53 protein-coding genes and 1 tRNA gene (2 of these 54 running past the window's edge) are annotated in these 57,671 nt (G+C 52.3%); 26 read left to right on the plus strand and 28 right to left on the minus strand.

Going from position 1 to position 57,671, the window contains the following annotated elements; all coding sequences use genetic code 11:
- Positions 1-83: the beginning of a reactive chlorine resistance periplasmic protein RclB gene (gene rclB / locus E4Z61_RS10780; protein ID WP_420808714.1), read on the minus strand. It extends 154 nt beyond the left edge of the window; only the first 83 of its 237 coding nucleotides appear in the window; its start codon is at positions 81-83; its stop codon lies off the left edge, out of view.
- Positions 84-258: 175 nt separating this feature from the next.
- Positions 259-1,584 (minus strand): reactive chlorine resistance oxidoreductase RclA, encoded by a 1,326-nt coding sequence (rclA, locus tag E4Z61_RS10785; protein WP_135322760.1) that lies wholly within the window; start codon positions 1,582-1,584, stop codon positions 259-261.
- Between the two features lie 237 nt (positions 1,585-1,821).
- Between rclA and rclR the strand changes: the two genes are divergently transcribed.
- Positions 1,822-2,676 carry a reactive chlorine-specific transcriptional regulator RclR gene (rclR, locus tag E4Z61_RS10790; RefSeq protein WP_135322761.1) on the plus strand — a complete coding sequence of 285 codons (855 nt, stop codon included), beginning with the start codon at positions 1,822-1,824 and terminating at the stop codon, positions 2,674-2,676.
- Positions 2,677-2,719: 43 nt separating this feature from the next.
- On the opposite strand, the gene E4Z61_RS10795 is transcribed toward rclR, so the two are convergent.
- From E4Z61_RS10795 to E4Z61_RS10810, 4 genes are all read right to left on the minus strand, one after another.
- Positions 2,720-5,860, minus strand: a complete 3,141-nt coding sequence (locus E4Z61_RS10795) for a CusA/CzcA family heavy metal efflux RND transporter (RefSeq protein ID WP_135322762.1) — start codon at positions 5,858-5,860, stop codon at positions 2,720-2,722.
- A gap of 11 nt (positions 5,861-5,871) precedes the next feature.
- Positions 5,872-7,173 carry an efflux RND transporter periplasmic adaptor subunit gene (locus tag E4Z61_RS10800; RefSeq protein WP_135322763.1) on the minus strand — a complete coding sequence of 434 codons (1,302 nt, stop codon included), beginning with the start codon at positions 7,171-7,173 and terminating at the stop codon, positions 5,872-5,874.
- A 76-nt stretch (positions 7,174-7,249) separates the two neighbouring features.
- A complete protein-coding gene (cusF, locus tag E4Z61_RS10805) occupies positions 7,250-7,597 on the minus strand; it encodes a cation efflux system protein CusF (RefSeq protein WP_135322764.1) in 348 nt (115 codons plus the stop codon).
- A gap of 32 nt (positions 7,598-7,629) precedes the next feature.
- On the minus strand, positions 7,630-9,012 hold the full coding sequence (locus E4Z61_RS10810) for an efflux transporter outer membrane subunit (RefSeq protein ID WP_135322765.1): 1,383 nt from the start codon (positions 9,010-9,012) through the stop codon (positions 7,630-7,632).
- 181 nt (positions 9,013-9,193) lie between these two features.
- Here E4Z61_RS10810 and cusR point away from each other — a divergent pair, with 181 nt between their 5' ends.
- The 4 genes from cusR to E4Z61_RS10830 all read left to right on the plus strand — a co-directional run bounded on the left by cusR (position 9,194) and on the right by E4Z61_RS10830 (position 12,760).
- Positions 9,194-9,877 (plus strand): copper response regulator transcription factor CusR, encoded by a 684-nt coding sequence (cusR, locus tag E4Z61_RS10815; RefSeq protein WP_135324920.1) that lies wholly within the window; start codon positions 9,194-9,196, stop codon positions 9,875-9,877.
- Positions 9,867-11,318, plus strand: coding sequence for a Cu(+)/Ag(+) sensor histidine kinase (locus E4Z61_RS10820; RefSeq protein ID WP_135322766.1), 1,452 nt, complete (start codon positions 9,867-9,869; stop codon positions 11,316-11,318). The genes cusR and E4Z61_RS10820 overlap by 11 nt, the downstream gene beginning before the upstream one ends.
- A gap of 144 nt (positions 11,319-11,462) precedes the next feature.
- Entirely contained in the window at positions 11,463-11,807 is a 345-nt protein-coding gene (locus tag E4Z61_RS10825) for a copper-binding protein (protein WP_135324921.1), read from the plus strand.
- Positions 11,808-11,956: 149 nt separating this feature from the next.
- Positions 11,957-12,760, plus strand: a complete 804-nt coding sequence (locus tag E4Z61_RS10830; RefSeq protein WP_135322767.1) for an MBL fold metallo-hydrolase — start codon at positions 11,957-11,959, stop codon at positions 12,758-12,760.
- Positions 12,761-12,831: 71 nt separating this feature from the next.
- Here E4Z61_RS10830 and E4Z61_RS10835 read toward each other — a convergent pair whose 3' ends face one another.
- Together E4Z61_RS10835 and E4Z61_RS10840 are read right to left on the minus strand one after the other, a co-directional pair.
- A complete protein-coding gene (locus E4Z61_RS10835) occupies positions 12,832-15,276 on the minus strand; it encodes a trimethylamine-N-oxide reductase 2 (RefSeq protein WP_135322768.1) in 2,445 nt (814 codons plus the stop codon).
- Positions 15,277-15,297: 21 nt separating this feature from the next.
- Positions 15,298-16,392 carry a NapC/NirT family cytochrome c gene (locus E4Z61_RS10840; RefSeq protein ID WP_135322769.1) on the minus strand — a complete coding sequence of 365 codons (1,095 nt, stop codon included), beginning with the start codon at positions 16,390-16,392 and terminating at the stop codon, positions 15,298-15,300.
- Between the two features lie 444 nt (positions 16,393-16,836).
- Between E4Z61_RS10840 and uspF the strand changes: the two genes are divergently transcribed.
- Positions 16,837-17,265 (plus strand): universal stress protein UspF, encoded by a 429-nt coding sequence (gene uspF / locus E4Z61_RS10845; protein WP_135322770.1) that lies wholly within the window; start codon positions 16,837-16,839, stop codon positions 17,263-17,265.
- A 66-nt stretch (positions 17,266-17,331) separates the two neighbouring features.
- On the opposite strand, the gene torD is transcribed toward uspF, so the two are convergent.
- Genes torD through torC form a run of 3 tightly spaced genes read right to left on the minus strand, consistent with a single transcriptional unit; the run spans position 17,332 to position 21,651 of the window.
- Positions 17,332-17,946, minus strand: coding sequence for a molecular chaperone TorD (gene torD, locus E4Z61_RS10850; protein WP_135322771.1), 615 nt, complete (start codon positions 17,944-17,946; stop codon positions 17,332-17,334).
- On the minus strand, positions 17,943-20,483 hold the full coding sequence (gene torA, locus E4Z61_RS10855) for a trimethylamine-N-oxide reductase TorA (RefSeq protein WP_135322772.1): 2,541 nt from the start codon (positions 20,481-20,483) through the stop codon (positions 17,943-17,945). Before torA ends, torD begins: the two co-directional genes overlap by 4 nt.
- A complete protein-coding gene (gene torC / locus E4Z61_RS10860) occupies positions 20,473-21,651 on the minus strand; it encodes a pentaheme c-type cytochrome TorC (RefSeq protein ID WP_135322773.1) in 1,179 nt (392 codons plus the stop codon). The genes torA and torC overlap by 11 nt, the downstream gene beginning before the upstream one ends.
- A gap of 131 nt (positions 21,652-21,782) precedes the next feature.
- Here torC and torR point away from each other — a divergent pair, with 131 nt between their 5' ends.
- Positions 21,783-22,475, plus strand: a complete 693-nt coding sequence (gene torR, locus E4Z61_RS10865; protein ID WP_135322774.1) for a two-component system response regulator TorR — start codon at positions 21,783-21,785, stop codon at positions 22,473-22,475.
- On the opposite strand, the gene torT is transcribed toward torR, so the two are convergent.
- Positions 22,448-23,479, minus strand: coding sequence for a TMAO reductase system periplasmic protein TorT (torT, locus tag E4Z61_RS10870; protein WP_135322775.1), 1,032 nt, complete (start codon positions 23,477-23,479; stop codon positions 22,448-22,450). The genes torR and torT overlap by 28 nt on opposite strands.
- 82 nt (positions 23,480-23,561) lie before the next feature.
- Here torT and torS point away from each other — a divergent pair, with 82 nt between their 5' ends.
- Positions 23,562-26,309: a TMAO reductase system sensor histidine kinase/response regulator TorS gene (torS, locus tag E4Z61_RS10875; protein WP_135322776.1), complete on the plus strand. Its 2,748-nt coding sequence runs from the start codon at positions 23,562-23,564 to the stop codon at positions 26,307-26,309.
- 39 nt (positions 26,310-26,348) lie between these two features.
- On the opposite strand, the gene E4Z61_RS10880 is transcribed toward torS, so the two are convergent.
- A tRNA-Arg gene (locus tag E4Z61_RS10880) sits at positions 26,349-26,425 on the minus strand.
- A gap of 255 nt (positions 26,426-26,680) precedes the next feature.
- Between E4Z61_RS10880 and fimW the strand changes: the two genes are divergently transcribed.
- From fimW to fimZ, 4 genes are all read left to right on the plus strand, one after another.
- A complete protein-coding gene (gene fimW, locus E4Z61_RS10885; RefSeq protein ID WP_135322777.1) occupies positions 26,681-27,274 on the plus strand; it encodes a fimbria biosynthesis transcriptional regulator FimW in 594 nt (197 codons plus the stop codon).
- Positions 27,275-27,439: 165 nt separating this feature from the next.
- Entirely contained in the window at positions 27,440-28,159 is a 720-nt protein-coding gene (locus E4Z61_RS10890) for an EAL domain-containing protein (protein WP_135322778.1), read from the plus strand.
- A 28-nt stretch (positions 28,160-28,187) separates the two neighbouring features.
- Positions 28,188-28,910: a fimbria biosynthesis regulator FimY gene (gene fimY, locus E4Z61_RS10895; RefSeq protein ID WP_135324922.1), complete on the plus strand. Its 723-nt coding sequence runs from the start codon at positions 28,188-28,190 to the stop codon at positions 28,908-28,910.
- Positions 28,911-29,501: 591 nt separating this feature from the next.
- Complete coding sequence (gene fimZ, locus E4Z61_RS10900) at positions 29,502-30,134, plus strand: fimbria biosynthesis transcriptional regulator FimZ (protein WP_135322779.1); 633 nt, start codon at positions 29,502-29,504, stop codon at positions 30,132-30,134.
- A gap of 37 nt (positions 30,135-30,171) precedes the next feature.
- On the opposite strand, the gene sfmF is transcribed toward fimZ, so the two are convergent.
- From sfmF to fimA, 6 genes are all read right to left on the minus strand, one after another.
- Positions 30,172-30,708 carry a fimbria assembly protein gene (gene sfmF / locus E4Z61_RS10905; RefSeq protein WP_135322780.1) on the minus strand — a complete coding sequence of 179 codons (537 nt, stop codon included), beginning with the start codon at positions 30,706-30,708 and terminating at the stop codon, positions 30,172-30,174.
- The gene (gene fimH / locus E4Z61_RS10910) at positions 30,701-31,708 is read right to left on the minus strand and encodes a type 1 fimbria D-mannose specific adhesin FimH (RefSeq protein WP_135322781.1); all 1,008 of its coding nucleotides are present in this window, start codon (positions 31,706-31,708) and stop codon (positions 30,701-30,703) included. The genes sfmF and fimH overlap by 8 nt, the downstream gene beginning before the upstream one ends.
- Positions 31,709-31,721: 13 nt before the next feature.
- On the minus strand, positions 31,722-34,334 hold the full coding sequence (locus tag E4Z61_RS10915; RefSeq protein ID WP_135322782.1) for a fimbrial biogenesis usher protein: 2,613 nt from the start codon (positions 34,332-34,334) through the stop codon (positions 31,722-31,724).
- Positions 34,335-34,341: 7 nt separating this feature from the next.
- On the minus strand, positions 34,342-35,034 hold the full coding sequence (gene fimC, locus E4Z61_RS10920) for a type 1 fimbria chaperone FimC (RefSeq protein WP_135322783.1): 693 nt from the start codon (positions 35,032-35,034) through the stop codon (positions 34,342-34,344).
- 41 nt (positions 35,035-35,075) lie between these two features.
- A complete protein-coding gene (gene fimI, locus E4Z61_RS10925; RefSeq protein WP_420808702.1) occupies positions 35,076-35,618 on the minus strand; it encodes a type 1 fimbrial protein subunit FimI in 543 nt (180 codons plus the stop codon).
- A gap of 68 nt (positions 35,619-35,686) precedes the next feature.
- Complete coding sequence (gene fimA, locus E4Z61_RS10930; protein ID WP_135322784.1) at positions 35,687-36,241, minus strand: type 1 fimbrial major subunit FimA; 555 nt, start codon at positions 36,239-36,241, stop codon at positions 35,687-35,689.
- 573 nt (positions 36,242-36,814) lie between these two features.
- On the opposite strand from fimA, the gene folD reads away from it, so the two are divergent.
- The 3 genes from folD (at position 36,815) to E4Z61_RS10945 (ending at position 38,544) form a co-directional block, all read left to right on the plus strand.
- Positions 36,815-37,681 carry a bifunctional methylenetetrahydrofolate dehydrogenase/methenyltetrahydrofolate cyclohydrolase FolD gene (gene folD, locus E4Z61_RS10935; protein WP_135322785.1) on the plus strand — a complete coding sequence of 289 codons (867 nt, stop codon included), beginning with the start codon at positions 36,815-36,817 and terminating at the stop codon, positions 37,679-37,681.
- Between the two features lies 1 nt (position 37,682).
- Positions 37,683-37,895, plus strand: coding sequence for a ribosome-associated protein YbcJ (gene ybcJ, locus E4Z61_RS10940; RefSeq protein ID WP_096757997.1), 213 nt, complete (start codon positions 37,683-37,685; stop codon positions 37,893-37,895).
- Between the two features lie 124 nt (positions 37,896-38,019).
- Positions 38,020-38,544, plus strand: coding sequence for a metal-dependent hydrolase (locus tag E4Z61_RS10945; RefSeq protein ID WP_135322786.1), 525 nt, complete (start codon positions 38,020-38,022; stop codon positions 38,542-38,544).
- Between the two features lie 44 nt (positions 38,545-38,588).
- Here the strand turns inward: E4Z61_RS10945 and cysS are convergent, their stop codons facing one another.
- Entirely contained in the window at positions 38,589-39,974 is a 1,386-nt protein-coding gene (cysS, locus tag E4Z61_RS10950) for a cysteine--tRNA ligase (protein ID WP_135322787.1), read from the minus strand.
- Positions 39,975-40,147: 173 nt separating this feature from the next.
- Between cysS and ppiB the strand changes: the two genes are divergently transcribed.
- The 5 genes from ppiB to mnmH all read left to right on the plus strand — a co-directional run bounded on the left by ppiB (position 40,148) and on the right by mnmH (position 44,240).
- Positions 40,148-40,642 carry a peptidylprolyl isomerase B gene (ppiB, locus tag E4Z61_RS10955; protein ID WP_115259171.1) on the plus strand — a complete coding sequence of 165 codons (495 nt, stop codon included), beginning with the start codon at positions 40,148-40,150 and terminating at the stop codon, positions 40,640-40,642.
- A gap of 2 nt (positions 40,643-40,644) precedes the next feature.
- The gene (gene lpxH, locus E4Z61_RS10960; RefSeq protein ID WP_135322788.1) at positions 40,645-41,367 is read left to right on the plus strand and encodes a UDP-2,3-diacylglucosamine diphosphatase; all 723 of its coding nucleotides are present in this window, start codon (positions 40,645-40,647) and stop codon (positions 41,365-41,367) included.
- A 117-nt stretch (positions 41,368-41,484) separates the two neighbouring features.
- On the plus strand, positions 41,485-41,994 hold the full coding sequence (gene purE / locus E4Z61_RS10965; protein ID WP_096758002.1) for a 5-(carboxyamino)imidazole ribonucleotide mutase: 510 nt from the start codon (positions 41,485-41,487) through the stop codon (positions 41,992-41,994).
- A complete protein-coding gene (gene purK / locus E4Z61_RS10970) occupies positions 41,991-43,058 on the plus strand; it encodes a 5-(carboxyamino)imidazole ribonucleotide synthase (protein ID WP_135322789.1) in 1,068 nt (355 codons plus the stop codon). The genes purE and purK overlap by 4 nt, the downstream gene beginning before the upstream one ends.
- A gap of 96 nt (positions 43,059-43,154) precedes the next feature.
- Positions 43,155-44,240 (plus strand): tRNA 2-selenouridine(34) synthase MnmH, encoded by a 1,086-nt coding sequence (mnmH, locus tag E4Z61_RS10975; RefSeq protein WP_135322790.1) that lies wholly within the window; start codon positions 43,155-43,157, stop codon positions 44,238-44,240.
- Here mnmH and E4Z61_RS10980 read toward each other — a convergent pair.
- The 6 genes from E4Z61_RS10980 to ybbA form a co-directional block, all read right to left on the minus strand.
- Complete coding sequence (locus E4Z61_RS10980) at positions 44,237-44,896, minus strand: methionine ABC transporter permease (protein ID WP_005125237.1); 660 nt, start codon at positions 44,894-44,896, stop codon at positions 44,237-44,239. The two genes, mnmH and E4Z61_RS10980, sit on opposite strands and share 4 nt — an antisense overlap.
- Positions 44,889-45,905 carry a virulence-associated ABC transporter ATP-binding protein SfbB gene (gene sfbB, locus E4Z61_RS10985; RefSeq protein ID WP_135322791.1) on the minus strand — a complete coding sequence of 339 codons (1,017 nt, stop codon included), beginning with the start codon at positions 45,903-45,905 and terminating at the stop codon, positions 44,889-44,891. Before sfbB ends, E4Z61_RS10980 begins: the two co-directional genes overlap by 8 nt.
- Before the next feature lie 62 nt (positions 45,906-45,967).
- On the minus strand, positions 45,968-46,798 hold the full coding sequence (locus tag E4Z61_RS10990) for a MetQ/NlpA family ABC transporter substrate-binding protein (RefSeq protein WP_135322792.1): 831 nt from the start codon (positions 46,796-46,798) through the stop codon (positions 45,968-45,970).
- Positions 46,799-47,003: 205 nt separating this feature from the next.
- Positions 47,004-48,137, minus strand: coding sequence for a porin (locus E4Z61_RS10995; RefSeq protein ID WP_135322793.1), 1,134 nt, complete (start codon positions 48,135-48,137; stop codon positions 47,004-47,006).
- A gap of 190 nt (positions 48,138-48,327) precedes the next feature.
- Positions 48,328-50,742, minus strand: coding sequence for a putative ABC transporter permease subunit YbbP (gene ybbP, locus E4Z61_RS11000; protein ID WP_135322794.1), 2,415 nt, complete (start codon positions 50,740-50,742; stop codon positions 48,328-48,330).
- Positions 50,739-51,425, minus strand: coding sequence for a putative ABC transporter ATP-binding protein YbbA (ybbA, locus tag E4Z61_RS11005; RefSeq protein ID WP_135322795.1), 687 nt, complete (start codon positions 51,423-51,425; stop codon positions 50,739-50,741). The genes ybbP and ybbA overlap by 4 nt, the downstream gene beginning before the upstream one ends.
- Here ybbA and tesA point away from each other — a divergent pair.
- From tesA to E4Z61_RS11020, 3 genes are read left to right on the plus strand one after another with little or no spacing between them, the layout of a single operon-like run.
- Positions 51,393-52,019, plus strand: a complete 627-nt coding sequence (gene tesA, locus E4Z61_RS11010) for a multifunctional acyl-CoA thioesterase I/protease I/lysophospholipase L1 (protein WP_135322796.1) — start codon at positions 51,393-51,395, stop codon at positions 52,017-52,019. The two genes, ybbA and tesA, sit on opposite strands and share 33 nt — an antisense overlap.
- A gap of 28 nt (positions 52,020-52,047) precedes the next feature.
- Complete coding sequence (locus E4Z61_RS11015; protein WP_135322797.1) at positions 52,048-52,818, plus strand: SDR family oxidoreductase; 771 nt, start codon at positions 52,048-52,050, stop codon at positions 52,816-52,818.
- Between the two features lie 59 nt (positions 52,819-52,877).
- Entirely contained in the window at positions 52,878-53,732 is an 855-nt protein-coding gene (locus E4Z61_RS11020; protein ID WP_135322798.1) for a co-chaperone YbbN, read from the plus strand.
- 65 nt (positions 53,733-53,797) lie between these two features.
- Here the strand turns inward: E4Z61_RS11020 and fetB are convergent, their stop codons facing one another.
- Positions 53,798-54,577, minus strand: coding sequence for an iron efflux ABC transporter permease subunit FetB (fetB, locus tag E4Z61_RS11025; protein WP_135322799.1), 780 nt, complete (start codon positions 54,575-54,577; stop codon positions 53,798-53,800).
- Entirely contained in the window at positions 54,564-55,241 is a 678-nt protein-coding gene (gene fetA / locus E4Z61_RS11030; RefSeq protein ID WP_135322800.1) for an iron efflux ABC transporter ATP-binding subunit FetA, read from the minus strand. Before fetA ends, fetB begins: the two co-directional genes overlap by 14 nt.
- Positions 55,242-55,375: 134 nt before the next feature.
- Here fetA and E4Z61_RS11035 point away from each other — a divergent pair, with 134 nt between their 5' ends.
- The 3 genes in view from E4Z61_RS11035 to E4Z61_RS11045 are tightly spaced (at most 20 nt apart) and all read left to right on the plus strand, a layout consistent with a single transcriptional unit that may run on beyond the window.
- Complete coding sequence (locus E4Z61_RS11035; RefSeq protein ID WP_135322801.1) at positions 55,376-56,293, plus strand: SPFH domain-containing protein; 918 nt, start codon at positions 55,376-55,378, stop codon at positions 56,291-56,293.
- A complete protein-coding gene (locus E4Z61_RS11040; RefSeq protein WP_135322802.1) occupies positions 56,290-56,748 on the plus strand; it encodes an NfeD family protein in 459 nt (152 codons plus the stop codon). The genes E4Z61_RS11035 and E4Z61_RS11040 overlap by 4 nt, the downstream gene beginning before the upstream one ends.
- Before the next feature lie 20 nt (positions 56,749-56,768).
- Positions 56,769-57,671: the 5' end (the start) of a PA5441 family protein gene (locus E4Z61_RS11045; RefSeq protein WP_135322803.1), read on the plus strand. It continues 1,242 nt past the right edge of the window; 903 of the gene's 2,145 nt are visible here — the first part of the coding sequence; the start codon lies at positions 56,769-56,771; its stop codon lies off the right edge, out of view.

The following is a 57,671-nucleotide window of genomic DNA, read 5'->3' on the forward strand; positions in this document are numbered from 1 at the left end:
ACCTCGATGGGTTGCTGTGCCAAAGCAGAAAATGTCACGGGTGCAGTCAGTAGAGAAGTCATCAATAACGCTGTTTTAAAAATATTCATATCTATTTCCATTAACGAGTGATTTCAGTCGCAACAGAATAATGCAACCAACGTTATTTCATGCCATCAATAACGCCAGAATAACTGTCGATACGTATTATTTAGGCACTGTGTTGCACATATAAAAAAGCCCCACACGTGTGGGGCAAAAATGCAGACACAACTATTATTATTTAACTAATGAGAAAAGGTCGTTTAATGATTCACTCATGCTAGGGTGCGTAAATATTTGGTCACGTAATATGCTATACGGTAATCCGGCATCCATTACGGTTTTAATAATATTAATCATCTCATGAGAGTCCACACACAGCAGTGACACGCCTAATATCTGCTGAGTATTTGCATCAACCACCGCCTTCAGCATACCACGCGTATCATCCATCACCCGTGCTCGTGGGATCGCCGCAACGGGTAACGTCACTACCTGCACCGCCATCCCGCTGGCCCGAGCCTGTTGTTCCGTGATCCCCACGCGGGAAAGCGGCGGCGTCATAAAGACGGAATACGGCACATTCTGACGATCGTCGGTATTGCGCCCCCCTTCTCCCAACAGGCCGTCACGCACAATGCGGAAATCATCCAGAGAGATGTAGGTAAATTGCAAACCACCGGTGACATCCCCCATGGCCCAGATATTATCTGCCGAGGTGCGCAGATATTTATTCACAATAATCCCACCACGCTCGTTGACGTCCACGCCGGCATTTTGCAGCTGCAGTTTTTCAGTCGCCGGTTTGCGGCCTGATGCGACCAACAGCGCGTCCACTGAATGTGTCTCTTCCGGCATTTGTACCTGCACCGCGCCGTCCAGGGATGATACCGAGCGCACATTGGCGTTAAGGATTAGCTCAACACCTTTATCACGTAAAATTTGGGCAATAGCCTCTGCAACATCCCTGTCTTCACGCGGTAAAAATAGCGGCGCGGCTTCAAAGATAGTGACCTTGCTGCCAAAGTTGGCAAACATCGAGGCAAATTCGACGCCAATGTAACCACCACCCAAAATCCCCAACCGCTGTGGTCGCTGCGTCAGATTCAGTAACCCGGTGCTGTCGAACACGCCCGGCGTGCTGGATAATCCTTCAATGTTCGGCATCGTTGCCTGCGCGCCGGTATTAATAAAGATCTTCTCCCCGCGAAGCTCGAGCATCCCGGTAGGCTGCATCACCCGCACGGTATGGTTGTCGATAAACTCAGCGCGCCCTTCAATCACCTCCACGTTGTCCAGATCGGCAAGGTTATGGAAGTTTTTATCGCGCAGAAAACTGACCACCGAGGCCTTACGCTGCATCGCCGTGGCAAAGTCATGCTGAAGCTCAGCATCGTGTACCAGGGTTTTAGTTGGAATGCAGCCGATATTAATGCATGTTCCACCGTACATCGTGTTCGACTGCTCGATAATCGCCACCCGCCAACCTGCTTTTGCAAGGGTAGCCGCCAGCGTCTTACCCGCTTTGCCAAATCCAATAATGATCGCCTGATACTGATTCATGCTGTCTCTCCGCAAAGTCACTGTTCATTTGTTAAACCTAAGTATAAGGAGTGACGAAGATGAACAGCGTATCCATAACGCGCTTGTTTTTGTCCAATCGTCTAAATATGACTGAACAAATCCTGTGATGATGAAAACAGTAACTCAAACTAACAACTTGATGATATTAATTTAATATAGAATTATAGCGATAATAGCGATGTTTAGTTCAATGTATAAAACTGTTCAGGAGTCTTTATGGACGCGCTTAGCCGATTACTGATGCTTAACGACCCGCAGGGTTCCATTGATCAAAACTGCCCACTAGGCAAAGACTGGCAGTTGCCGCATGCGGCGGGAGAACTGTCCGTTATCCGCTGGCATACGGTGACTCAGGGCGCGGTTCAGCTGGATATGCCTGACGGAACATCTTCTACGTTACGTCCTGGTTCGATAGTTATCCTGCCGCAAAACTCCGCACATCGACTCTGCCAGTCAGGCAATGAACAAACGCATATTGTCTGCGGGAGACTGCGACTGCAGGCATCTTCACGCTATTTTTTAACCGCGCTGCCGGAAGTATTGTTGTTGCAGCCGGAGGAAAATAGCCCCGTAGGTCAGTGGCTGAAAGCCATGATTGGACTGCTGCAACAGGAATCGATGAGTACGCTGCCGGGTTCTGAGGTGGTATGCAGCCAGCAATGCGCCACGCTGTTTACTCTCGCCGTTCGCGAATGGCTGGCACAGGCCGCACCGGGCAAAAACATGCTGAATCTGCTGCTGCATCCCAGACTGGGAGCTATCGTTAATCTGATGCTCGAGTCGCCCGCTCATCCGTGGACCGTCGAAGAGCTGGCGCAGCGTGCGCATATGTCGCGGGCCAGCTTCGCGCAGCTGTTCCGTGAAGTCTCAAACTCCACGCCGCTCGCCGTCTTAACCACGCTACGTTTGCAATTCGCCGCCCAGATGCTGTCTCGCGATTCACGGCCTTTAATCGTGATTGCCGAGTCGGTTGGCTATGCCAGCGAATCGTCGTTTCACAAAATCTTTCTGCGCGAATATGGCTGCACGCCGGGCGAGTACAGAAAACGGGTCAAGGAGCTGGAAAAGTAGCGCTACGCCTTGCGGAGTTATCAGGCGCAACGCTACCCGGGCTTTACTTCTGTCGATGCCGTTGCAGCCACATCAATTTATAGGCCGCAGGAATGATAAACAGCGACAGCAGCGGCGCGGTTATCATGCCGCCAATCATCGGGGCGGCTATCCGACTCATCACTTCCGACCCAGCCCCGGTTCCCCATAAGATCGGCAGCAGGCCGGCAATAATCACCGCCACGGTCATCGCCTTGGGACGCACACGCAGCACCGCCCCGTGGTATAACGCCTCATCCAGCTTAGCGACCGTAAAGGTCTGCGGATTTTCCAGCGCAGGCTCCGCCTCGATGGCGTGGCGCAGATACATCAACATGACCACACCGAACTCAGCGGCAACGCCTGCCAGCGCAATAAATCCGGTCCCGGTCGCTACCGACATGTGGAATCCCATCCAGTAGAGGAACCAAATCCCGCCCACCAGTGCGAACGGCACGCTGGTAATAATCAGCAGCGCTTCACCAAAACGACGAAACGCCAGATACAGCAACACAAAAATGATCATCAACGTCATCGGCACCATCAGTTTGAGCTTATGACTGGCGCGCTCAAGCAGTTCAAATTGGCCCGAAAATGCTACGCTGGTCCCGGGTTTGAGCTGAACATTTTCAGCAATCGCTTTTTTTAAATCGTTTACTACCGAGACCATGTCGCGATCGCGGGCATCGATGTAGATCCAACTGGTCGGCCGCGCATTCTCGGTTTTCAGCATCGACGGACCAGAAATAACCTTCACATCCGCCACATCAGCCAGCGTGATCTGCTGCTTCATTGGTGTCAGGAGCGGCAACTGACGTAACGCTTCCGGGCTATCGCGGTAGCTTTGTGGATAGCGAAGATTTATCGGATAGCGGGCAATCCCTTCAACCGTTTCACCGACCATCGCTCCCCCCACCGCCGAGGTAATGAACAGCTGCACATCACCTACCGTCATGCCATAACGCGCGGCCTTTTCACGCTGAATATCGACACTGAGATAGCGGCCACCTTCCAGACGTTCTGCCAGCGCAGAGGCGACGCCTGGTACGGTTCTGGCCACCTCTTCGATTTGCTCCGCCGTGGCGTCAATATCCGCCAGCACGGTGCCCGACACTTTAATCCCGATTGGGCTTTTGATCCCGGTAGACAACATGTCAATGCGATTACGAATCGGCGGCACCCACAGATTTGCCAGCCCCGGCAGCCGGACCGTTTTATCCAGTTCCTCGATGATTTTGTCCATCGTCATTCCCGGACGCCACTGATCCTGCGGTTTCAACTGGATGGTTGTTTCAACCATTTCTAGCGGCGCGGAATCGGTGGCGGTTTCGGCTTTACCGGTTTTACCAAACACGCGTGCCACTTCCGGGACGGTCATGATCAGCTTGTCGGTTTTTTGCAGCATATCCGCCGCCTGCGCCGCCGAGATCCCCGGCAGGGTCGACGGCATATACAGCAGATCACCTTCGTTGATCTGCGGTAAAAATTCGCCGCCAACTTTATTCAGTGGCCAAATAACCGTCAGGATCGACAGCACCGCCACCAGCAGGGTAGTTTTTGGCCAGTGCAGCACCTTCAACAACAGTGGATGGTAAATGCGGATCAGGAAACGGTTAAGCGGGTTGCTGCTTTCCGCAGGGATCTTGCCCCGGATCCAGAATCCCATCAGGATCGGGATCACCACAATCGCCAGCAACGCCGCGCCAGCCATGGCATAGGTTTTGGTGAACGCCAGCGGGCCAAACAGTCGCCCTTCCTGTCCCTCAAGGGTAAAAATAGGGATAAATGACAGGGTAATAATCAGCAAACTGATGAATAGCGCCGGTCCCACTTCCACCGAGGCGTTGGTGATCACCTGCCAGCGCGTGGCGTTATCCAGCTTTTCACCCGGATGCTGATGCTCCCACTCTTCCAGCCGCTTATGCGCGTTCTCAATCATCACAATCGCGGCGTCGACCATCGCCCCCACCGCAATGGCGATTCCTCCAAGCGACATAATGTTGGCGTTCAGCCCCTGGAAATGCATCACGATAAACGCAATACACAACCCCAACGGCAGGGAAATAATCGCCACCAGCGCCGAGCGGATATGCCACAGGAACAGCGCACACACCAGCGCCACGACGATAAACTCTTCCAGCAGCTTGTAGCTCAGGTTATCAATCGCGCGGTCGATTAGCTGACTGCGATCGTATGTTGTAACTATCTCAACGCCTTCCGGCAAACTGCTTTTCAGCGTCTCGAGTTTGGCCTTAACGGCGGAGATGACCTCACGCGCATTTTTACCCGAGCGCAGAATCACAACGCCGCCCGCCACTTCGCCTTCGCCATTCAATTCGGCGATACCACGGCGCATTTCTGGTCCAATTTGCACGCGGGCAACATCGCGCAGGTACACCGGTACACCATCAGCCCCGGATTTCAGCACAATATTGTTGAAGTCATCGAGGGTTTGCAGATACCCGCTGGCACGCACCATGTATTCCGCTTCCGCCATCTCCACAGATGAACCACCCGCCTCCTGGTTAGAGGCATCCAGCGCCGATTTCACTTCAGACAGGTTGATGCCGTATTGCGTCAGCTTCATCGGATCGATAACAACCTGGTACTCTTTAACCACACCGCCTACCGATGCCACTTCCGCCACGTTGGGAATCGTTTTCAACTCATACTTTAAAAACCAGTCCTGCAGAGAACGCAGTTCGGCCAGATCGTGTTTTCCACTGCGATCTACCAGCGCATATTCGAAGATCCAGCCGACGCCGGTGGCATCCGGCCCCATTTCCGCACTGACGCCTGCCGGTAATTTCCCCTGCACCTGGTTGAGATATTCCAGTACGCGGGAGCGAGCCCAGTAAGGGTCGGTGCCGTCTTCAAAAATGACATACACATAAGAGTCGCCAAACTGCGAGAAGCCGCGCACCGTTTTCGCGCCGGGCACCGACAGCATGGTGGTGGTCAGAGGATAAGTGACCTGATTCTCAACAATTTGCGGCGCCTGTCCCGGATAGCTGGTTTTGATAATCACCTGTACATCAGAGAGATCCGGCAGCGCATCCACGGGGGTGTTGATGATGGTCCATGTCCCCCAAATACTAAGGAACAGCGCCCCCATCATCACCAGAAAACGGTTGGCCACCGAGCGGCGAATAATCCATTCAATCATTTGTTATATCCTCAGTGTGAATGGGTCGCCGGGGCCGGCATTGCAGGCATAACTGCGGCGTCTGGCGTTCCACTCTTCTGGGCGCGCATCCGGTCCAACGCACCGGAAATATTCGCCTCGGAATCAATCAGGAACAGACCGCTGGAGACGACTTTCTCGCCTTCCGTCAGGCCGGAGCGGATAGCCGTTAGCCCCTGAGATTCATGGAATACGGCAACCTGCTTCGGCACAAAGCGTCCGTCGTTATCCACGGTAATCACCCGCTGCTCGCTGCCAGTATCAATCAGCGCTTTGGACGGGATCAGCAGCATCGGCTCACTTTGTGTTTTTAACTTGAGGTAAGCATTCATCCCCGGCTTGAGCGCCTCGTCAGGGTTTTCAACCTGCAAACGCAGTTGGAGGGTGCGCGTCGTGGCATCCACGCTTGGCAAAATACTCCACTTGCTGATGGTGAACGTTTTATCCGGCCAGGCGGGCACGGTAATCACAAACTGCGACGCGTCTTTAATCAACCAGGCGATAGATTCCGGGACCGATGCGCTAACCCACACCGGATCCATCCCCTGAATTTTTGCCACCACGTTATCTTTCGAAATGTTCATGCCGGTACGCAAATCAAAGGCAGTGATCACCCCATCGATAGGGGCACGCAGGGTAAAGCGGGTCTGAATTTTACGGGTCGATTTTAAGCGCTGGATGTCTTGCTCGGGCATCCCGGCCAGACGCAATCTTTCCAGAATACCGTCTACCTGGGTGGCGGTACCGCCGGTTTCACGCAGCAGCAGATATTCGCTCTGCGCTTCAACCCAGTCGGGGATGGTCAGATCGATCAGCGGCGCGCCTTTTTTAATTTTATCGCCGACGGTCAATGGATACACTTTTTCGATAAACCCCGCAGAGCGGGCCTGCACAATAACAAACTGATATTCGTTATAGCTGACGTTGGCCGGGAAAGTTTGAGCATACTGCAGTGGTCCTCGGCGCACGGCCTCGGTTTTTAGCCCCAGATTTTGGGTCTGTGTTGGATCGATTCGCACACCTGCTGCTGAGTCGCTCGCGGTCTCTTCATCGGCATATTTCGGGATCAGATCCATATCCATAAACGGCGATTTACCCGGCTTATCAAAACGCGTATTCGGGTACATTGGGTCATACCAGAACAGCACTTTACGCGCTTCTTTTTGCGTAGCGGAGCCGCTGTCGGTCGAGACGTTTGCTGATGACAAATAAGGATAGATACCGACAGAAATAACTCCACCGACAATCATGCTGGCAAGAATAAGCGCGGTATTTTTAATGTTTAAAGACGCCATAGTGATTTCCATTGCACGAGTGTCTCACCCGCGTTCAGGGAAGGCGGGTGAGAATAAAAGAGACCTGCGAACGACGTTATTGACTGACGTGAATATCACGTAATACAGAGAGATTTCCCTGTTGAACAAAAGTGAAGGCAACCTTATCGCCGGACTTAATATCATCAGCCTTAGTTTCCGGAACCAGCGTAAAACGCATGGTCATAGCAGGCCAGTTCACCGCTGGAATAGGTTCATGTTTAATGGTGATTTTTTTGTTTTCTGTATCAATAGATTCAATCACACCGGTTGCGCTAATTGTTTGCTCCTGCTGAGCCGTTGACTCCATACTCATCATCTCACCATGCTGATGCTCATTGGCCTGAGCATTAAACATAACCACAGAGAAAAGACTCAACAACGCAGCTTTGACGGTAGTATTCATAGATTATTCTCCTGAGAATTTAGGCTTAAATATTATTCAACCCAACCGCCGCCTAAGGCAGCAAACAACTTAATTTCATTAACCTGTTGGGCGTAATTCAGATCGAGCAACGATTGCCGGGTAGTGAATAAAGAACGCTCTGCGTCCAGGACTTCGATATAGCTCACCGCACCATTTTGATAGAGCGCTCTGGCGCGTTGCAGCGTGATTTGCAAGGAGTCCAGATACCGCTGCTGAGCGGTAATTTGGGAGGCCAAGCTTTGGCGCAATACCAGTGCATCCGCCACCTCTTTAAATGCGTTCTGGATTTTTTGTTCATAATTCACCACCGACTGCTGCTGGCGAATTTCGGCCAAATCGAGATTTGACTGGTTACGTCCGGCGTTAAAAATCGGAATATCGATTTTGGGCACAAAATTCCACATGCCGCTGGCCGCATTAAATAAAGTGGAGAGATCGCTGCTGCTGCCAGATACCGAACTGGTGAGCGTAATAGACGGGAAAAAGGCTGCCCGCGCAGCGCCGATATTGGCATTTGCCGCCATTAGCGCATGCTCGGCTTCCAGAATATCCGGTCGCTGGAGCAGTATTTGCGATGGAAGCGACGGCGGCAGCGTCACAGCGTTTATATCACCGCGACTGCGCGCCTGGTCGTCCGGTAATTTCCCGTAGGTGCCAAGCAACAGCTGCAGCGCATTATTCGCCTGCGCCAGTTCACCTTTACGTTTTGCGATATCGGCACGCGTACTTTCAATCACACCACGCGCCTGTTCCAGCGCCAGTACGTTGGTGCTTCCCGTCAGTAACTGTTTTTCGACAAAGGCGTAAGAGCGCTGATAGTTTTGCAGCGTTTCTTCGGCGATTTTCAGCTGTGCGTAAGCCAGTCGCTGGTTGAAATAACTTTGCGACACGTTGGAAATTAATAAGATATGCACTGCCCGACGCGCTTCTTCACTGGCAAAGAAATTCTGTCGTTCGGCTTCACTCATATTTTTCAGTCGACCGAAGAAATCCAAATCAAAACTGAGATTCAGTCCAGCCTCAAATTCTTTCTTCGTGCTGGTATCGCCTTTAAATTTGCCGCTATAAGTGCCGCTGGAGCCCGCATTAAGCTGTGGATAGCGGTCTGCATCCGTCACCCCATATTGTGCTCTTGCTTCCTGAACCTTCAGGGTTGCCATGCGTAAATCACGGTTATTCAGCAGCGCCTCGCCAATCAGCGCTTTCACCTGATCGTCAACGAAAAAGGTGCGCCAGCCCGTGTCCTGATATCCCTGAGGTGTTGGAACCAGCGCATTCTGGCTTAAGGAGAATTGCTGCGGCACCGGCATTGCCGGACGCTGATACTCCGGTGCCAGCGAACAACCGGCCAGAATAAAAATAACGCTGAGGGTAAGAAGCTTAAATTTGCACATAGTTCTTTTCGTCCAAACCGGACTGGAATGTGAATTTATTACCATGCACCTTACCGAATCGACTCTGTTTAAGCGGTGACAGGAAAATGACAAAGCTGTCATTTTCCCAATAACTCATTGCTATCCGATCCCGCTTCTCTAGAATTGAAACCCGCATAGCCAGCTGGTGAAGGAGAAAATGATGAAGATTTTGGTCGTCGAAGATGAGAAAAAAACCGGCGAATACCTGACTAAGGGCCTGACGGAAGCCGGTTTTGTCGTCGATTTGGCAGATAACGGCCTGAACGGGTATCACCTGGCCATGACCGGCGATTATGACCTGATCATTCTCGACATCATGCTGCCTGACGTGAACGGCTGGGACATCGTGCGTATGCTGCGCAGCGCCAGCAAAGGCATGCCGATTCTTCTCCTCACCGCGCTGGGTACGATTGAACATCGGGTCAAAGGACTGGAGTTGGGGGCGGATGATTATCTGGTTAAACCGTTTGCCTTTGCCGAGTTGCTGGCGCGAGTCAGAACGCTGCTGCGCCGTGGGGCGGCGGTGATTGTCGAGAGTCAGTTTCAGGTCGCGGATTTAATGGTCGATCTGGTCAGCCGAAAAGTCACCCGCAGCGGCGCCCGTATTACTCTCACCAGCAAAGAATTTACGTTGCTCGAGTTTTTCCTGCGCCATCAGGGGGAAGTGTTGCCCCGCTCGCTGATTGCCTCGCAAGTCTGGGACATGAATTTTGACAGTGACACCAATGCAATTGACGTCGCCGTGAAGCGCTTACGCGCCAAAATTGATAATGATTTTGAACCGAAGTTGATTCAGACCGTACGCGGTGTGGGATATATGCTTGAGGTACCGGATGGCTATTAAACGCCCGCAACGTCCCTTTTCACTAGCAACGCGCCTGACCTTTTTTATCAGCCTGGCAACCATCGCCTCATTTTTCGCCTTCGCCTGGATAATGATCCACTCCGTGAAGGTCCATTTTGCCGAGCAGGATATCAACGATTTAAGAGAGATCAGCACCACGCTGGAACGAATCCTTAATCAACCCAACGAACCTGAATCCCGCCGACTGGAAACCTTAAAAAATGTAGTTTCCGGCTACTCAAACGTTATTATTTCTTTAGAAGATACCAACCAAAAGGCCATTTTTCATTCACCTGGCGCGCCGGACCTGCGCCAGTTTATCGCCAGTGCGACACCGGATAAAAATGCCCGTAACAATAATGTTTTTTTAATCTCCGGCCCCACGCTACACACGCAGAATCACACTCACGGGCAAAACACCCCTTCCAACTGGCGAATGATTAGTTTGCCGGTAGGCCAGTTAGCGGACGGCAAACCGGCGTGGACGCTGTATATGGCGTTATCGATAGATTTCCATCTGCATTATATTAACGATCTGAAAAACAAGCTGATTATGACGGCATCGCTAATTAGCATGATGATTGTTTTTATCGTGCTGTTCGCCGTTTATAAAGGCCATGAACCGATCCGTAATGTCAGTCGCCGCATCCAAAATATCACCTCGAAAGATCTTGATGTGCGCCTGGATCCACAAGCCGTTCCTATTGAACTGGAACAACTGGTGAGTTCGTTTAATCACATGATCGAACGCATTGAGGATGTGTTTAAACGCCAGTCGAATTTCTCTGCGGATATTGCCCATGAGATCCGCACGCCAATCACCAACCTGGTCACACAAACGGAAATTGCGCTCAGCCAACCCCGTAGCCAGAAAGAACTGGAAGATGTGCTCTATTCCAATCTTGAAGAGTTTGGCCGGATGTCGAAGATGGTGAGCGATATGCTGTTCCTGGCACAGGCAGATAACAATCAACTGATCCCGGAAAAGACGGCGCTCAACCTGGCGGATGAAGTCGGTAAGGTGTTTGACTTTTTCGAGGCCTGGGCAGAAGAGCGCGAAGTCAGTTTACGCTTTGAGGGCCGCGCATGCTGGGTGTCTGGCGATCCGTTAATGCTGCGCAGAGCCCTGAGCAATCTGCTGTCTAACGCGATGCGTTACACGCCCAAAGGCCAGTCGGTGACAGTACGGGTTAAAGAAGCTGATGGGCAGGTACAGATTATCGTCGAAAACCCAGGCCCTCCCATCGCTGCGGAACATCTGCCGCGACTGTTCGACCGTTTCTATCGCGTGGACCCGTCACGGCAGCGTAAAGGAGAAGGTAGCGGTATTGGCCTGGCGATTGTGAAATCGATTGTCGCTGCCCATCAGGGAAAAGTGGCGGTCACCTCCGACGCCCGTGCTACCTGCTTTATTCTGACGCTGCCAAAACATGCAATTTAATCCTACCGGATGGCGCAAATACGCCATCCATTGACGACCTGTTTTTTTTATTTATTCTCTGACACAACCGTCATAATTCTGTCACCTCTCTGAGCGCGCCTGCTTATTATAATTTCCTCTGTAAACTCACACAGGAGAAATATGATGAATAAGATATCCTCTTTTTTAGCTATCGCATTTTTTATCTCAGCGGGTGTTAATGCTACAGATAGCATTGATACGCACCAACAGGCAGCGATGGTCCATAAAATGATGAATAATAGCGATGCTTCTGCTCATCAGAAAATGGCACAGGCACATCAAGCACAAGCGCAAGCGCAAGCGCAAGCGCAAAATAGTCAGCCCACGAAGACTGTTGCGCCGTCATTTGCACAAATGAATGAGCATGAAAAAGCGATGGTCGTACATGAGTCTATGAATAACGGCCATGCGTTTGCACATAAGCAACAGGCCGAACAGCACCGTGCACAGATCCCCGCACAAGGGTAAAGTTGTTCTGCGTTGTATAAAATGTTCATCAATACAGGGATTCAATCTCACGCGCTAAATTGTGCGCGGATAACGCCAAAGAGCGCTGCGATCACAGCGCTCACAAAAACCCTGCGCTACAGTATGCCGTTTTAATACTGGAGTCAGGTGTGGCTTTAACCCTCACGGTATTGCTTGAAAACAGACGTGCTGCTGGCGCTGATAAATCATTACGGGCAAAGCCTGGACTAAGTCTGTTAGTCCAGGATGAAACAACCTCTATCCTGTTTGATACCGGGCCGGATGACAGCTTCATACTTAACGCCGCACAAATGGGTGTTGATTTATCGCAGCTTGACGCCGTGGTACTTTCACACGGCCATTACGATCACTGTGGCGGCGTGCCGTGGCTCGAGGATAACAGTCGTGTCATTTGCCATCCTCAAATCGCCTGCGAGCGTTACGCCTCAATAACTCTTGCGGGAACGCCGCGAAAAATAAAAAAACTCTCCCGCGATAACGACTATTCTCGACTCATCATGGAATACACCTGCGAACCGTTGGCTATTAGTGAACGTTTTTTGTGGTCCGGGGAAATTAGCGTCCCCACTCCGCAGGCCTATGGCGTGATTAGCGAAGCGACACCCCAACCAGATTACATCAGCGATGAAGGCGTATTGATTTATAAATCAGAGCGCGGGTTAGTCATCATTACCGGCTGCGGGCATCGGGGAATAGAAAATATCGTCCGCCATTGTCAAAATATTACCGGCATTACAAAGATCCACGCCCTGATCGGCGGATTTCATTTACGTGCGGCGTCTCCCTTTAAGCTATGGCAGACACGGCAATTTATTAAGCAACAAAAACCAGACACGGTTCTCGGCTGTCACTGCACCGGCACTTGGGGGCGATTGTGGCTACCAGGAACAAATGCTCCAGCAACGGGAGATGTGATCGTACTAGCAGAGTGAAGGCGGTAAAAACGTTGCTCACTCCTGCAGTAAAAAACGGGAACCTCTCGGTTCCCGTTTATCAGTCATTATTACATGGTGACGATTTCAGGCTCATCAAATACGGTGAGTTTTGGCGCTTCGCCGGTATATTTCTCCGCGTACACCAGACTGGTATTGCCTGCGCAACCATTCGCCAGTCTTGAGGTTGGAATATCCGCAGTCAATACATTGGCCCCGCCGTTTTTACATATACCGTTTTCAATATCTGGCCAGGCCCCTTCGTGAATACAGATGATCCCCGGTTTGATCCCATCACTGACGTGCGCCCCAACCAACACCTGTCCACGGCCATTCCAGACGCGAACCAAATCCCCCTCGGCAATACCTCTGGCCTTCGCATCATCCGGGTGAATCGTCACAGGTTCGCGATTGGCAATGGCGTATTCTTTACGCAGCGCAGCGTAGTTCAACTGGCTGTGCAAACGATGTGCCGGGTGTGCCGTCAATAACTGCAATTGATCCTTATCCGCAGAGCCTTTCCATTCATCTGGTTCAATCCATGATGCATGCGGCGGACAATCTTTGTATTTATAGCCCTCAATCGTTTTTGAGTAGATTTCTATCTTACCGCTCGGTGTTCCGAGTGCGTTCATCACCGGATCGCTGCGAAAATCCGCGTAGCGCACATATTTGTTGTTCTTCTCATTCTCACGCATTTCGATCAGTTTATTCTGCTGCCAGAACGCGTTGAATTGAGGCATGGCGACACGCTGGGCGCGGGCGGCTTTCTGCGCAACATCGTAGAATTGCTTCAGCCACGCCATTTCGTCTTTCCCTTCGGTGTAGACCGCTTTGCCACCCGGCTTGAGCATCTCTGCCAGATCGGCAAACACGTCAAAATCACTACGTGCTTCAAATTGCGGCTCAATCACCTGCTTCATCGGCACCAAGTGCTGGTTGCTGTAATCGCCGGTCATGGTCAGATCGTTACGTTCAAACGACGTGGTAATTGGCAGGACAATATCGGCGTGTTTGGCCGCTGCGGTCCAGTAACACTCGGAGATAACAACCAGTTCGGGCTTCTGCCAGGCTTTAATTAAGCGATTAGTATCCTGATGGTGGGTAAAGTTAGCGCCACCAGCCCACCAGATCATTTTGATTTCCGGGAAGGTCTGCTCTTTACCATTATGCTGATATTTTCCGCCCGGATTCTCCAGCGCTTCGACGATTCGCGCCACCGGCAAATTAGTCACCGCATCAGAAACCGCCCAGTCATTTCCTGCTGACGAGCCGCCCTCAATTTTGGCCGATATCGCCGGTAATACCCCGCCGGTGCGCGTTGGGTTTCCGCCGTTAGAGTAGTGGTAAGAGAAACCAAAACCACCGCCTTCGGTACCAATTTGCCCAAGCATTGCTGCCAGCGTTACTAGCATCCAGTGTTTTTGCTCACCGTATTGCTGACGCTGGATCCCCCACCCTGCCATCAGCATGGTTTTGTTACTGGAGAAAATATCTGCCAGTTTTTCCAGCTGTTCTGCAGGCACGCCGCACACACCGGAAGCCCACTCGGCGGTTTTCTCGACGTTATCGCTCTTACCCAGCAAATACTCTTCAAACTGCGGATATCCGGTGGTGTATTTTTCCAGGAAAGCTTTGTCGTGGAGATTTTTCTTCACCAGCGTATGAGCAATCCCGAGCATCATCGCCACATCGGTGCCCATGTTAGGCGCTATCCAGGTGGCGTTATCACCAAAGAATTCGATAGTTTCAGAACGCATAGGATCGATGGCAATGACGCTTTTCCCTGATTTTTTCAGCAGATTAAAGTATTCGATCCCTTGTTCGTCCGTACTGCTCCAGGCAATTTTTAACGTATTGAGCGGGTTCATGCCCCACAACACCACGACCTGGCTGTGTTCAAGTACCATAGGCCAGGTGGTTTGTTGTTCATAGACTTCAACCGATCCCACAACGTAGGGCATGATGACCTGCGCGGCCCCGGTGGAGTAATCCCCGGTATGTCCGGCATATCCACCCGCCATGCTCATATAACGTTGCAGCAATGTCTGTGCTTTATGCAAAACCCCGCTGGAGCGCCAACCATAAGAGCCAGCAAACACCGACGCTGGACCAGAGCTGCTGCGAATCCGGCTATGCTGTTCATGAATGAGTTTCAGCGCTTGCTCCCAACTCACCCGCACAAAAGGATCGCTGCCGCGTTTGCCGTCCGCTTTACCCGGGTTTTCCAGATAACTTTTGCGCACCATCGGATATTTTACGCGGATATTGGTGTGCACCTGGTCCGGTGCAGTTTGTTGTAATGAGTTCGGTACGGTTTTCGGCAATGCGCCTTTTGAGGAAACCACTTTGCCGTCTTTCACTTCCACATACACCGCCCCCCAACGTGCGGCCGTCAGGATTGCCCCGCCATTTTGGCCTTCTGCCCAGGCTGGCATCGGGATCACCGAAGAAATCGCCATAGTCCCGGTTGCCGCGCCAGCCGTCTTGATAAAGTCACGTCTTGTGAGTTTCATGATTTCTCCTGGTGTTATCGCTTATTTATTCATGTCTTTCGCGTTGTACTGGAAGTAACGGCTCAGGATATCCAGTTCGTTTTCACTGATATTGGTGCGAGCGCCCATCCCTTTTGCCACTGAAGGCCAGGCGTTGAGCGTAAAGTGATTAGCGGGGATCGGCGCATGACAGCCCGCGCAATACACATTGTCGAGCTTGCGTGCGTAATCCCACATCGGTTCACGGCTGGCAAGCGCGGAGCCACTCCATTCTCCTTGCAGAGCCACGTCCCTCCACGTATTGCCGTAGTCATCTGTTTTCCAGTCGGAGAGAATCTTCAGAGACTGCTGACCTTTTTCACTCAGGCTGGCCAGAATCAAACGCTGTCCAGCAGCGTAATAAATGACCTGTTCACTTCCCTGCATCTGGCTGCCGCGGATCTCCACCAGTCGCGAATTTTCCGTCGATTTCAGTACCTGCATTTTGGTTGCCGGATAAACTGTTCCCAAATCACCAAGAGCGGTATTACTGACGGCATAAAGCTCTTTCGCCGTTGCGGGAGTCGATGCGGACTGTGCTTCAAGCCCTTTGAGAGCGCTGTCATCCATTTTTATTTCAGGCGGGAAGTGGGCGACACCTTTATGGCAATCAATACAAGTTTGCTTTTCCGCAATGCCCATTTTGTGCATTTTCTGCGCATCCGCACTTTGTGCGGCAAGATCCATCGCATCCATACTGTGACAGCTGCGACAGGTGGCCGAATCGCTGGCTTTCAATTGCGCCCACACGGTTTGCGCCATCGCCAGGCGATGTTCTTCAAATTTTTCCGGGGTATCGATCTTTTTGGTCACAAACTGATGATAAACATCTTTTGAGGCTCGCAACTTAGCGACCAAATAATCCAGGCCACCTTGCGGAATATGACAGTCCGCACATTCTGCCCGAATACCTTTCTGATTCTGAAAATGAACTGAACCGGTATATTCTTCGTAAGGCGCTTGCATCGTATGGCATGACAGACAAAATTCAGTACTCGACGTTTTATGTAATGTCCATTGCCCCGCCAAAACAATAACTGCACCCAAAACAATGCATAGCAGCATTGTCCATAGGATGGTTTTATTTATTTTTCTCATTTTTGATTCCCACAAGCCACCTACCCTTTAATAGGTAGACAATAATTACACTGGCTTAGTTACTTATTGATATTCATCAAGGACAACAGGAAATGAGAATCAGCATGTAGGCAAATTTGAAGGCGATCGCATATTTAATATGATAAGAATGTATATATACAATTCATTATAAAAACAGAATATAAAACCTGAATATAAGTTTAAAAAACCATGGTTAAATACAATATCAGCGCAAAAAGTGGAAAGCAAAGCGTAAGGATAAATATTATCTGAAACATCTTGTCGCTATATAAATTAATATACAATGGAAAAAGGTAAAGATGAATCTCTTTCGTCTGCGATAGACGGGAAGAGAATCACACATCCTTGATCTGGTCACTTATTACACAAGATGCCAATTCGCTACACTCAGAATGGCGGTAAAACAAACAAGAGGTGGTGAATATGTATCGTTCTATTCTGGTGCCGATTGATATCTCTGAAGCCGATCTAACTCGCCAGGTGATTCCTCAGGTCGAGGCGCATGCAAAAACGGCAAAGGTCCATTTTTTAGCCGTTATCCCTACCGTCCCATTCTATGCATCACTGGGACTGGCCTACTCCAATGAATTCCCGGACAGAAGTGGCATTCAGGTTAAGGCCACCGAAAAGCTGGAAGAGATCGTGAAGCAATTCAACATCCCTGCCGGCAGGACGGAGCTCCATGTGGTTTACGGCCCGCCTAAAGATCAGATCCTGAAGCTCGCGGAAGCGGTAGACGCGGAACTTATCATCATCGGTTCACATAAGCCGGGTTTTAGCACTTATCTACTGGGTTCAACGGCTTCTGCCGTCGTACGCCACGCAAAATGTCCCGTGCTTGTTGTGCGGTGATATCAGCGGAAAAATAATGAAAACGGGAGCAAATCTGCTCCCGTTTTTTATGACTTAGGCCAAAACTCAGGTCTGATTATCCAGTCTGACAACTGCCAGCAACAGCTGGCTCAACGCACCATAAAAACCAAAATCATCATAACGGCGGCATTGAGTGGTGAATTCCGGTAACCAACGTAACAACCCAACCAGCGTGTCTTTGCGCAACGCATCAATTTGCTGATAACGCTGTCCTGCCTCTGCCAGAGAAAAATGCAGATGACTCAGCAGTTCGATGAAAATCGCCAGATGATCGGCAGACTCGCTAAACGCATCACTGACCTGCATTCCAGCTTCAGATAACAGCTGCCTGATGACCCCGTTGTCTGGCGTATCCTTGAGATAAGCCGACGAATAGGGTAACGCCGCATGTTGATCCGACATCAGGAACAGGCTGCAAAAATCAGCAGCCAGTTCCAGAGTGGCGTCTTCACGCACCTTCAACGCAGCAATTTTCTCCTCCAGCAAAAGGACCTGCGCCTCAAGCGACGGTTCACCTTTTAGCACCGCGAACCACTCAGCCATTTCACTGGACTGTAAAAGCACCAGGCTTTCATCGTCACGCTCCCGGGAAAACAACTGCGCCAGCCAGGCGTAAACACAGGCCATCTGTTCCGTTGTCAGAGAAGAGTGTTTCGTCATGACGTCGCCTTCTCCGCTGGAACATATTCGCACTGTGCCACCATTTTTATAGGACCGCTGAACGCCGTCACGTTATCCACCTTGCCGGTATATTTCTCAATATCTACCAGCGTAGTATGCGCACTGGTCGCCTGCGCCAACTGAGACGTGCCAATATCCATCGTTAACACGTTCGGGTTACCGTATTTACACAGAGCCCCAGTTTCTCCACCGTTATCAGGATCGTACCAGGCACCTTCATGAATACGCACGACACCTGGTGAGTAAAAATCGGAAACAACCGCTCCCGCAAGCACCTGGCCGCGCGCATTAAACACACGGACAATATCGCCATTGCGGATCCCCCTGGCGCTGGCATCCTGTGGGTTAATAAAGACCGGTTCTTTCCCTCCTACCGCATAATGCTTACGCAGTGCTTCAGATTCACAGAGCTGTGAATGCAGACGGAAATCCGGGTGGACGGATTGCAGATGCAGCGGCCAACGTTGCGACCCCGGCCCACCGTGTGAACGTTCGATTTTCTCAAACCACATCGGATGCCCCTGGCAATCGTCATACTGCATATCGGCAATCGTTTTGGAGAAAATTTCGATCAAACCACTCGGCGTCCCCAGCGGCTCAAGATCGGGATCTTCGCGGAATGCCTGATGACGAACAAACATCTGCGGATGTTCAAACTCAACGTATTCTTGTTGATTCCAGAAAACGTCGAACGACGGGAGATGAACACCGCGTCCTTTCCCTTGCTGGCTTCCTTCCTGCCAGATGCGTTTCAACCAACCTATCTCATCCAGCCCTTCAGTGAACGCCTCTTCACGATTAAAGCGGCGACAGAGATCGCGGAAAATATCGAAATCATTACGTGCTTCAAATTGTGGCTGCACCAGCTGTTTCATGGCGATAATGCCGCGATTGGAGTGGTTGCCATACTGGTCGAGATCGTTACGCTCAAACTGGGTCGTTGCGGGCAGAACGATATCGGCAAATCGACAGGTTGACGTCCACTGATTATCGATGGCGATGACGGTTTCCAGCTTACGCCAGCCCTCAATAATGCGATTGATCTGCTGGTGACGATGGAAGGGGTTAGTCCCGGCAAAAACACACATCTTCAACGGCGGCAGTTTGACCTTTTTACCGTTCCAGTTAATGTTCTTGCCCGGCTCCAGAATCGCATCGATAAAACGCGCGATCGGAATGGTGCTGCTATAACCCTTATAATCGGTGCTGTCATGGATCGGAGGCACGGTGGTGGAACCTGAAAAACCGCTGAGGATAACGCCTTTACGCCCAGGCGTTCCCGCACCGTTATAGTGCCAGCCAAAGCCAAAACCGCCGCCGGGTAAACCGATTTGTCCGAGCATCGAGGCCAGCACCACGATCATCCACGCCCACTGTTCCCCGTGCTGCATACGCTGGACGCACCAACCGGCAATAATCTGCGTTCTCCCGGCTGCCATCTGCCGGGCCAGTTCACGAATGGTGTCGGCATCAATCCCGCATATTTTTTCCGCCCACTGGGCATCTTTGGGTTGTCCGTCGCTTTCACCCAGCAGATAAGGCAGAAACTGCTCAAACCCAACGCAGTAGTTATCGAGAAAATGTTTGTCGTAAAGTTTCTCGGTATAGAGCGTATGCGCCAGCGCCAGCTGGAGTGGAACATCAGCCTGCGGGTTCACCGTAATATGCTTGACCTTGTCGCGCCCAAGATACTCGTGGGTTGAGGTAACGACCGGGTCGACGCTGATGACAGAGATCTCACCGCGTGCCACCTTTTCCTTCAGTTGCTCGTAGTATTCATAGACATCATGATCCGGACACCACCAGTTCGCCTGCTGGTTTTTAATCAGATCAGAGCCCCACAGCACAATAGTTTTGCTGTTTTCAAGCACCAGCGGCCAGGAGGTTTGCTGCTCATAAACCTCCATTGATCCCACCACACGCGGCAAAATCACCTGCGCTGCGCCGGTTGAGTAGTCGCCCCCCGTGCTCACGCTGTTGCCATGCAGCGCAATGGCGCGCGCCAGCATACCGGAGGCATTATGGAACATCCCCGTTGATTGCCAACCGCTGGCCGTCAGCAGCGCGCTCGGGCCGTAGGTTTTTTGAATACGCTCCAGCTCCTGGTAGAAGAAGTCCAGCGCCTCATCCCACGAAACGCGCACAAAGCGGTTATCTCCACGCTGTGAGGTATCGCTCTGATGGCGTTTACGCAGCCAGTCAACGCGCACCATCGGGTAGCGAATACGCGCATTACCGTGTACGTGATCCGGCAACCCGGCGATCATTTTTGACGGATACTTATCACGCTCAAATGGCTTGGCCTCGATAAAACGACCATCCACCACAGTGGCTCGAATAGCCCCCCAGTGAGAACCAGTCAGGATCCCCTCTTTGACGCCAGCCCCCTGCACCTCTGCGGCGTTAGCGCTACGCGGTGTGAGCAGCGAAGGTCCTAACATACCGGCCACGGTCAAGCCGCCCAACTGCAGCAGAAAACGTCGGCGAGATGCCTGAAAGAGATCGTTATTTTTCATTGCTTTCTCCCTTATCGCCATGCGGCTTGTCCGTGGTGTCAGAGGCATTCATCTGCAAATATTTCAGCAAGGTACGTTCTTCACGTTTATCCAGACTGGTAAATCCAATCATGCCGTTCAACGTGCCAATCCAGCCGTTGGCGTCAAAGTGTTCTTTCTCCGGCGCGCCGTGGCACTGATTACAGGTACCGTTATAGAGCGAGTCGGCATAAGCCCAGATAGGTTTAATGTCGTTGACCATATCGCCCTTTTGCATCCAGGCGGTGGCCTGTAACTTGCTCCACTGTGTGTTCGTTTCCGCTACGGTAGTTTGCTCCAGCGTTTTCACATGCTGCTGGATGTCACCACGAATGGAGGCGACAAAAATGCGCTTGCCCGGCAATTGCGCCAGCACGCGCTGACGCCCGTTGCTTTCGGTCCAGCCCACGATTTCAATTTGCAGCCAGTCACCGTCACGCTTTAACACTTTCACTTCGGAAGCAGGCAGCAGTGAACCCGCCGGCTCTTTATCGCCTTTGGCGGCATAAATAGGTTTGATATCCAGGGAGTAGAGCGTATCGCCATCGTCGTTTGCGTTAGCTCGTAACGCGTCAAACTGCTTACGGAAACCGCTGCTCATATCGGGAAGCTGATGCGCAATCCCTTTATGGCAGTCGATACAGGATTGATTGTCCTTCGCCGCAATTTTCATCTGACGCGCGGCTTCAGGATGCTGTTTAGCGTGATCCATCGCATCATAGTTATGACAGGAACGACAGGTCGCAGAGTTGTTTTCCTTCATCCGCGCCCATTCTCGCTCCGCCAGCTCGGCGCGTTTGGCTTCGAATTTTTCAGGAGTATCAATAGAGTGGGCAACAAAAGTCTGGTAGATATCGTTACTCGCTTCCAGCTTACGTTTCACCATGCCTGGGATATCTGATGGGATGTGGCAGTCGTGACATTCTGCGCGCACCCCGGAGGCATTCTGAAAATGCGCTGACTGTTTATATTCTTCGTAAACCGGCTGCATGCTGTGGCAGCTCACGCAAAACTCGGTTGAACTGGTTAATTTTATGCCAACGTGTGGCAGAACGATCAGTGCAATACCGACCACAACCCCGATTACGACCAGCGCCAGCACTGACCAACGTGCGCTCGGTCGGAGTAGCGCCCTCCAGAGTTTTCGCATAATAGCCCCTGTAAATATATGGTTTAGTTACAGAGGATCTTATTCAGCAAATGTGAACAGCAACACTGGTCAGGATGAATGGCTTACGGCACAATGTGAACAGATATGAACAGAAAGAGACAGTAAACAGGATGTCGCATCACATTGTTATTGTTGAAGATGAACCGGTAACCCAGGCGCGGCTACAGGCCTATTTTGAACAGGAAGGTTATCACGTCTCAGTCACAGCCAGCGGTGCGGGCTTACGTGAGATTATGGCGCAACATCCTGTCGACCTTATTCTGCTGGATATTAATCTCCCGGATGAAAATGGATTAATGCTGACCCGCGCCCTGCGTGAACGCTCAACGGTGGGAATTATTCTGGTGACGGGGCGCAGCGATCAGATCGATCGTATCGTTGGCCTGGAAATGGGGGCTGATGATTATGTCACTAAACCACTGGAATTGCGTGAACTGGTGGTACGGGTGAAAAATTTGCTCTGGCGTATCGATCTTGCCCGCCAGGCGCAGCCGGAGGCAAAAGATAACTGCTATCAGTTTGCCGGATATTGCCTGAATGTCTCCCGACATACGCTGGAACTGGGTGACGAAGCGATCAAACTCACCCGCGCCGAATACGAAATGTTGGTCGCATTTGTCACCAACCCAGGGGAAATTCTCAGTCGTGAACGCTTATTGCGTATGCTTTCGGCACGGCGGGTAGACAATCCTGACTTACGTACCGTGGACGTACTGATCCGCCGTTTGCGCCACAAGTTGCAAGCCGACTTGCTGGTGACGCAACACGGAGAAGGTTATTTTTTAGCTGCTGACGTGTACTGATACAGATAAACGGGACGAAATCCACCCGGTGACAGCGAGCGTCGAACATGCTGACTGTCCGCATTTTTCGGGGTGAGCACCAAGATCGGTGGACTGATATTTTCCGGCACCGGTTGCCCTTGTAGCACCCTGATCGCCTGCTGAATCGCCAGCTCGCCTTGCCAGACCATTTGATCGCTGGCAGCCATAATGATCCTTTCGCGTTTAAGCCCGCGATATACCTGATGCGACAGATAAAAAGAGACCACGGTTAAAGGTGTGCTCAGGTTACGCCGCTCCCCCATCGCCGCCTCTGCCGCAATTGCTGTACCGGCAACCACATCGGCATCTGGGTGGCGTTCCAGCATCTCCTGCAGCAGATTGCGTTGTACTTCAATATCATTATCACCCAATGCCACATCCACGATGTGAACCTCGCTACCGGCAATCGCCTGGCGGAACCCGGCCACCATTTCTCGACTGCCTCCGGCGTCATCAGGACCTGGCAATAATAAGACCTTGAGTGGTTTACCACCGCTCCACTTAACCAGATAACGGCCTGGCTGATACCCCATCTGGAACCACGGAACCCCAATCCTGGTTTTCACCGTCGCATCGTGTATCGCATTCACCACCTCAATGACCGGTAGCATGCCTACCTGCGCTTGCAGCTCCGGAAAGCTCGTCGTACTGCTGCCCAACAAAATGGCATCAGCTCCCCATTGCTGACATTGGGCAATTTGTGTTTTTTGCATGGCAAGCTGGCGATACCCTCCCGCTTCGAGCACCTTCAGGCTGACACCGTATTTTTTCGCGGCGTCAAGCATGCCGTAATTCACTGAAAGCCAGTAGGAATCCTTCAGGCTGGGATACAACGCGCACAGTTTCCACGCCTTAGTGGCGATGACGCCCGTTTGCTGTTCCGCCACTGCCAGCTGCGTATCCTGCCAGCGCAGTAATGCGGCCCCGGTCGCGTGAGCTAAACCAGGAAAAAGCGTGATAAGCAGGAAAACCAATACGCGCATGATGGCCTCAACATTGATAAGGCTTTATCCTAGTTGCTTTCCGCTTTTGGACTCAACCTTTTTAATCTGTGGCGACCAGACAGTGAATTTATCTCTGACCAAACGACTGTGGATAGGCTTCGCACTGATGGCGACGCTGACCCTCATTAGTACGCTGGTAGGCTGGTATAACCTGCGTTTTGTCAGCCAGGTTGAGCAAGCCAATACCCAGGCGCTTATTCCGACAATGGACATGGCACGCCAGCTCAGCGAGGCCAGTGCCTGGGAACTGTTTTCCGCACAGAACCTGACCACCGCAGATAATGAAAATATGTGGCTGGCTCAGGGGCGGATGTTAACCGCCCAGAGCCTGAAAATAACCGCATTGCTGAAAACCCTTCGCGAGCAGAGCTTTGACACCTCAACCATTGAGCAGCAGGAGAAAGAGATCGCCCAGTCGTTAAGCCATCAGGGGGAGATGGTTGGTGAACGGCTGAAACTACGCGATCAACAGCAACAACTCAGCCAGCATATTATTGAGGCGACCGCAGACGTTGCCGAAATGGCACGCGGCCAGGCCAGTAATGCCGCCACGTCGGCAGGCGCTACGCAGGCCAGCATTTATGATTTAATTGAGGGCCATCAGGGGCAAGCGGCTGAACACGCTCTCGACAGACTTATCGATATCGATCTGGAATATTACAACCAGATGAACGAACTACGCCTGAGCGCGCTACGCGTGCAGCAAATGGTCATGAATCTAGGCAATAATCAGGCGCAGAATAATCTGGCGGCGCTGGAAACCCAGCTCAATGCCGCCGTCAGAGTGCTACATCGTCGACAAATACGTATTGAAGATCCGGTGGTACGCGCTCAGGTAGCCAATAGCGTGAATACGATTGGCCGTTATGTCGAGCTGCTGGCCCTGTATCGTCAGGATAACGACATCACTACCCGACTACAGATCTTGTCGCAGAATAATATCGAGCAATTTACCCGCTTTAGTAGTGAAGTTAGTCGGTTGGTTGAACTCATCGGGCAACGCAATCAGACCGGTCTGGCACACCTCAAGCAGGCCAGCCAGCGGGGACAAAACCTGCTGTTGCTGTTGGGCGGCGTGTCACTGTGCTTGCTGATTCTCATTCTTTGGCGCGTGGTTTACCGCTCAGTGACGCGCCCGCTGGCACAGCAGACGCAGGCGTTACAGCGTCTGCTTGAAGGTGACATTGACTCTCCATTTCCGGAAACCGCAGGCGTTCGCGAACTGGACACCATTGGGCGTTTGATGGATGCCTTTCGTAGTAGCGTTCATGCGCTCAATAGTCATCGCGAACATCTGGCCGCGCAGGTTAAATCCCGCACGGCAGAACTTCGTTCTCTGGTGTCTGAACACCGACAGGCGCGTGCGGAGGCCGAAAAAGCCAACCAGGCAAAATCGGCGTTTCTTGCTGCCATGAGCCATGAAATACGCACCCCGCTGTATGGGATCCTCGGTACGGCGCAGTTGCTCTCAGATAATCCTGCTCTGGCGCAGCATCGGGAGAATTTACGCGCCATCACTGACTCAGGCGAGTCTCTGTTAACCATTCTCAACGATATCCTGGATTATTCCGCCATCGAAGCAGGCGGAAAAAATGTGGCGATCGGCGATGAGCCTTTTGCACCTAAACCGCTATTAGAAAGTACGCTCCGGCTAATGATCGGTCGCGTTGCGGGTCGCCCCGTCACACTGGTTGCAGATTATGCCGACGATGTCCCCGCGACCCTACGCGGCGATCCGCGTCGCATTCGCCAAATCATTACCAACTTATTAAACAACGCACTACGTTTTACCGACCAGGGGCGCATCATCCTACGCAGCCGATGTGCAAATGGAGAGTGGTATATCGAGGTGGAAGACACAGGGTGCGGAATTGATCCTGACCGTCAGAGCGATATTTTTCAGCCGTTTGTTCAGGTAAGCGGTAAACGTGGGGGAACCGGGCTTGGATTAACCATCAGCGCCAGCCTCGCGCAGGCGATGCAAGGGGAACTGAGCGTTACCAGCACTCCGGGGGTCGGGAGTTGCTTTCGTTTGCGTCTGCCATTACGGGCTGCCGCGATGCCGGTAGCAAAATCCGTTCCACGTGCCATATCGTTACAGGGGTTACGCTTACTGCTTATCGAGGATAATCCCCTCACGCAGCGCATCAGCACAGAAATGCTCACCCTCAATGGCGCACAGGTTAGTACTGCAGACAGTGCTGCTGCGGCGCTAACCCTACTACAGCAGGACGCCCACTATGATGCCGCCCTGGTTGATTTCAACCTGCCTGATATCGACGGTATCACGCTGGCGCAGCAGTTAACCCTTGAGTATCCAACGCTTAACCTGATCGGCTTTAGCGCACACGTCATTGACGAAACGCTAAGCCAAAGAACCAGCAACCTGTTTCTCGGCATTATTCAAAAACCGGTTCCCCGGGATGAACTCAGCCGACTGATTACGCATTATCTTCACGGTAGCAATACCCTTCCCGCTGAATTAGAAGATGACAACGAACGGTTAGATACCCAGCAATTAACTGATGATATCCACGTAATGGGATCGCAAAAGGTACATGAATGGTTAGCACTCTTTAAACAACATGCGCTGCCTTTATTAGATGAAATTGATGTTGCGCGCGCTGAAAGTGATGACGAGAAAATTAAACACCTGGCGCATCAGCTAAAAAGCAGTTGCGCCAGCATTGGGATGCGTTCAGCCAGTAAGATGTGCGCGGAGCTTGAACAGCAGCCGTTAACTGATTTTCCACTCAGAGAGGAGATACAACAAAGCCTTAATGTAGTAGAAGACTGGCTGAGAAAATAAATAACACACTGCTTGTAGCGTTGTTCTTAGGGAAGAAAATGGTACGCCCTGTAGGATTCGAACCTACGACCTACGGCTTAGAAGGCCGTTGCTCTATCCAACTGAGCTAAGGGCGCATTGCGAAGTGAAGACTTCATGCGGATGAAACGCGTGAATTATACGGTCAGCGCATGCTGAGTCAATGCCTTTTGTTCTGGTTGCTTGCGAAGTGTACGAATATTGTTTTTTCTGCTCGTCCACGGGTATCCAGGAAATCACCTGGTAACAACTCAGGCACCGTAAAGCTCGGTTTAAGGTTAAATGTATTTAGAAAATTAATGATTTTGCTTAACATTCTCCTACTCCCTTCCTTGCGGTTTAGGATCTCTTCAATGTTAAGTATCGCCATCAAAGAAGAAAATAGTCACTTCGAACATGGACTGAAAATCATTATTACTCGCCTGGCAAATCAGTGGCATCAGAAGATTTGCTTCTTGCCTGCCGACGATATTGACCGTGCAGACATCGCCTTTTTATCGTTAGATGAAGATTGGTTTAGCGCAGGCTGTTACGAAATTCCTATCCACACCAGGCACCAGCATCGGGTTATTATTTGCAACAAATGCGATAAAGACAAACTGATGTTCAGACCCTGCCTGTACATGTTACCGCTTATTTATCGCGAAGATGATGTCGAAGAGATCAGCAAAAAAATGGTGCTCATTTTGCAAAAACGCGCACTCCGTTCCAGCGTCCCCGCCACCATCTGTCACTATTGCACCACCCGCAACTTTTCCATTGCAGAGCGCCAGTTTTTAATGTTTCTCGCTAGCGGATATACCGTCGCCGAAACGGCGCATCTTCTTGCGCTCAGTGAGGTCCAGGCGAAGGCGACTCGTCGCAGCATTATGAAAAAACTGCATGTGAAAAACGAGCAGCAATTCTTAAAATACATCAGGGTTAACCTGAGTTTTCTACAAAGTTAAACCGTTTCTCACACACTAGCACTTTTATGAGAAATGTCTCATAGCCAATTAAGTATCAGTACCTACTGCACCGGTTTCTACGCTGCCACAATAATACCTATATATTATTACCGGGGTAATAAAAATACACACTCGGTAATATTTGCTCTGCTTCGGGGGGATATCGTGACACCGAGCCTGTTATTATGGAATGATAAATATGAACATGCACCGCCCTCAATAGAAAATGATGCCCGTATTCTCCCCTTCTCGCTTAAACTGGAACCCATTGTTGATTTGTCGACTTCACACCGATATGGCTTTGAAGTCCTGACCCATCTTCCCCGAGAAATTAACAGCGAAAAATATTTTCGCCAGCTTTCTTTACCACAACAACAGGGCCTGTTTTATCAGCAGATGACCAACGTCACGTGTTTTCGTTCAGCCTATGTTTATTCCCTGAATTTACCGATGAAGGCCTTCCTGGACTGGAGATCTTTTCATTGGGCCGGGATGGTTTTCCCACCTAACCTCGCCATAGAAATACAGGATGCCGTTACTTTCCTTTCGCTCAACACTGCTCAACGCGCTGTGGTGTATAAGACTATTCAACAAATTGAAGCGTTGGGCATCCCCATCTGGATGGATGATGCTAATGAAGAATTACTTACCGCATTCATTGATGCTAATTGGCAGTTGTCAGGTATTAAGCTAGATAAAAATACCTTTTGGACACTGAGTAAAAAACCAGGCAGGCTCCAGCAGACCATTCAGAGGGGACAGGCAATCGCGAATCGGATGATTGTAGAAGGGATTGAAACCCACAAGCACAAGGAAATTGCCCTGCAGGCCGGCGCAGAATTTGGCCAGGGATATTTATGGCCTGCCATTTATCCGGGTCAGTGAAAATAAAACGGTAAGGAAAAAAGGAAGGATGCGCAGCGCACTACGCCGGGAACGACATCGCCGTTTACGCAATACCCACTGTACCCATCAATATCATCACTGTGCGCCACAGGTATTTGACCGACTTGAGTATCTGACACAAAAACTCAATTACTCTCTACCCGGGGATACTATATCGCAGGCGATTATCACCACCGATTACTACCTTGCCTACACGCTAAACCGCTATTTATTTTCAGGGACCCGCACGGCCGTATTCCAGAATTTTGAGTCCGCACTCGCCAGCCTGCAAGACCCTGAATGCCGTCAGTTAGTAGTTGATATGGACGGGTTACAATTATCTTATTTCGAGACGCTCGAATGGTTGCGCCTGCTGGTTAAACAGCGCAATGATATACAGATTTTTTTATTGCTTAGCCGTAATGATGAGGCCCTGAGTAAATTTATTGCCATGACCGGCCCCTTTTACGTTCTGCCTCGTCGTCAGCAACTTGCAGGCATACGTGATGCATTATTATCACCAAATCTAAATAATATTCATTCTGAGCGCTTAAGTCAGGCTGACTGGGAGATGGTTTCATTACTATTACACGGTGAATCCCTAAAAAAGATTGCCCATTCACAGAACCTACCTTATCACCGCATCATCTATCGCCTGAATCAGCTGATTACACACCTGGGATTGCCACACCGCCAACGCTTTTTGCACCTGATACACCGTCTTAATGTTACCTCTCCTCATTTAATTTAACACCATAACTCGCTGTGAAATAAGATTTTTTAAGAAATTACTTATTTCACACTGAGACATGCCGTGTATTTTTTACATAAATTTAATATTTACAACTAGTCCTGGTATTATGCCCGCGCCTCGTACTGCGTTTAACCTTACGAATGCTGCGTATTACGTCTTAATAGACACCCGCGCCCCCCTTTAACAAAACCTAAACAATTAGCCTGTTGTATTGTTTTTAGTATTTTAAAAAAACTTTCAATCTGCCATAATTAAAACAATAGGAAAATAATACTAACAACCGTAAACATACTGGGATCTTTCAGGATATCGTAACAGCCATTAAGAAGTTACTTACCGCAAGACTTTTCCGGAGGAGCAGAGCAGGTATAATCCCTACTGTTTCATGATTAATTGTAAATTTTCCCTGGTGTGAAATGGATATTCCACACACTTATTGTTCTTACGAAGAACGACCGAATGAACAAGGATGAAATATTATTTGTTCGGTTCCTCTCGAAGAACAATCCTTGGCTATTTGACAATATTAATAACGCCTGATGTTTTATCAAAATCGCAAGATACACAAACAGTTTGAGGCATAAAAAAATGAAACCAGCATCCGTTATCATTATGGACGAACACCCTATTGTCAGAATGTCGATAGAAGTGCTGCTCGAAAAAAATAGTAATATCGAGGTAGTACTGAAAACCGATGACAGTCGCGCGGCAATAGATCATCTGCGTACCTATCCTGTCGACCTCGTCATTCTGGACATTGAACTGCCTGGCGCCGATGGATTTACCTTACTCAAGAGAATTAAATCACTGCAGGAAAAAACGCGGGTACTGTTTTTGTCCTCAAAATCTGAATCATTTTACGCCGGACGTGCTATCCGGGCAGGCGCAAATGGTTTCGTCAGTAAACGGAAGGATCTGAACGATATCTATAATGCGGTTAAAATGATTTTATCCGGGTATTCTTTCTTCCCATCCGATACGCTTAACTTTATTAATAACATTAATATACGTAAAGGAGAGCTGAATGACATGCCGCTTTCAAATCGTGAAGTTACAGTTCTGCGTTATCTGGCAAATGGGTTGTCCAATAAAGAAATTGCTGAGCAGTTATTACTCAGCAATAAAACGATCAGTGCGCACAAAGCCAATATCTACTCCAAGCTGGGTTTGCATACCATTGTCGAACTCATCGATTATGCGAAAATGCATGAATTAATGTAACTCCACTCCCGGCGAGATGTCGTTCGGGAGTGGGTCGTTAGTTGTAGTTGATCATAAACGTCGCATCAGCCCTGGCAAGTCCGGGCTGAACACCATCCGCTAAAGCAATATAGTTCGCGAAAAAGGTTAGCGTGGCATTGCCATTGTTATCAATTGCCACCGTCTGGCTGGCCTGTTCGAGCGGTAATCGCGTGCGATCGCGGTCACGCAGTTCAATCGCCACCTTTTGCGCCATCACCGCATCATCCAGCGCCAGTAGCGTGGTGCCCGCTGCGGGCGTACCGGAAAAGGTGATTGACGCCGATCCCGGTGGGCAGCCTTCCAGCTTTAGCGAAAAAGACATCGGTTGAGTGGTATCGCCGCTGGTTTTCAACTGCTTTGTCGGCCAGGTGCCCAGGTCCACGTATTTATTGCTGTCGCTGGCAATCACGGCGCAGGTAAAGTCCACCACGTTACCGCGCAGCTCAATATTGATCTCACCCAACGAGGTATCCGCCCGACTTAGCGAGCTGAATGACAGCGCGGCTGCGACCACCAACAGTGTGCGTATGACCCTTGATCTCTTCTTAGTCATAATCCACTCGCAGATATCCACGGGCGGTAAATGGCCCTTCCGCCGGCTTATTGCCTGTCACGCTAACCGGCCACGCCCGGATACTGACACTCGCGGCTGCGTTATCATCCAGGCGAAACGGAATTGTACTGGACAGGTTGTTAGGGGTCAGCGGTACGCCGCTGCTGTCGGCAACAATGAAACCTAAATCAGCGTTGTCCGATACCATCATTTGCCCGGAGGATTTTTCGGCCTCTACGCGCATGGTCAGATAGGCTTGCGCGGCAACATTAGTGCATTTTATCGCTATCGTTTTGGTTTGCGGGTTGACGCCTTCTGGTCGATTTCCCGACCCAGCCTTGCTAAACAGCGAGGCACCGATATCACCAAAATCAAATTCAACAACCTGCCCTGCATTCACTTCGCAGTTTTGTGGTACTTCGACCTTACCGCTATAGCTGATGGTGTAAACCGGTACACTCAGCGCATCGCCGGTGCTGGTCGTGACATAGACTCTGAACATCGTTTGCCGGGGGATCGGCACCATATTAATAAATGAGCGGATCACTTTTAATTTGAACACCAGTTTTGAATCCATTACGCCAAAGGGCTTCTGCTTGGGTACGTTCGGGTGAGTCCCCATACGGATATTATTACGTGGAGGATAAAACAGCCCGGCGTAGCTGTCGGTAATGCTCATGGCCCCCAGCAGGTAGTCATTAAGCTTCAGGTACTGAAAGCCCCCTTCTGTGCTTTGCACCGGAAGATCCGTCACATAGCTGCGATAGGTGTAATCCACCGTCGTCCCGGCCGGACAGGTGGCATTGACGCCAATCCAGCCGGACTTTTCCGGCAATGTCACCACCTGTCCAGGATGGTTGTTGCTGCTGTTAAAGACATTCGACAGATCGTAAAAGACATCCGTCGGCGTTCCGTTCGAATTCTGGCAAACCGTTGCCCATGACGAATTTGCCAGCAACAGTAAAGCACTCCCGAGTAACAAACCAGTTTGTCGTTTCATCGTGTTATTCCTTTCATGCCGACGGGCGTTTGCAGGTCACATTGGTGAGCGTCACCGCTTGTTTCAAACTCTCCTCCGGCAAGGCATAGTGCGCCGTGCAGCGTGCCTTCGCACCTTCGCCCCACTGGATCAGCAACTCGCCTTTTAGCGGCAGACCGCTCAGGTAGATTTGTCCATCTTCCCCCACCATACTGGTCACACCGCTGGCGGTTTCTCGCACAATGGAACCGAACGGCACGGGTTTTCCAGCCAGTTGAACCGTGATCAACGCTCGCACGCCAATACGCGTATCAAACGCCGCCCTCACCAGCGCTCCCTGCGTCGGCACCACGCTGCTGACGTTATTTTCCACATCGGTATGGTTGTTCATTGAATTGGTATCCAGCGCCACGCGGTTGTAGCGATAGACGGTGGCATACGGCATGACCGCGTAACCGCGCCAGTCAGTCTGCACGCCGGTCTGGTTCTCTATCCTTACGCCCTGGGCGCCAGGGGCTTTAATCAGCACATTGGTATCACCCAGAGGCTGGCTAAGGGTAATGCCGTCCGCATGCCCTATCACGCCACCGGAGAGTTGCCAGTTATAGTCGTGCTGGTCGCGGTCATAGTTGTATCCCATGCCTAGCGTGCCATAGGCCGCCTGCCAGTTTGCGCTGGCGCTACCGCTGTAACCATTGGTGCTGCTGTGACCCTGATTCACGCTGTAGCTCAGGTTGCGCCCGTCAAGCAACGTACCGCCAATCCCGCTCTGCCAGCTGTTTTGTCCGTTGCTATTACGGTTAGCGTTAAAGGTGGCATAGGTGCGGTCGAGCGCGTTATCACGCGTATAGCGTCGGCCGGTCAGCAGACTGAACGGCACCGACATATTGAAAGCCAGAATCCTGTCGGTATCGGCGATCCCTACCGATTCGCTCCACGACCAGGAGAGCGAATAGCTAATTCCCTGCCAGCCACTGGCATAGCCGAGTTGATACCAGGTATTGGTATCAGACGTATTCCAGTAGGTTTGCTGACTCCCCGAGACATACAGCGATCCGTAGTCCCCGAGATTCTGCGAAATGTTGATCTGAAAACGGCCTTTTTTGCTGTAGCTCAGATTGTGATAGCTCTGTACCACTGGCACCTTATGACGATTGCCTTCGCTGTCATATTCGTACTCATAACCTTCCATATTGCGGTACGCCACGTCGTCGAGGGTATAAAACCCGCGCGTCGAATAGCGATATCCCAACAGCTGGAAATTGGTGCCCACGTTATTCAGTGATTTTGCGTACAGGAAACGCAGCGATTGCCCCTGGTGAGTGCTGTCATCCGCCAGTTGGCTGCGCGCATGGGTTAAATCGACGGAGACCGCGCCCCAGTCGCCCAGATTACGCCCGGTGCCAAACACCAGCGCACTGTAACGTGAGGCCAGCTGCGTGCCGCCATAGGCGGTATACCCTTCGGGCAGCCCGGCTATTAACGTGCCCTGGACGAAAAACGGTGATGATTGCTGGCTGTTACCGCTGCGGAAATCCCCGGCCACCAGGTCATACTTCATGCGCCCCTCACGCTGTAACAACGGAACCGTGGAGTACGGCACCGTATAGCGCTGCTGACTGCCATCTTTTTCATCCACCGTCACTTCAAGGTCACCACTGGACGACGTAGGGTTGAGGTCGGTAATCGAGAACGCGCCTGGCGACACATAGCTTTGGTAGATAACATAACCGTTCTGGCGGATGGTCAGCTTCGCTGCAGTACGGGCAATACCGCGAACAGTGGGCGCATACCCCTGCAAGCTATCTGGATACATGCTGTCTGAAGAATAGAGCCGCGCACCGCGAAACCCGACGCTGTCAAAGACGTCGTTACCGGTATTGCTGTCGCCCATCACCAGTTCGCCTTTCAGCGGAATAATGGCGCGCTGAAGCCAGGTCCCGATATTTTTCCAGCTCTGCGAATGATAGCCGTCACCTTTGGAATAACTCCAGGCACCGTTATTTCTGAGTCGCCAGGGACCGTAATTCAGGCCGCTCAGCATGCTTAAGAAATAGCTGTCAGAGTCGCTCCCGCGACTGCCAGTAAAGCTGTAGTTAACCAGCGCCGCCGGAATGCCTTCATCCCACTCCTCTGGTGGGATGTAGCCACGCGCGCTGTTTAGCATACTGGCCTGCGGCAAACTGATATTCAGGCGCAGTGCAGAGAAATCAAAGGCGATTTCGCTGCCTGGGATCGCCTCGGGCAAATTAATACAGGTACTGTTCGGGTCCTGATTGAGCGCCGGAAACGCCGCCGTGTTAACGCCCAGACGCTTAACCCAGTCGAGACCAAAACACGGCATCAGCCCACCGGATTTCTCGCCGGTTTTAGCCGTACTGGTGGCAAAATGGACATCCTGGGTGGCAATAAACTCATCATTGCGCCAGATATCTACACGGTAGACGCCTTCAGGCTGGTGATTACCTTTTTCAAAACGCGACAAATCTGCCACGGACGCCGTATCCGCAGATAAAAATGCAGGGTTAAAATAGCTTTCCCCGTGGCCTGATAGCGGAAATACCGCTGCCAGCGTGGACAACGCCACGCCCGCTAGCGGTAGCGTAACCCCCGGTAACAGGCCAGGTAAATACGTTGTCTTATTCATCGTTTTCTCAACGCACGCTGACCGTTTTGGCAGGGGTCACTGCGCCGTAATCATTGACCGTCTGAAACGTCACGTTGCCCTGAACACCTGCAGGCACCGGGATCTGCGTCGCGTTTTTCGGTGCCACCATAACGTTATCAACCTTCGTTTTTCCCACATTGAGGTTGACCAGCGTGACGTAATAGGCTGACGGATTCGTAATTTTCAACTGGTTACCAGAACGAGAAAATTGCAACATGCCGGGCGCATCTTCTGGTATTTGCGGCAGATTATTCGGTCGGACAAAGAGTTTAATGCGCGACAGGATCGCCAGTTGCAGAACGTTTTTACCTTCAAGGCTGTTTTTATTGACGGACGGAATCGCCTTCACGTTCATCCAGAACAGCGATTCGCGGTCGGTGGGCAGAGGCTGTCCGGCATAGATAATACGCAGCGTATTTTCGCTTTTGGGTTCGCTGACAAACAGCGGCGGTGTCACCACAAATGCTTTTTCTTTAACGCCTGCGCTATTCTCAATCCATGAATTAACCAGGAAACGTTCTTTGGTATCACTGTTGCTAATTGCCAGAGAAGTTTGTTTAGCCTCGGCAGGATAAATAACGCGGGTGGCACCTAATGCAATTCCACCAGCAGCCTGTACGCTACCGGAAGCAAATAAGGCGAAGAAAATAATAAAACCTGATTTAAGATAATTAAACATGGCTACAAATACCTTTGGTGTGATTATCGTCGGTAAATAAATCAGGGATAGACCAACGTAAACCACACGTCTGAACGAAGCGTTCCCGGGGTGATTTTTTCCGAGACGGCCCGATAGCGAGCGGTGAAATGAAACTTCATTTCCTGCGTTAAAATAGGGGCATAATGAAGCGGCAGCGCGTTCGGAATAATTTGTCTTTGTCCCTCATCAAATAATGCCAGGCCAATGCCCGAGGCCGCAGACGCATCGCCGCTAGCCAGAAAAACCTGCGGATCTTCTGCAGGCGTGACGCCGGCAAACGCAATCCCAACATGGTCATAAACGTCAGCGCTGCAGGACGTTAAGCGCAGCGAAAACGGTACGCTGGTCGAGGCAAAACTTCCCGGTTCTCCGAAAGCATTGGTGCGATATTGCCCCATCTGCACCCGCAAGCTCTGGCTATCGGAGGCGACCGTACAGGCTCCATTGACGAACTGCCCACGCAGATGGAGGCGACCGCTTTCCAGTATTACCGTCTGTGCAAGCGCAGGCATTACGCACAGCATTCCCGCCAGCGTCATCCCTTTGTAAGTTATTTGCCACATCCCTCTTCATCCCCGGATATTGCCTCATCCATTGAGGCTGTCGTCTTCCTTGTGCAAATCAGAACGGCTTATTCGTATTTCATGATGAAGGTGGCATCGGCATTTGCCTGGCCTGGTGTGGCAGCTGCAGCGGTCGCTTTATAACGAGCAGAGAAACGCAAAGTGTTGGTCCCTTCTACCAGCGCCTGGGCAGTAGAGAAGGTCGCTCCATCAGGTTTCAATGCAGTAGACGCATTGTCCAGAATCTCAATACCTACACCGCTAGCAGTGGTGGTGTTATTCCCTGAAGAAACAGCCAGCAGGGCCGAGTTGGTGGCATCCGCCTGACCAGAGAAAGCCACGGCTGCCGTCGCGGCAACGGCAGGATCGCAGTCATTCAGCACGATGGAGAATGGAATCTGTGCTGTGGTATCACCCACCGCAGCAAAGCTGGCGGTACGGTACTGCCCTAATGTCACCACCTGATCGGCTGACTGAGTACTCACCGCACAAGCTGCATTAACCAGTTCACCTTCAAAATGAACGGTACCGCCGCTCACGCTGACCGGATCTGCTGCGACTGCGGCACCTGCCACTAACATCAGGCTGGCAATAACAGAAGAGTTAATTAATTTACGTTTCATGGATTTCCCTTGAATTACACACATCCGGTTCCGGTATCCTGCCGGATCCGTTTGAATCATTATCGACATTAAATGTCAGGCAAATTATCTCTGCATCCTGTAAAGATATATATCGAAAGAGAATTAGCGATTCTGACTCCAACTCTCCTGAGCACGAGATTCACTAATTAATCTTTACGAATATGACAATTCGTCACCGGGATAAATTAAACATTTCAATTAATGAAAAATACCTGCAAATCCTTGTAATGGCCCTGGCTAATTCTTATTGGGATCTAAGAAAAGTCTGGGTAAATATTACTTAAACACCGCCACAATAGTACGTAACAGTCTGGTTTATGAAGCATTACCCATAAAAACAGAAGGGTGATGAATTGTTTCATTAGGGTTAAATTTAATTAGCATGCTCATTAATCATTCCAATGCTTTCGTATTCTGACTCTTCTGCGTTGCCGCAACATGCCGCGCCAAATCTCACCTAAAAATGCAAACGAAAACTGACAGCACGCTGCGCTTCTGACAAAATAGTGACATCCCCTTCGATTTAACGTAACAGACGGAATCCTCTCTCTGATGGCAGCAAAGATTATTGACGGTAAAACGATTGCGCAGCAGGTACGCTCTGAGGTTGCTCAAAAAGTTCAGGCGCGTTTAGCGGCTGGATTACGCGCCCCAGGCCTGGCTGTTGTGCTGGTAGGTAGCAACCCGGCTTCGCAAATTTACGTCGCGAGTAAGCGCAAAGCCTGCGACGAAGTGGGGTTCGTCTCCCGCTCCTATGACCTGCCTGAAACCACCAGTGAGGCGGAACTTCTTGAGCTTATCGATACGCTCAATGCGGACGCCGCCATCGACGGTATCTTGGTCCAGCTACCGTTACCGGCGGGCATCGACAACGTCAAAGTGCTGGAACGCATTGCGCCGGATAAAGACGTCGACGGCTTCCACCCGTATAACGTCGGTCGCCTGTGCCAACGTGCGCCGCGCCTGCGTCCGTGTACGCCACGCGGTATAGTGACCCTGCTTGAGCGTTACAACATCGATACCTACGGCCTGAATGCCGTAGTGATTGGCGCTTCAAACATTGTCGGTCGCCCGATGAGCATGGAGCTGCTGCTGGCGGGTTGTACCACCACGGTAACCCATCGCTTCACCAAAGATCTGCGTCGCCACGTTGAGCATGCTGACCTGCTGATTGTCGCCGTCGGCAAACCGGGCTTTATTCCCGGTGAATGGATCAAAGAAGGTGCGATTGTGATTGATGTCGGCATCAACCGTCTGGAGAATGGTAAGGTTGTTGGCGATGTGGTCTTTGAAGATGCTGCTGCGCGTGCCTCGTATATTACGCCGGTACCGGGTGGCGTTGGCCCCATGACCGTCGCCACACTTATCGAAAACACGCTCCAGGCGTGCGTTGAATATCATGATGTAAAGGACGTTTAAGATGGCCACATTTTCACTGGGTAAACACCCACACGTTGAACTCTGCGATCTGCTGAAGCTGGAAGGCTGGAGCGAAAGCGGCGCCCAGGCAAAAATCGCCATTGGCGAAGGGTTGGTGAAGGTCGACGGTGTAGTAGAAACGCGTAAGCGCTGTAAAATCGTTGCCGGACAAACCGTGAGCTTCGAAGGCCAAAGCATTAACGTCGTGGCATGATCCCAAGTGCCGGATAGCGGTTCACACCGCATCCGGCCCGTTCCCCGCATTTTCAGATAATTAACTTCACCGTCACTTCACACCAGGCTGTTAGCATGTTGTTTTCTCATACGAAGCGACCATCATGCCAACCATCGTTACCCACGCAGCCGTACCTCTTTGCTTAGGATTGGGTCTGGGACTCAAAGCCATTCCACCACGCTTGCTGTATGCCGGGGTTGTGTTGGCAATGCTGCCTGATGCCGACGTCCTGTCATTTAAGTTCGGCATCGCCTACGGCAACGTGTTTGGTCACCGTGGATTTACCCACTCGCTATTGTTCGCCTTCGTGGTGCCGCTACTGTGCGTAATGATTGGCCGACGATGGTTTAAAACCGGGCTGATTCGCTGCTGGCTATTCCTGACGGTTTCACTGCTGTCACACAGCCTGCTGGATTCGGTAACGACCGGAGGGAAAGGTGTTGGTTGGCTGTGGCCGTGGTCAGATGAACGCTTTTTTGCGCCATGGCAGGTGATTAAGGTCGCGCCGTTTGCGCTGTCGCGCTACGCCACACCGTACGGGCATCAGGTGATTATTTCGGAATTGATGTGGGTATGGCTACCAGGAGCCGTAATGATGGGGGTGCTGTGGTGGTATAGAAAGCACTAATTTGCCGAATGGCGACGCATTGCGCCATCCGGCAATCAAGAGAATTACTTACGACGCCAGGTGGTGCCTTGCGGGCCGTCTTCCAGCACAATGCCCATCTCGTTGAGACGGTCACGCGCCGCATCTGCCGCCGCCCAGTTTTTCGCTTTACGGGCATCTAAACGCTGTTGGATCAACGCTTCAATTTCAGCAACTTCACCGTCATCCGCCTGCGCACCGCTTTGCAGGAACGCTTCCGGATCCTGCTCCAGCAGGCCCAGTACGCCGGACAGTTTACGCAGATGCGCAGCCATGCCGTTAGCCGCGGCCATATCTTCGCCCTTCAGACGGTTCACTTCACGCGCCATATCAAACAGCACGGAGTAGGCTTCCGGCGTGTTGAAGTCGTCGTCCATTGCTTCAATGAAACGCGCTTCAAAGGCTTCACCACCAGCTGGCACCACGGATTTGTCGGTACCGCGCAGCGCGGTGTACAGACGCTCCAGCGCAGAGCGCGCCTGTTTCAGGTTCTCTTCGCTGTAGTTCAGTTGGCTACGATAGTGGCCGGACATCAGGAAATAGCGAATGGTTTCGGCGTCGTAGTATTTCAGCACGTCGCGCACGGTAAAGAAGTTGCCCAGCGATTTGGACATTTTCTCACGGTCAACCATCACCATCCCGGAGTGCATCCAGTAGTTGACGTATTCACCGTCGTGCGCACAGGTGGACTGCGCGATTTCGTTCTCATGGTGTGGGAACATCAGATCAGAACCGCCGCCATGAATATCGAAATGGTTGCCCAGCTGTTTGCAGTTCATCGCCGAACATTCAATGTGCCAACCAGGACGGCCCGCACCCCACGGCGACGGCCAGCTAGGTTCGCCCTCTTTGGACATCTTCCACAGCACGAAGTCCATCGGGTTACGTTTCACATCAACCACATCCACGCGGGCACCCGCCTGCAGTTGATCTAGATCCTGGCGCGACAGCTGACCGTAGTGCGGATCAGTCGGCACGTCGAACATCACATCGCCGTTATCGGCTACATAGGCGTGGCCTTTGGCGATCAGCTGTTCGGTGATTTCAATAATTTCCGCAATATGATGCGTAGCGCGTGGTTCAAGATCCGGGCGCAGAATATTCAGCGCGTCGAAATCGTTGTGCATTTCCGCGATCATGCGATCGACCAACGCCACAAAGCTCTCACCATTTTCATTAGCGCGCTTAATGATTTTGTCGTCGATATCGGTAATGTTGCGCACGTACTTCAGTTTATAGCCGAGGAAGCGCAGGTAACGCGCGACCACGTCGAAAGAAACGAAGGTACGTCCGTGACCAATATGACAGAGATCGTAAACGGTGATACCACACACGTACATGCCGACTTCCCCGGCATGAATGGGTTTGAATTCCTCTTTTTGGCGCGTCAGTGTATTAAAGATTTTTAACATCGAAGATTCCGTGTAGACGTGTGTGGATAACAAAGCCCTATAATACCTATAATTTGCCCCCGAAGCAGCACACTTTGCAAGGTGATCACAGCTTGCGGTTATGCTATAACAAGCCCCTATCATGTGACCCTGACCAGGGTCGAAGCACCACTCTATCGGAACAGGATGCAAAAATGGTTACTTTCCACACTAATCACGGCGATATCGTAATCAAAACGTTTGATGATAAAGCGCCTGAAACAGTTAAAAACTTCCTGGACTACTGCCGCGAAGGTTTCTATAACAACACCATTTTCCACCGTGTTATCAATGGTTTCATGATCCAGGGCGGCGGTTTTGAGCCAGGCATGAAGCAAAAAGAAACCAAAGAAGCTATCAAAAACGAAGCTAACAACGGTCTGAAAAATACCCGTGGTACGCTGGCGATGGCCCGTACTCAGGCTCCGCACTCTGCAACCGCTCAGTTCTTCATCAACGTTGCCGACAACGACTTCCTGAACTTCTCCGGCGAAAGCATGCAAGGCTGGGGCTACTGTGTGTTTGCTGAAGTGGTTGAAGGTATGGACGTGGTTGATAAAATCAAAAACGTTTCCACTGGCCGCAGCGGCATGCACCAGGACGTACCGAAAGAAGACGTTATTATCGAAAACGTGACCGTCAGCGAGTAATCGTGGCGACACTGTTTATTGCAGATCTTCACCTCTGCACGGAAGAACCGGCGATCACCGCCGGTTTTCTGCGTTTTTTAGCCGGTGAAGCACAAACAGCCGATGCGCTGTACATTCTTGGCGATCTGTTCGAAGCCTGGATAGGCGATGACGACCCCAATCCGCTGCACCATGAAATAGCCACCGCGATAAAAACGCTGGCTGACGCCGGTGTCCCCTGCTATTTCATTCACGGTAATCGTGATTTCCTGCTCGGTAAGCGTTTTGCCCGTGAAAGCGGCATGACCTTGCTTCCCGAGGAAAAAGTACTCGACCTGTATGGCCGCAAGGTACTAATCATGCATGGTGACACCTTGTGCACCGACGACGCTGGCTATCAGGCGTTTCGCGCCAAAGTGCATCAACCTTGGTTACAAACGCTGTTTCTTGCCCTACCTTTGTGTATTCGCCAACGCATTGCCGCTAAGATGCGCGCCAACAGCAAAGCCGCCAACAGCAGCAAATCGCTGGAAATCATGGACGTTAACCAAAACGCGGTAGTCAGTGCGATGGAAAAGAATCAGGTGCAATGGTTGATCCACGGCCATACCCACCGCCCGGCAGTGCATGAACTGACGGCCAGTCACCAACCCGCTTTCCGCGTGGTGCTAGGCGCATGGCACACCGAAGGTTCGATGGTTAAGGTCACTGCTGACGACGTTAAGCTGATCGCTTTTCCGTTTTAATTCCTTCCCGAAACGTCTGTAGTACAGGATACGCAATCGTTTTCCTTGAGAGCGAAATATGCTATTCTCTGTGGCCTCAAAAGTCGAGTGTAGTGCACCACAGGAGTTTTCAGACGCATGTCTTCCCGCAATAATCCGGCGCGTGTCGCCATCGTGATGGGGTCCAAAAGCGACTGGGCTACCATGCAGTTCGCCGCCGAAATCTTCGAAATCCTGAATGTCCCGCACCATGTTGAAGTGGTCTCTGCCCACCGCACCCCCGACAGGCTGTTCAGCTTCGCCGAAAGTGCTGAAGAAAATGGCTATCAGGTGATCATTGCAGGCGCAGGCGGTGCAGCACATCTGCCAGGCATGATTGCGGCGAAAACGCTGGTGCCAGTGTTAGGCGTTCCGGTGCAAAGCGCAGCGCTAAGCGGTGTAGACAGCCTTTACTCCATCGTGCAAATGCCACGCGGTATTCCAGTCGGAACGCTGGCGATTGGTAAAGCGGGCGCGGCGAATGCAGCCCTGCTGGCGGCACAAATTCTGGCGACACACGATAAAGAACTTCATCAGCGTTTACACGACTGGCGTAAAGCGCAGACCGATGAGGTGCTGGAGAACCCGGACCCGCGAGGTGCGGCATGAAGCAGGTTTGCGTACTTGGCAACGGTCAACTAGGGCGCATGCTGCGTCAGGCCGGTGAGCCGCTGGGGATTGCGGTCTGGCCCGTCGGACTGGATGCCGAACCCGCTGCCGTTCCCTTTCAGCAAAGCGTGATTACCGCCGAGATTGAACGCTGGCCGGAAACTGCGCTAACCCGCGAACTGGCGCGTCATCCGGCGTTTGTGAACCGTGATATCTTCCCGATTATTGCCGACCGCCTGACGCAAAAGCAGCTTTTTGACAAGCTCGGTCTGGCGACCGCACCATGGCAACTGCTGGCAGACAAAAACGAATGGTCTGCGGTGTTCGATAAACTCGGCGAGTTGGCGATCGTCAAACGCCGCGTCGGTGGCTACGATGGTCGCGGGCAGTGGCGTTTGCGCGCCCATGAAACCGAACAACTGCCGGATGACTGCTACGGTGAGTGCATCGTCGAGCGGGGGATCAACTTCTCTGGCGAAGTGTCGCTGGTAGGTGCCCGCGCGCACGACGGCAGCACCGTCTTCTATCCGCTGACCCACAACCTGCATCAGGACGGCATTCTGCGCACTAGCGTCGCTTTCCCGCAGGCCAATGCCAAACAGCAGGAACAGGCCGAGGCGATGCTCTCTGCCATTATGCAGGAGCTGGGCTATGTTGGCGTGATGGCGATGGAGTGTTTTATCACTCCGGAAGGCTTGCTGATCAACGAACTGGCTCCGCGCGTCCACAACAGTGGGCACTGGACGCAAAACGGCGCCAGCATCAGCCAGTTTGAACTGCATCTGCGCGCCATTACCAACCTGCCATTACCGACGCCGGTGGTGAACAGTCCTTCAGTGATGGTGAATTTGATTGGCAGCGACCTCAACTACGACTGGCTGAAATTGCCACTGGTGCATCTGCACTGGTACGACAAAGACGTGCGCGAAGGTCGCAAGGTCGGTCACCTGAACCTGACCGACAGCGATACCGCTCGCCTGAGCGCAACGCTGGAAGCGCTGATTCCCCTGCTGCCACCGGAATACGCCAGCGGCATTATCTGGGCGCAATCAAAGCTGAAATAAGCCATTAATGCCGGGGAATGGATTTTATCCTTCCCCGGCCCCTCCTCTGGCGCGTAAAATCCCCTCCATTGCTGTTTTGTATTTTCAGGATTGAACATGAACGATGGAACGGACTATCGCGCGATTCTGCTCGCCGGTACGCCCTTAATCGATGTACGCGCGCCCGTTGAATTTCAACAAGGCGCGATGCCCAGCGCAATCAACCTTCCCTTGATGAACGATGACGAACGTGCCGCTGTCGGTACCTGTTACAAACGTCAGGGACCGGAAGCTGCGCTGGCACTTGGGCATCAACTTGTTAGCGGTGACGTCCGCCAGCAGCGGATGAATGCCTGGCAAACTGCCTGTCATCAGCATCCCGAGGGGATTTTATGCTGTGCACGCGGCGGTCAGCGTTCGCACATTGTGCAGCAATGGCTGCGTGAATCCGGTATTGACTACCCGCTGGTACGAGGCGGTTATAAGGCCCTGCGTCAGGCAGCGATACAGATAACCGAAGATTTAGTACAAAAGCCCATCGTCTTAATTGGCGGCTGCACCGGCAGCGGTAAAACGCAGCTGGTGCAACTGCAGCCGAACGGCGTGGACCTCGAAGGTCTGGCGCACCATCGCGGCTCTTCTTTTGGTCGCACGGTAGAACCCCAACTGAGCCAGGCCAGTTTTGAAAATCTGCTGGCGGTCGAGATGCTGAAAACCGATAGCCGTCAGGACCTGCATCGCTGGGTGCTGGAAGATGAAGGCCGCATGATTGGTGCCAATCATTTGCCCGAATGCTTGCGTGAACGCATGAGCCAGGCGTCTATTGCGGTAGTGGAAGATCCCTTTGAGCTACGTCTCGAGCGGCTTCGTGAAGAGTATTTTGTGCGCATGCACCACGATTTCACCCAAGCCTACGGGGAAACTCAGGGCTGGCAGGAATACAGTGAATATTTGCATCACGGCCTGTTCGCTATCCGTCGTCGTCTGGGATTACAGCGCTTCGCGGAGCTGACCGCACTGCTGGACGTTGCCCTGCAAGAACAACAAACCAACGGAAGTACCGACGCGCATATGGGCTGGTTGATACCGTTACTTAACGAATACTACGACCCGATGTATCGCTATCAACTGGAAAAGAAAGCCGCGAAAATCGTATTCCGCGGCTCATGGCAGGACGTGAATGACTGGATCCAGGCGCATTAATGCCGGTCGCGCTTGTCCGCGCGTTTCGCCAGCCAGTCGCCCAGTACCTGCACAACCTGTACCAGAATAATCAGTGCCACCACGGTGACAATCATGACCTGGGTTTCATAGCGGTAATAGCCGAAGCGAATCGCCAGGTCACCTACCCCGCCGCCGCCAACAATCCCAGCCATTGCGGAATACCCGATCAGACTGACCAGCGTTATCGTCAACCCACGCAGCAGACCCGCACTGGCTTCCGGTAACAGCACGGTACAAATGATGCGCATCGGACTGGCACCGAAGGCCTCCGCCGCTTCAATAATGCCCTTGTCAACCTCACGCAGGGCGCTGTCGACCAGTCGGGCATAGAACGCAATCGCCGCCACCGACAGCGGCACCGACGCGGCAATTGGCCCAATGGTATTGCCGAGCAGAAACTGGGTTAACGGCAGCAACAGCACCAGCAGGATCACAAACGGCACCGAGCGGATAATATTCACAAGAACGGAACTCAGCAGATATACAAAACGGTTCTGCCAGAATAAATGGCGGTCGGTCACGAAGATTAAAAAGCCCAGAGGCAGGCCGCCAACAATCGCCAGCACCGTAGAGATGCTTAGCATCTGGAAGGTTTCATTGAACGCCAGCGTCAAATCCGGCAATAAATCATCCACGAATAACCTCCACCTGTGCGGTACGTTGACGAATGTGTTCTACAGCGACATCTACCGCCGCAGGATTATGCGGCGCGGTCAGTTGAACCACTAAGATCCCCAGCGCCCGTTCGCCGATATATTCAATTTTGCCGTGCAAAATGTTCACCGCTACGCCAAATTTAACAGCCACTTCAGACAACACCGGCTGCTCCGCCGAATCGCCAATAAACAGAATTTTTAACAGCTGACCCGGCAAATGTTGCCGCAGGCGCTCCGGTAGCGTCAGGTTAAGCGTGTGCGACACCAACTGCTGGGTGAAGGCGTGCTGCGGATGTGCAAAGACGTCAAACACCTCGCCGGACTCCACCACCTTGCCGCCGGACATGACCGCCACGCGATCGCAAATGGATTTGATCACGTTCATCTCGTGGGTGATCAGCACGATCGTGATCCCCAGCTGTTGGTTGATCTGCTTGAGTAACGCCAGGATGGTGGCAGACGTTTCCAGATCTAACGCCGAGGTCGGCTCATCGCAGAGCAGCACATCCGGGTGGTTGGCAATCGCACGGGCAATACCCACGCGTTGCTTCTGCCCACCGCTGAGCTGAACCGGAAAACGGTTAGCTTTATCAGACAGGCCCACCAGGGCCAGAATTTCCGTCACGCGCGGGGCAATTTTACTGCGCTCCCAGCCCGCGGCCTTCAGACTAAAGGCAACGTTTTGCGCCACGGTGCGGGTATGCATCAGGTTAAAGTGCTGGAAGATCATGCCAATACGCTGACGCGCCTTGCGTAAATGACTCCCCTCGAGCGCAGAGATCTCCACGCCGTTCACTTTTACGCTTCCCTGACTCGGGCGCGTTAAGGCGTTCAGCGTTCGCAACAGGGTACTTTTTCCCGCGCCGCTGGTCCCGACAATACCGAATATCTCGCCTGCGCCAATACGCAGGCTGACGTCATCAACCGCACGGGTTGACGGCCCACGGCCTGCGGTAAAATCCACACAAACCTTCTCTATTTCAATCATAGCCACCTCAGAAATGCGAAAAGGGCAGTCATCGCTGCCCTGTTAAACCGTTGGCGCAGCGATTATTGGGCTGCCGACATCCATTCCGGTTTCTGGAAGGCGCTGTAGATATTTTTCGGATCGTCGATCACAGCACGATAAGCCGGAGATTTCACCGCTTCAACAATGTCTTTGGCGAATGGTTTATCCGCATCTTCACTGCGTACCGCGATGATGTTTTTCAGGTTTTCATCCAGCTGCTCTTGCTTTAACGCACTGGCGAGATCCAGCTTTGCCGCCACGGCGAAGTTACCGTTGACCAGCGCCCCGGTCACGCCGTCCAGCGTACGTGGCAGCTGCGCGGCTTCCAGCGGTTTAAAGACCAGCCCTTTCGGGTTGCTGGCGATATCACGCTCGGAGGCTTTGGTAGGATCGATATTATCTTTAATGGTGATCAAATCGATGGATTGCAGGAAGCGCAAACCGCGAGCCAGGTTGGTTGGATCGTTTGACAGGGTAATGACATCCCCTTTCTTCAGCTCATCCAGACTTTTGATTTTATGCGAATAGAAGCCCATTCCAGCCGTCGGGACCACAATCAGCTTACTCAGTTTCAGCCCTTTATCGGCGGTGAATTTGTCAAAGTACAGCGAGTGCTGGAACAGGTTAGCGTCAATGCTGCCATTGGAGAGCGCCATATTTGGCTGAACGTAGTCGCTGAATTCACGCACCACCACCTTGTAGCCCTTTTCTTTCAGCGTCGGCGCAATGGCTTGTTTCACCATATCGCCGTAAGGACCCGGCGCTACACCGAATACGATAGTGTGCGGATCGCTATTCGCGTGGGCAAACTGTAAGCCGCAGGCCAGTAACAATGCCCCGGTCGTAACGCGTAAACTGTGGCGCAATCCCATAATCTCTCCATTTTAACGTTGTGATGTGGTGTCTCACGCCGTTCATGCGGCGTTGTTGTTGTTGGCCTGTTAACAGGCTGATTCTTAACATGACACAGATCACACGCTGCTGTCCTTGAAATTATTTCATGATGTTGCTGAGTGTGTCGTTAAATGGGGATGGGAGAGATGCCCTGCCAGATCTCGCTGGCAGGACAAATACGACTTAGAAGTCGTAACGCAGACGCACCAGGTTCATGTCGCCCAGGTTGTCGGTGCTGGAGGTAAAGACGTGTTCGTAATCCACACGGAAGCCGTAGTCCAGTTGGAAGCTGATCCCCACGCCGTTATCGGTACGCAGGTAGTTACGGCCATTCACGTATTCAATACGATCGCCCATAAAGTAAGGCTGAACAGATTTCAGCGCATACTGACCAACCGGGAAGGTGTAACCGGCAAAGTATTCCAGACCCCACGCGTCACCGGCAAAGTAGTCGTTAACCGACACTTTTTTGGTGGTCATGAAGTTTTGATACCAGCCGCCACCCAGGGAGAAGGTCCAGTTGTCCGGTTTCCAGCTCAGTGCAGTACCCACGATGTTTTGATCGTAGGTTTTGCTGGTGTTGCCGCGCATTTCCGCACGGGTGTAGTTCCACGCCGTACCCCAGGTTAAGTCATCGGTAATGTGGTAATCCACACCCAGCGAGCCGCCGCCTTTACGTTTGTAGCGCAACCCGTTGTTCGGGTTGTAATCATCGCTGAACAGGTAAGAAGCGTAGAGATCAACATCGCCTACGGTTTTCTTATACTTCAGCGATTTACGCGTACGATATGAACCGTCGTAGTCGCCATTGATACCGTTACCTGGCGCCTGACCGATCATGTCATAGTCCCAGATATCCGTTTTCGCACCCACCACATCATAGTAAATGCTGTTCTGTTGACCGAAGGTCAGCGTCCCCCAGGTTGCGCTCTTCAGCCCGGTGTACAGCATACGACGCGTCGTGTCGTTGGCACCACTAGCATAGTGATTATCCCAGTTGAACATCGCCGGGAAGTTAACGCCCAGCTCGTAGTAGCTCACCCAACTGATGTCATCAAACAGATAGTAGTCTGCGGCGAAGCGGAAACGGGTACCGCCGTCAAAACCATTCCGTTTGTAACCATTCTTGCCATCGTCGCCCGCCATGTTCTGGAACTGGGGGCGAATACTGCCGCCGACGGTGAAGTTAAGACGGCTCAGCGGATTACCCGCCTGCGGATCTTGTTTCAGAACGGTGATTTCCGCCTGGGAGGCGAACGTCGTTAATGCCACTGCTGCGCCGATCGATACCGCCAGCGCTGTTTTTTTTATAGTCATGGTTTGTTTTACCTTGATAGATAGCCTGCCAATTATTCAGCACACAAATATTAACGTTTATTAATACTCTCGTGTTGGCAGGTTTTTAATGTTCTGTGCGGTTAAATATCAAGGAGTTATCAAAATGTGCGGTATAGACGAAAAATACGCACCGGGGTAAAAACCGGTGCGTAATCATCACTGAAATGAATTAACTGTTAAACTGGCGGAACAGGGCTTTGCCTTTTAGCAGGCGTGCGCCGAGCCACCCACCGCATAATGAGAGCAGCAGCGCCCCGCAAACCGGTAATACGATCCACAGCCGCCAGTCAGGCTCCCACGGGAAATCAAACACACGGGTTTGCAGAACCGCCAGCGCCGTTTCTGCGCCAATGGCGGCCACCAGCCCGGAAACCATCCCCAGCATAGCGAATTCGCACCATAGCGTGGTGCGCAGCAGTTTCTTGCCCGCCCCCAGCGTACGCCAGACTACCAGTTCCTGGTGACGCTGACGCATCCCGACCTGCACCTGCGCCAGCAACAGCAGCATGCCACAAGCGGTGACCAGCACCACCATCACCTCCAGCGCCCGACTGACCTGCTCAAGGACCTGGCCGACCTGCTTGAGGATCGCGCCGATATCCAGCAAGCTGATGGTCGGAAACTCACGGTTAAGCTGCGTCAGCATGCCATTGCCATTTTCCCAACGGAAGCTGGTCAGCCAGCTTTGCGGCTGCCCATCCAGCGCCCCGGAAGGGAAAATAAAGAAGAAGTTAGGCCGCAAGCTTTCCCAGTCTACTTTACGCAAACTGCTAACCGTGGCGCTGAAATCCTGGGTGTCCCCCATAAAGGTTACGCGATCACCGAGCTTCACATTCAGCCGCTTCGCCAACCCTTCTTCCATCGACACTTCGCCCGCCTTTGGCGGCCAGTTTCCGGCGGTGATCGGATTATGATCCGGGCGAGTATCCTGCCAGGTCAGGTTCAGTTCGCGGTTGAGCGACTCATCCTGATTGCCTTCGGTCGGCTTCTCATTGATAGCGGTCAGACGCGCCCGCACAATCGGATAGAACGACTCCGGGATCACCTGATGCTCAGACAGAAACGCTTTCAGCGGCACCACCTGTTCAGTGGCGATGTTGATGAGGAAGTAGTTCGGGCTTTCCGGCGGCATTTGCTGTTGCCAACGGTCAAGCAGATCGCCCCGCAGCACCAGCAACAGCGCTAACAGCATAAAGGAGAGCGAAAAGGCCGACAGCTGACTGAGCGTTGACCACGGCTGACGCAGTAAGCGACTGACCGCTAAACGCAGCGGCAGCGAGGTCAGCGTCAGGCCGCGCAGCAGGTTTAGCAGCATCCAGCCCAGCACGCCGCACAGCAGCGCCAGCACCACTGCACCGGCCAGCACCGCCCACAGCAGCATACTTCCCCCCATCAGCCCGGCCAGTAGCGCAACCACAACTATCGTTGCCACGGGCAGATAGACCTTCAGCGGCCAGACGTTTGCCACCACGTCGCGACGCAGTACCCGCAGCGGTTGCGTTGCCAGCAGTAGACGATAGGGACGCAGCCCAACCAGCAACGAAATGACGGCCATCGTACCGAATGCCCACAGCCACGGCCACAGGCTGGCAGGCGGCAATTCACCCGGCAAAACGGGCCTGAGCAGCAGCACCAGTACGCGTTCAAACAGCAGCCCGCACGCCCCGCCAGTGATGCCGGACAGCACCAGCACCATCAGCCACTGGCCGATAATCAGCTTGCGAAGCTGCGCCCTGCCCGCGCCGAGCGTTTTTAGTATCGCCACCAGATCGTAACGGCTGCGGCAGTAATGATTCATCGCCACGGCAACGGCAGCAACCGCCAGCAACAGCGTTAACAGTGCCGACAGCAGCAGGAACTGTTGCGAACGTTCGAGGGATTTCCCCAGTGCGCCTTCATCCTGCTCCAGCCCATACCAGCGCTGTTCCGGCTTTAACTGCGGCAGCAGCCACTTTTCATAAGCTTCAAGCTGCTGCGGCGTCCCGCCAAATTTATAGCGCCAGGTCACGCGACTTCCCGGCTGGACGGCCCCCGTTTTTTCGACATCCGCGATGTTCATCATCAGACGCGGCGCGATCTGGAACGGGTTAAAGCCGGAATCCGGCTCTTGTACCACTTCGCCAGCAATACGCAGCGTGGCGTCACCCACGTCAATGGAATCACCGGTTTTCAAATTGAGCAGCGCCATCAGGCGCGGAGCTAGCAGCACCGAACCGGGCTGCGGTTTCAGCCCCGGCGGATCGGTTTGCAGGGAGCCATACATTGGGTACACGTCATCTACCGCTTTGACGTTCGCCAACTGCGGGGTATCGGCGGCAAAAGTCATGGTAGCGAAGGTCAGCTGTTCGCCCACCTTCAGGCCGCGTTGGCGCGCCTCGTCAATCCAGGCTTTCGGCACATCCCGCGAGCTTTGCAGCGCCCGATCGCCCGCCATAAATTCGCGGCTTTGCTGGCTCAACCCTTTTTCCATGCGGTCGCTGATATTCCCCAGCGCCAGCACACAGGCCACCGCCAGGCTCAGCGCCAGCCAGACAATTAATAATGAGGGCGAGCGCCATTCGCGCCAGAACCAGCGTGCAATCATGCCTCCTCCTGTAACTGCCCGTTTACCAGACGCAAACGCCGGTCGCAACGAGCCGCCAGCTGCGGGTCATGGGTTACCAGAATCAGGGTGGTGCCGTGTTCACGATTGAGGGAAAACAGCAGATCGGCAATTTTATCCCCAGTTTGTCGGTCGAGATTGCCCGTCGGTTCATCGGCAAACAACACGTCCGGTCGGCCGTTAAACGCCCGTGCCAGCGCCACGCGCTGCTGCTCCCCACCGGAAAGCTGGGCCGGAAGGTGGTCGAGGCGTTTGCCTAATCCCAACTGCTCTAGCAAAGCTTTAGCCCCGGCCTGGCTGGAACCGCTGTTTTCGCCGCGCAATAACGCGGGCAGCTCAACGTTCTCCAGCGCATTCAGGGTCGGAATAAGCATAAAGGACTGAAAGACAAAGCCGATATGTTGCGCGCGCAGCTGTGCCCGAGCCTCTTCGTCCATGGTATGCAACGGTTGCCCGACCAGGCTGACTTCGCCGCTGGAGCCATCGTCCAGCCCTGCAAGGATTGCCAGCAACGTGGATTTCCCCGATCCCGACTCGCCAATCAGCGCAATGGTCTCGGCGCGTTTGACAACCAGTTCAACTCCGGTAAGGATGGATAGCTCCTGATCACCCTGACCGACGGATTTCTTAAGATGATGAACTTCAACAATGTTTTCCGCTGGCATTTGCCCTTCCTGTTCCTGGTTCTGTTAACTTTCCGCGCCGCCGCAGCGGACACGTTATTAATTCTGGGTGACAGCCTGAGTGCCGGATACCGTATGTCTGCCAGCGCCGCGTGGCCAGCGCTGCTGCATGATAAATGGCAAAGCAAAACGTCGGTGGTGAATGCCAGCATTAGCGGCGACACCTCGCAGCAGGGCCTGGCGCGTCTGCCCGCGTTACTGCAACAGCACCAGCCGCGCTGGGTACTGGTTGAACTGGGCGGTAATGACGGCCTGCGCGGATTTTCGCCAGCGCAAACTGAACAAACTCTGCGTAAAATTTTACACGACGTCAAAGCGGCGAATGCCGAACCGCTGCTGATGCAAATTCGTCTGCCAGCAAACTACGGTCGCCGTTATAATGAAACCTTTAGCGCAATTTATCCAAAGCTCGCCAGCGAGTTTGATATTCCTCTGCTGCCCTTTTTTATGGAAGAGGTCTATCTAAAACCCCAGTGGATGCAGGATGATGGTATCCACCCTAATCGTGACGCCCAGCCGTTTATTGCCGACTGGATGGCGAAACAACTCACGCCTTTAGTTAACCACGACTCGTAAAACAACGGAGATCCTGACAGGTAAAGTTATGCAAAAATCGGTCTTAATAACAGGATGTTCCAGCGGAATCGGCCTGGAAAGCGCACTTGAACTGAAGCGTCAGGGCTTTCAAATTCTGGCAGGCTGCCGTAAACCTGACGATGTCGCACGCATGAACGGTATGGGATTCACCGGCATCTTGCTGGATCTGGATTCACCAGAAAGCGTGGATCGCGCAGCCGATGAGGTGATCGCCCTGACCGATAATCGTTTGTATGGGATCTTTAATAACGCCGGATTCGGCGTGTATGGTCCGCTGCCGACCATCAGCCGTGAGCAGATGGAACAGCAATTTTCCGCCAACTTTTTTGGCGCGCATCAGCTGACCATGCGCCTGTTGCCTGCCATGTTGCCCCACGGCGAAGGGCGCATTGTGATGACTTCATCGGTAATGGGATTAATCGCGACTCCAGGACGTGGCGCGTATGCCGCCAGCAAATACGCGCTGGAAGCCTGGTCCGATGCGCTGCGCATGGAATTACGTCACAGTGGAATCAAAGTCAGCCTAATTGAACCCGGTCCTATCCGCACCCGTTTCACTGAAAACGTTAACCAGACCCAGAGCGATTCCCCAGTTGAAAACCCTGGAATTGCTGCTCGTTTTACGCTGGGACCAGATGCGGTTGTCACCAAAGTGCGCCATGCTTTTGAGAGCGATAAACCGAAGCTGCGCTATCCCGTCACCCTGGTGACCTGGGCGGTAATGCTGTTGAAACGCCTGTTGCCAGGTCGCGTAATGGACAAAATTTTACAGGGCTGAGTTGAAGCCTGCGCGTCTGCCCCCATGTAAAAACAAATCGACGAATAGAGAGTGACTCCATGTCCGTACAAAATATTGTCAATATTAACGAATCCAACCTGCAGCAGACCCTTGAACTGTCGATGACCACGCCGGTCCTGTTCTATTTCTGGTCTGAACGCAGCCAGCATTGCCAGCAACTGACGCCAGTGCTGGAAAGCCTGGTCGCCCAGTACAACGGTCAGTTTATTCTCGCCAAGCTGGACTGTGATGCCGAGCAGATGATCGCCTCGCAGTTTGGCCTGCGTGCCATCCCAACAGTGTATCTGTTCCAGAACGGTCAGCCGGTGGACGGATTCCAGGGCCCGCAGCCGGAAGAGGTAATTCGCGCACTGCTGGATAAAGTGTTGCCAAGCGAAGAGGAGCTGAAAGCGCGTCAGGCGATCGAGTTCATCGAAGCGGGTAATCACGCCGACGCGCTGCCGCTGCTGAAAGAAGCCTGGCAGATTTCCAATCAGAGCAGCGAAATCGGCCTGCTGCTGGCAGAAACGCAAATCGCTCTTAACCGCTCCGAGGATGCCGAAGCGGTGCTGAAAACCATTCCGTTGCAGGATCAGGACACACGCTATCAGGGTCTGGTCGCACAGATCGAACTGCTGAAGCAGGCGGCGGATACGCCGGAAATTCAGCTGTTGCAGAAACAGGTGGCAGAAAACCCGCAGGACGCCGCACTGGCTACCCAACTAGCGATCCAGCTGCATCAAGTCGGACGTAACGAAGAGGCGCTGGAGCTACTGTTCAGCCACCTGAGAAAAGATCTTGCCGCCGCTGACGGCCAGGCGCGTAAGACCTTCCAGGAGATCCTCGCCGCACTGGGAACCGGTGATGCGCTGGCCTCCAAATACCGTCGTCAACTATACGCACTGCTGTACTAACCCGCTGCATTTTGCCCGATGGCGCTGGCGCTTATCGGGCCCACAAAAACGCATTCGGCATTACATCACGGTTTCTCTAATGGCGTCACCACCAGTTGGTGGCGCGTATTATAGAATTTCCGATAGGTTAAATAGCAGGCAATGATGGTCGACAGGCTGGCTGTAGAAAGCAGCATGAAGGTCACCATAATCTGATATTTAATCGCTTTTACCGGATCGATACCGGCAAAGATTAACCCTGACATCATCCCCGGCAAGCTCACCAACCCGACGGTTTTCGCAGAATCAATGGTCGGGATCAGTGACGCTCGAATGCTGTCGCGGATCAGCGGCGCAGAGGCAATTTTTGGCGTGGCCCCGAGGCTCAACTTTTCCTGAATTTGCTGCTGCTCGCTGTTAAACCGCTGACCCAGGTTGTTGTAACACAACCCCACAGCCACCATCGCATTGCCCGCAATCATGCCGGAAATGGGGATCACCTGCATCGGCGTAAACTCAATGGAGCCTGACAGCACCAGTACCGTCAGCGTCAGTCCAGCCCCTGTCGTGATCGCAATAAACGATGAAATAAAGGCTTTGCCGATATATTTACTGCGTTTTTGCGCGTTATAGGCGGCGTTAAAACAGATAAACAGCACCATCAATAAGGTCAGAATGCTGTGGTTCACGCCAAAGATATATTTCAGTACGTAGCCGACGATAATAAGCTGGATCACCGCTCGACAAACGCTCCAGAGAATATCTTTTTCCAGTGCCAGTTTTTCTTTGTGGCTAATCAGGATCGCCACCACCACCAGCATCATCGCTAATGCCAGGGACTCATTGGTAATATTATGCTCGTTCATTGCGTGCTTCCTGCATTTCTCCGGCATGCGGCTGAAGGGTAATGACATTATCCGCATGATTAATTTCATCTTTGTCGTGCGTTACCCACAGCACCGCAATATTTTTCTCGCGGACGTAGCAATGAATCAGCTCGTTCACATTTCGCTTATTGGTTTCATCCAGCGCACTGGTAATTTCATCGAGCAGCAGGATTTTGGGCAGAAACTGTAAATTACGAATTAGCGAGACGCGCTGCTTTTCACCGCCGGACAGCTCATTGATGCTTTTGTTGAGGAGGGACTCCGGCAACTCAAAACGGGCCAGGTCTGCAAGAAACGCATCCGGCGCTGGACGTTTATTGCGGATTTGCCACGGGAAAACAAGGTTATCGTAGACAGTATCGCCAAACAAAGCGGGGGTTTGCGCGCAATAAGAGACCTGCTGGCGATACGTTTCAGGTTTGAGGGTGGCTATCTCCTTGCCCTCAAACAGAACCTCACCGGTACTCGGGCTAATGAGCGACGCCACAATCTTCAGCAGCGTGCTTTTACCGCAGCCGGACTGACCTGTTATTAGCTTAAATTCCCCGGCATGGAGATTAAAACAGATGTTATTGAGAATCTTCGTGGTGCCCGCCTGCCAGCCGACATTTTTTAACTGAAGCAGAATGCTGCTTTCTTCCATTACCTGTGCCTTTTTTACATCTTTCGTGCAGACAGTCTATGCCTGTAATTTATTATAGGGGAGCCCACCTTGATTAATCGGGTATAATTTGACTAATGAGGCAGTAAAGGACAGCACAACAGGAGGTTTTATCGATGCTCATTTTCATCCCCATTCTCATTTTTGTCGCGCTGGTGATCGTCGGCGCAGGCGTTAAAATCGTCCCGCAGGGATACCAATGGACGGTGGAGCGCTTTGGCCGTTACACCAAAACCCTGCAACCAGGCTTGAGTCTCGTGGTGCCATTCATGGACAGGATTGGTCGTAAGATCAACATGATGGAGCAGGTTCTCGATATCCCGTCGCAGGAAGTCATCTCCAAAGATAACGCTAACGTGTCCATCGATGCGGTGTGCTTTATTCAGGTGATCGACGCACCAAAAGCAGCGTATGAAGTCAGCAATCTGGAGCTGGCGATCATCAACCTGACCATGACAAATATCCGTACCGTTCTCGGCTCTATGGAACTCGATGAAATGCTCTCCCAGCGCGACAACATCAATACGCGTTTGCTGCATATCGTTGATGAGGCCACCAACCCGTGGGGCATCAAAATTACCCGTATTGAGATCCGCGATGTGCGCCCACCGGCCGAACTCATCGACGCCATGAACGCCCAGATGAAAGCGGAACGTACCAAGCGCGCCTATATTCTTGAAGCCGAAGGGATCCGCCAGGCCGAGATCGTCAAAGCCGAAGGTGAGAAGCAATCGAAAATTCTGAAAGCAGAAGGTGAACGCCAGTCCGCGTTCTTGCAGGCCGAAGCGCGCGAACGTTCCGCCGAAGCCGAAGCCCGCGCAACGCAGATGGTTTCCGAGGCCATTGCCGCTGGGGACATTCAGGCCGTGAACTACTTCGTGGCGCAGAAATACACCGAAGCGCTGCAACACATCGGTTCGTCGAATAACAGCAAAGTGGTGATGATGCCGCTGGATGCCAGCAGCCTGATGGGCTCCATTGCCGGGATAGCAGAACTGGTTAAGGACAGCGCCAACGAGCGGAAAAAATCATGATTGCGATGATTCTGGTGCACCCGCACATCTTCTGGCTTAGCCTCGGCGGTTTGCTACTCGCCGCCGAGATGCTGGGCGGTAACGGCTACCTGCTGTGGAGCGGTGTGGCGGCGGTCATCACCGGCCTGGTGGTCTGGCTATTACCGCTCGACTGGGCGTGGCAGGGCGCGATGTTCGCCGTACTCACCCTGCTGGCAGCCTGGCTATGGTGGAAGTGGCTGGCAAGGCGCGTGCAGGAACAAAAACCGGCCGACAGCCATCTTAATCAGCGCGGGCAGCAATTGGTCGGCCGCCGGTTTGTACTGGAGACGGCGCTGGTTAACGGGCGCGGACATATGCGCGTCGGTGACAGTTCCTGGCCGGTCAGCGCACGTGAGGATTTAAGCGCCGGAACACACGTTGAGGTGATTGCCGTTGAAGGCATAACTTTGGTGATTAAAGCAGTATCACAATAAAACAGACAGGAAAAAAGATTATGGTCAGGAAGACATCCCTCGCCTTTGCCGTGTGTACATTGCTGGCGGGTGCTCCGCAGGCATTCGCTTCTTTCGATATGGAAGATTGCAAATGGAGCGATGAAAGCTGTCTGCTAAAAGGCATCCCGGTACTCAGCCCGGAAAACGATTCCCGCGATAATCTGCTGCGACTGTTAAGCCAGGAGAAATCATTCGCCCTGCCGGTGCAGTCACTGCCTGCGGACCTTACCCGCTCCCGCGATTACTATTTTGCTTATCACCCACAGTGGGACGAAATCACGCCGCCAGCCGCCGCGACAGTGGAGCAACGTGCAGATGATACGCTTGCCCGCCAGATGGCCGAGTTGCAGATCGCCGCCGGAGAGATAACCACTGACGACGCAGAGCATGAGAATCGTCATGTGTCGAATAATACGGCGAGCGTCAGCCAGTTCTTTGCCGCGCTGTTGGCTGATACCACGTTGACGGTTGAACAACGCCAGGCGTTATCCCGGGCGCGTCTGGGGCTGTTGTCAGGCGCAACCGCTGAGCAAATAGTGTCCTCTCTTACCACAATCCCAGCCGATTCATCCGCCCAACAGTACAAAACCTATCTGATCGCCGCCGCCCGTTTCTATGAAGGCGACTACGCCAACGCACAACAAAATTTCACGCAGCTTGCCACAAGCGACCGCCCGTGGCTGGCAGAGACCGCGCAATACATGCTGATGCGCACAGCGCTGAACAAGAGCAGTCAGAACAGCGTTGGCGAATACGGCGATTTTGATAGCGCAAAAATAAACCGCCAGGATGCCAGCCAGGCACAGACCCAGACACAAGCCTATCTGCAACGCTTCCCGCAGGGGCTTTACGCCGACTCCGCACGCGGCATGTTGCGCCGTATCAACTGGTATCTGCAAGCG

The organism is Citrobacter tructae, assembly GCF_004684345.1.
In the GTDB taxonomy this organism is placed as follows: Bacteria; Pseudomonadota; Gammaproteobacteria; order Enterobacterales; family Enterobacteriaceae; genus Citrobacter; species Citrobacter tructae.

Bases quoted from the DNA above. Each gene is read 5' to 3' on its own strand.
- rclA (WP_135322760.1), bottom strand. From the start codon at position 1,584: ATGAATCAGTATCAGGCGATCATTATTGGATTTGGCAAAGCGGGTAAG.
- rclR (WP_135322761.1), top strand. From the start codon at position 1,822: ATGGACGCGCTTAGCCGATTACTGATGCTTAACGACCCGCAGGGTTCC.
- E4Z61_RS10795 (WP_135322762.1), bottom strand. From the start codon at position 5,860: ATGATTGAATGGATTATTCGCCGCTCGGTGGCCAACCGTTTTCTGGTG.
- E4Z61_RS10800 (WP_135322763.1), bottom strand. From the start codon at position 7,173: ATGGCGTCTTTAAACATTAAAAATACCGCGCTTATTCTTGCCAGCATG.
- cusF (WP_135322764.1), bottom strand. From the start codon at position 7,597: ATGAATACTACCGTCAAAGCTGCGTTGTTGAGTCTTTTCTCTGTGGTT.
- E4Z61_RS10810 (WP_135322765.1), bottom strand. From the start codon at position 9,012: ATGTGCAAATTTAAGCTTCTTACCCTCAGCGTTATTTTTATTCTGGCC.
- cusR (WP_135324920.1), top strand. From the start codon at position 9,194: ATGAAGATTTTGGTCGTCGAAGATGAGAAAAAAACCGGCGAATACCTG.
- E4Z61_RS10820 (WP_135322766.1), top strand. From the start codon at position 9,867: ATGGCTATTAAACGCCCGCAACGTCCCTTTTCACTAGCAACGCGCCTG.
- E4Z61_RS10825 (WP_135324921.1), top strand. From the start codon at position 11,463: ATGAATAAGATATCCTCTTTTTTAGCTATCGCATTTTTTATCTCAGCG.
- E4Z61_RS10835 (WP_135322768.1), bottom strand. From the start codon at position 15,276: ATGAAACTCACAAGACGTGACTTTATCAAGACGGCTGGCGCGGCAACC.
- E4Z61_RS10840 (WP_135322769.1), bottom strand. From the start codon at position 16,392: ATGAGAAAAATAAATAAAACCATCCTATGGACAATGCTGCTATGCATT.
- uspF (WP_135322770.1), top strand. From the start codon at position 16,837: ATGTATCGTTCTATTCTGGTGCCGATTGATATCTCTGAAGCCGATCTA.
- torD (WP_135322771.1), bottom strand. From the start codon at position 17,946: ATGACGAAACACTCTTCTCTGACAACGGAACAGATGGCCTGTGTTTAC.
- torA (WP_135322772.1), bottom strand. From the start codon at position 20,483: ATGAAAAATAACGATCTCTTTCAGGCATCTCGCCGACGTTTTCTGCTG.
- torC (WP_135322773.1), bottom strand. From the start codon at position 21,651: ATGCGAAAACTCTGGAGGGCGCTACTCCGACCGAGCGCACGTTGGTCA.
- torR (WP_135322774.1), top strand. From the start codon at position 21,783: ATGTCGCATCACATTGTTATTGTTGAAGATGAACCGGTAACCCAGGCG.
- torT (WP_135322775.1), bottom strand. From the start codon at position 23,479: ATGCGCGTATTGGTTTTCCTGCTTATCACGCTTTTTCCTGGTTTAGCT.
- fimW (WP_135322777.1), top strand. From the start codon at position 26,681: ATGTTAAGTATCGCCATCAAAGAAGAAAATAGTCACTTCGAACATGGA.
- fimY (WP_135324922.1), top strand. From the start codon at position 28,188: ATGCGCAGCGCACTACGCCGGGAACGACATCGCCGTTTACGCAATACC.
- fimZ (WP_135322779.1), top strand. From the start codon at position 29,502: ATGAAACCAGCATCCGTTATCATTATGGACGAACACCCTATTGTCAGA.
- sfmF (WP_135322780.1), bottom strand. From the start codon at position 30,708: ATGACTAAGAAGAGATCAAGGGTCATACGCACACTGTTGGTGGTCGCA.
- fimH (WP_135322781.1), bottom strand. From the start codon at position 31,708: ATGAAACGACAAACTGGTTTGTTACTCGGGAGTGCTTTACTGTTGCTG.
- E4Z61_RS10915 (WP_135322782.1), bottom strand. From the start codon at position 34,334: ATGAATAAGACAACGTATTTACCTGGCCTGTTACCGGGGGTTACGCTA.
- fimC (WP_135322783.1), bottom strand. From the start codon at position 35,034: ATGTTTAATTATCTTAAATCAGGTTTTATTATTTTCTTCGCCTTATTT.
- fimI (WP_420808702.1), bottom strand. From the start codon at position 35,618: ATGTGGCAAATAACTTACAAAGGGATGACGCTGGCGGGAATGCTGTGC.
- fimA (WP_135322784.1), bottom strand. From the start codon at position 36,241: ATGAAACGTAAATTAATTAACTCTTCTGTTATTGCCAGCCTGATGTTA.
- folD (WP_135322785.1), top strand. From the start codon at position 36,815: ATGGCAGCAAAGATTATTGACGGTAAAACGATTGCGCAGCAGGTACGC.
- ybcJ (WP_096757997.1), top strand. From the start codon at position 37,683: ATGGCCACATTTTCACTGGGTAAACACCCACACGTTGAACTCTGCGAT.
- E4Z61_RS10945 (WP_135322786.1), top strand. From the start codon at position 38,020: ATGCCAACCATCGTTACCCACGCAGCCGTACCTCTTTGCTTAGGATTG.
- cysS (WP_135322787.1), bottom strand. From the start codon at position 39,974: ATGTTAAAAATCTTTAATACACTGACGCGCCAAAAAGAGGAATTCAAA.
- ppiB (WP_115259171.1), top strand. From the start codon at position 40,148: ATGGTTACTTTCCACACTAATCACGGCGATATCGTAATCAAAACGTTT.
- purE (WP_096758002.1), top strand. From the start codon at position 41,485: ATGTCTTCCCGCAATAATCCGGCGCGTGTCGCCATCGTGATGGGGTCC.
- purK (WP_135322789.1), top strand. From the start codon at position 41,991: ATGAAGCAGGTTTGCGTACTTGGCAACGGTCAACTAGGGCGCATGCTG.
- mnmH (WP_135322790.1), top strand. From the start codon at position 43,155: ATGAACGATGGAACGGACTATCGCGCGATTCTGCTCGCCGGTACGCCC.
- sfbB (WP_135322791.1), bottom strand. From the start codon at position 45,905: ATGATTGAAATAGAGAAGGTTTGTGTGGATTTTACCGCAGGCCGTGGG.
- E4Z61_RS10990 (WP_135322792.1), bottom strand. From the start codon at position 46,798: ATGGGATTGCGCCACAGTTTACGCGTTACGACCGGGGCATTGTTACTG.
- E4Z61_RS10995 (WP_135322793.1), bottom strand. From the start codon at position 48,137: ATGACTATAAAAAAAACAGCGCTGGCGGTATCGATCGGCGCAGCAGTG.
- ybbP (WP_135322794.1), bottom strand. From the start codon at position 50,742: ATGATTGCACGCTGGTTCTGGCGCGAATGGCGCTCGCCCTCATTATTA.
- tesA (WP_135322796.1), top strand. From the start codon at position 51,393: ATGATGAACTTCAACAATGTTTTCCGCTGGCATTTGCCCTTCCTGTTC.
- ybbA (WP_135322795.1), bottom strand. From the start codon at position 51,425: ATGCCAGCGGAAAACATTGTTGAAGTTCATCATCTTAAGAAATCCGTC.
- E4Z61_RS11015 (WP_135322797.1), top strand. From the start codon at position 52,048: ATGCAAAAATCGGTCTTAATAACAGGATGTTCCAGCGGAATCGGCCTG.
- E4Z61_RS11020 (WP_135322798.1), top strand. From the start codon at position 52,878: ATGTCCGTACAAAATATTGTCAATATTAACGAATCCAACCTGCAGCAG.
- fetB (WP_135322799.1), bottom strand. From the start codon at position 54,577: ATGAACGAGCATAATATTACCAATGAGTCCCTGGCATTAGCGATGATG.
- fetA (WP_135322800.1), bottom strand. From the start codon at position 55,241: ATGGAAGAAAGCAGCATTCTGCTTCAGTTAAAAAATGTCGGCTGGCAG.
- E4Z61_RS11035 (WP_135322801.1), top strand. From the start codon at position 55,376: ATGCTCATTTTCATCCCCATTCTCATTTTTGTCGCGCTGGTGATCGTC.
- E4Z61_RS11040 (WP_135322802.1), top strand. From the start codon at position 56,290: ATGATTGCGATGATTCTGGTGCACCCGCACATCTTCTGGCTTAGCCTC.